Source organism: Chryseobacterium sediminis, assembly GCF_008386505.1.
GTDB classification, from domain to species: domain Bacteria; phylum Bacteroidota; class Bacteroidia; order Flavobacteriales; family Weeksellaceae; genus Chryseobacterium; species Chryseobacterium sediminis.
On record NZ_VUNZ01000005.1, the window covers coordinates 57,672 to 115,342 of the forward strand.

A 57,671-nucleotide genomic window follows, 5' to 3' on the forward strand; every position below is an offset into this window, starting at 1 on the left:
ATAATTTTAATAAATTTCCGTTCTCAATTTTTAATAGACAATGAAAAAAATTATAAGCTTATTTTTTCTGTTTTTTATCTATACCCAAAGTTTCTCTCAAGAGCTGTTGGCAACCGTTCAGGTAAACTCTCAGCAGGTAGGAGGAAGTAACCAGCAGGCATATAAAGCATTAGAGAAAAGTCTCAGAGATTTTATCAATAATACCAGCTGGACAGGGAAAAAGCTTCAGAACTTTGAAAAAATAAAATGTGGTTTTTCCGTTGTTATTGGAGAAAGAGATGGGAATAGATTCAAAGGATCCATTGTTGTTCAGGCTATGCGTCCTGTTTACAATACAACTTACGAATCCCCTTTAATTAACCTTCAGGATCAGAGATTTGGTTTTGAATATATTGAAAATGAAAGTCTTATTTTTAATGAAAGACAATTTTCAGGGAAAAATCTTACCGATGTGGTGAGCTTCTATATTTATCTTATTTTGGGGATAGATGCAGACAGTTTCCAGTCTATGGGAGGATCTCAATGGTACTCAAAAGCACAGCAGATTGCTCAGAATTCTCAGAACAGAAACTATGAAGGCTGGAATACCATCAATGAGCCAAGAAGCCGCTCTATTTTGATTAATGAAATTATGAATCCCAACTGGAACCAGTTGCGTTCTACGATTTATACTTACCACAGAGCCGGTATGGATAACCTTTTCAATCAGGATCAGACAGCCGGGAAAAAAGTGATCTTTGATGCCCTGATGCAATTGAAAATGTATGAGAACACATTTCAGCAGGCATTTTTCTTTAATCTGTTCATGGATACCAAAAGTGATGAAATTTTCAATATTTTCAATTCAGGAAATAATGGAGGTTTAATTCTTAATGATCTTAAACAGACGATGATTATTCTTTCACCAAAAAATATTGATAATAAGTGGAATAAGTGGAAGGTGTAAGATTGAAATCTATTAACAAGCACCCTAAACATTTTCTCAATTCATTAAAAAAAAACTTATTTTTACAGTTCAAACTCAAATTGGACCATAATCCGGATTATCAATGCTTTCTAGAATATACATTAAAAACTTTGCCCTGATTGATACCCTTGAAGTATCTCTGAAAAATGGTTTACAGGTTATTACCGGTGAAACAGGAGCGGGTAAATCTATTATTTTAGGAGCGCTTCGGCTTATTTTAGGAGAAAGGGCAGATGTAAAATCAATTGCCAAAGCTGAAGAGAAAAGCGTAGTTGAAACTGAGTTCTCCCTGAATAATCAATTTAAGAAATTCTTTATTGAAAATGATCTGGACTATGAGCTTCAGACGATTATAAGAAGAGAAATCCTTCCTTCCGGAAAATCCCGTGCCTTCATCAATGATGTGCCGGTAACACTGGATATTTTGAAAGAACTTTCCTCACAGTTAATTGATATTCATTCCCAGTTTGAGACATCCAATCTTTTCACTTCAGAATATCAGTTTAAAATTATCGACGGACTTTCTGATAATAAAAAAATTATTGAAGAGTATCAAAAGGAATTTTCTGACTTTCAAAGTCTGAAACTGCTGTTGAAAAAACTGAAAACTCAATTATCAGAAGCCAATAAAGAAAGCGATTATAAAGATTTTTTACTCAATGAACTGGAAGAGCTGAAACTTGATGATGTAGACTATGAAGATGTTCAGAACCAGCTTTCCATTCAGGAAAATGCAGGGATGATCTCAGAAAATGTAGGTCAGATCCTGTCTAGGTTTCATCAGGAAGAAATAGGAATCTTGTCTTTCTTTCATGAAGCTACGCATAAGCTTTCAAAAATTTCCGAAGTTTCTACCAGTTTCGCAGAGCTTGATGAAAGGCTGGAAACCTCTTTTGTAGAATTGAAAGATATTATTTCTGAACTGGAACATGCGGCGGAAAGAGTTGAAATCAATCCTGAAAATCTGGTATATCTTACTGATCTGAATAATAAAATAAACGCTTTATTTCTTAAACATAATGTTTCAGATCTTAATGAACTGATTGAAATCCGAAACACGCTGGCAGGAGATCAGAAAGGAGCTTCTGAACTGGAAGCCCAGATTGAGGAAACAGAAGAAAATATTTCTCAGAAAGAAAAAACGCTACAGATCCTTGCTGAAAAACTTTCAAAAAACAGAAGCAAGAATGTTCCTGTTTTTATTAAAAAAGCAGAAAGTCTTCTAAAAAAATTAGGGCTGGAAAAAGCTAAAGTTGATATAGAACTGCAGGATGCTGAAGAATTCAACCCGTTTGGAAAAGAAAATATCCAGCTGTTATTCCAGGCTAATTCCGGCTTCCCTTTAAAACCAATTCAGACTGCTATTTCCGGAGGAGAAAGATCAAGGGTAATGCTTGCTGTAAAGAAAATTATTGCAGAAAGTGATGAGCTTCCAACCCTTATTCTGGACGAAATTGACACCGGAGTTTCAGGAAAAGTTGCCGAAGAGATCGGAAATCTTATGAGAGAAATGTCTGAAGACATGCAGCTGATCGTTATTTCCCACCTTGCGCAGGTTGCTGCAAAAGGAAATGATAATTATAAAGTGGTAAAACAGGATATTTCCGGCAAAACACAATCTACTATAATTCCTTTGAGCAACGAAGAAAAGCTGAACGAAATTGCCCAGTTACTTTCCGGAAGCAAAATTACGGAAGCAGCTCTGGCACAGGCAAAAGAGCTTATTGGATAACTCCATAAATCTATTTTTCTTTAAAAATTTGTAACATATTTTACATTATATTTACTAATGTAAAAAACTAACATATGTTTCTAAAGTTCCTTAGGCTTGAAATAAAAAGCTTCTTCCGTGGTACATCTTTAGGGATCAATCTGACCATGAAAATCCTTCGTTTTATTGCGATACTTTATTTCGTAGGATGTCTTGTAGGTGGAGCTTTTATAGCTTTTTTCTATATACAGGAGGAAATGCATCAGAATCCTTTGAAGATGATTTCAAAATTCATGATTATTGCCTGGATTATTGATCTTGTTCTTAAATATCTTTGGCAGGAAATTCCTACCCAGAATATCAAGCCATTCCTCACAATGAATATCCGGAAAAATACTTTGGTTAATTACATGCTTGCCAAAACTTTTCTTTCAGCATTCAGCTGGCTGAGTTCTTTATTCTTTATCACATTTTCACTGATTGCTTTATTCAACGGATATAGTATCTTAGGAGTATTGGTATGGCTTATAGGTGTAATTTCATTACTCTATCTGAATAATTTCATCAATATTTTCTTCAACGGTAAAGAAACTTTGGCAGTGATTATAGGAGTATGCTTTTTGGGCATAGGAATGCTGGGATATTACCATATTGTTCCGGTTTTATCATATTCTGAATCAGTTTTCTTTAGCTTCTATGAAAAACCATACTTTGCGCTGATACCTGTTGCTTTGTTTATAATGTTGTGGTGGATATGTTTCCGTTACCTTCGTAAAGAATTTTATCTTGACCAAGGTCTTGAAGCCAAGAAAACAGTAGGGAAAACAGAGAATATAGCTTTCCTTAATAAATATGGAGTTATTGGAACATTTATCAATAATGATATTAAAATGCTGAGACGTAATAAAGTCACCAAAGGGATTCTGCTGGGTAGCTTTATGTTTCTGTTTTATGGATTGCTGATGTTTACTTCTTCCCTATACAAAACTCCGGCGATGATGATGCTTATGGGACTTTTCGTGACGGGAGGTTTCCAGTTTCTGTTTGGACAGAGAGTTCCTGCTTTTGATAGTTCATATTATCCATTGATGATGACGCTGAATGTTCCTTACAAAGACTATTTAAAGGGCAAATGGTGGCTGATGAACATTGTAACAGGAGTTTCTATGATTGCAGCACTGTGCTATGTGTACTTTGGCTGGGAAGTGTATATTACATTCTTTGCTGCGGGATTATACAATATCGGAGTCAATTCTCAATTTACCTTATGGTCCGGGGCTTTCAACAAAACTCAGATTGATCTTAATTTAAAAGAGAAAAGAATGGGGCAGAAAGGAAGTTTCAACCTGATAACGATGCTTCTGCTGATTCCTAAAATGCTTCTTCCGATGGGTGTATTTGCCTTAGCAAAATATTTCTCAGGAATTACAGGCGGAGTAATAAGCATTGCCATTATCGGTATTATCGGATTTTTCTTGAGAGAGAAGATCTTCAATATTATCGTAAAACTTTACAAGAAAGAAAAATACAGCACACTGGATGCATTTAAAAATATAAGTTAAGCCATGATCAACATACAAAATTTATCCAAAACATACGGAACAGCAACCGTTCTTAATATTGAACATCTTGAAATTCCAAATGGGGAAACATTTGGCCTCGTAGGGAACAACGGAGCAGGAAAAACAACTCTTTTCAGCCTGATGCTGGATTTGATTCAGGCTACCACAGGATCTGTAAGTATTAACGGAATTAAAGTCAGTGAATCTGAAGCATGGAAAAATAAAGTGTCAGCCTTTGTAGACGATACATTTCTTATCGGCTATCTTACTCCGGAGGAATACTTTTACTTCATTGGAGAGCTGAGAGGACAGAACAAAGCCTCTGTAGATGAATTCCTGAAGCCTTTTCACGATTTCTTCAACGGAGAAATCCTTAAATCCGGGAAATATGTCCGTGATCTTTCAAAAGGGAATCAGAAAAAAGTAGGAATTGTAGGGGCAATTATTGGGAATCCCGAAATTATTATTTTGGATGAGCCTTTTGCCAATCTGGATCCGTCCACACAGATTAAGCTTAAAAACCTGATCAAGGAATTATCCAAACAGGATGGTGTTACTTTCCTTATTTCCAGCCATGATCTTTCGCATACAACAGAAGTATGTAACAGAATAGTGGTAGTGAATAAAGGCCTTTTGGTAAAAGATATTCAGACCAACCCGGAAACTTTGAAAGATCTGGAACAATATTTTGCAGATCAGGTTTCAGTTTCGGATATTTAATACCACAAAAAAGAGGTATGAATACTATAGAATCACAAAATGTTACAGACTATCCAAATAGCAATACTATTTTCATGGTTTGGAAACTTAATGACAGCCCACAGCTGAAAGATATTTTTCAGGAGTTATGTGCTTTGGTTTTAAACCTTAATAATTCAGTTTTCAACCGTTTTCCGGACAGCAGAGCAAGCTGTGTAATGGGAATTGGGGCCGAGGCCTGGAGAAAGCTTGAACTTCCGACCCCATTGCCAAAGGAACTAATCAATTTTGAAGAAATAAAAGGAATAAAGCACACCGCTGTTTCTACTCCCGGAGATCTTCATTTTCACCTGAGAGCAGATAACAAAAGCCTGATTTTCGATATGGCAATCGAAATATCCAAGTTATTGAGTTCAGTGGCGGAAAGTATTCTGGAGATTCATGGATTTAAATATTGGGATGCACGTTCCATTCTTGGTTTTGTAGACGGAACAGAAAATCCGCATGGAGATGACCGTGATTATTTTGCAAAAATAGGAGATGAAGACCTTCAATACAAAGGAGGAAGTTATCTTTTCGTTCAAAAATACCTTCATAATATGGATGCCTGGAAAGGTTTGTCGACAGAAGATCAGGAGAAAGTAATAGGGAGATCAAAAGAAAATGATATTGAAATGTCTGATGATGTAAAACCTTCCAACTCACACATCGCTTTAGCTAATATTGAAGGAGAAAATGGAGAAGAATTGAAAATCGTCAGAGATAATATGCCTTTTGGGAATCCTTCTACTAATGAGTTTGGAACCTATTTTATTGCCTATTCAAGCACATTTACAACAACAAAAAAGATGTTGACCCATATGTTTATAGGTGATCCGCCGGGAAATTATGACAGAATTTTAGATTTCAGCACAGCAGTTACAGGGACACTTTTCTTTGTTCCTACCCGAAATATGCTTGATGAATTCTCAGGATAAAATATAAAGGCTGTCCCATTCCAGGGCAGCCTTTTTAAATAATATCAATAATTTTTTCAAAAAATTGTAACCTTTTTTTGTTTTGATTGTCTTTAGTATAGAAACAGCATAAGCATGAAACTCTTGTTCGGAAATAAAAAGAATGATTTGTTGAGCCTCCTGAAAAAACAGGATCCGGCTGCACAGAAGATTTTCTATGAACAGAATGTAAAGAGATTCCTGAGTGTAAGCAAAAGCTATGTGAGCGATTTGTATCAGGCAGAAGATTGTCTCATTAAAGCATTCTGTAAAATTTTTAAGCACATAGAAAGCTTCAGGGGAGAGTCGAATCTGGAAAGCTGGGCAAGAAGAATTGTGGTGAATGAATGCCTGAACTTTATCAAAAGCCATAAAACAGTGTTCTACCTGGATGAGATCAACCAGTCTTTTCATGAAGACATCCACGAGCCGGAGATTGATTGTGATTTTAACGCACAGGAACTCTTAGATCAGCTCCCTGATGCCTACAGAATGGTTTTTAATCTGTATGTGCTGGAAGGATATTCTCATCAGGAGATTGCTGATACTTTGCAGATCTCAATGGCTGTCAGCAAAACACAGCTGTTTAGAGCAAAAGAAAAATTAAGAAAGATCTACTTTCAACAACAAAAAAAAGTGAAAAATGAAAACGTCTAAAGATACTATTGAGTCTCAGATCAAAAAACAGATCAACGAAAGAGAGGTTACCCCATCTCGGGATCTCTGGTCTGAAATTGAGCTTCAAAACAGCAACAATAGCCGTTCTAAATCAAAAATGAACTGGTTTTTAGTGGCTGCCTGCTTAATGTTGACATTGAGCTTAGGAACTGTTCTGTTTTTTCTCAATCAACCTTCAGAAATTCAACCTGAAATAGTAAAGAAAGCAGAAAAAAATAAGTCAGAGGAAATCTTAAAAGACCCAATTCAACATGATACACCTCTGGCTGCTCAGAATAATGATAAAAAGGAAGTAAAGAAAATATCTTCCCAAGATAAAGAAGAAGTGATTTCTGCAGTAGCAATAGGTCAAAATAAAATTATTCCCAGAGAAACTCCATTGAAAAAACTGGAAATTCCTCAGATTTCTAGTCCTAAGCTTATCGCAAAAGCCGATTCTTTAAAAACTCCGGTTAAAAGAAAAAAATATGTAGACCCTTCTACACTTCTTTTTTCAGTAGAACATAAAGATGTCATTGAAAAAACTAAAGATGGAAGTAATGTGGCTACTACTATTGACCTGAATGCCAGATAAATTATCCGAAAAAATTAAAAATTAATAATATGATCAAGAAATTAATCGTAATGGGATTGCTATGCTCTGTTTCAGCATCGTTCTATGCACAGAAGAAAGCTCTGAATATTAATCTGTCTTCTAAAAAAGACACCGAAGTAAGCCCGATTGTAAAAGAGAAGGTGGAAGAATATGCCACGAAAATCAATGCCATTATTCAGGAAGAAAAAAAGCTCATGGAAGAAGAACTGGTGGTTTTGCAGGCAAGAAACCTTGATAAAGCAGAATTTGATAGAGAGAAAGCTCAGATCGCAGACCGTTATTCTGAGAAAATGGATAAGAGAATTGAAGAGCTTGGATTCGATTTGGACGATGTTATTCAGAAGCAGGTAAGATATTCTCTCTTAAATACTGATGTGACTTCTAAAGAAGAGCTTAAAGAAAAATTGTTGAAAAAGTTCCGTCCCAGCAGAAGCTTTACAGGATATTTCTCTTACGGAATCATGACACTGACGAATAGCTCTCCGGATAACGAACTGGATAAAAATATCGGTTATGCCAATAACTTAGAATTTGGTCTGAAACTGAACTATCAACTTAGCAGAACAAGTCCGTGGGCTGTTATTTCGGGATTAGGATTTTCCTGGAGAACCGTAAGAGCAGATAATAATATGCTTTTTACAAGAAGTGCAGATCAGGGAGTCGCTTTGGCTCAGTACAATGGGAATCTTGATAAAAGTAAGCTGAGAACCGGGTATATCATGGTTCCTCTTGGTATGCAGTATAATTTTTCCAAGCTTAAAAATGGCGGGATGGATGTTCAATACAGAAGTTATTATACCGGATTTAAAATTGGAGCCAATGTATATGGAGGTGTAAAAATGTCTACGAACAATATTGTAAAAGGAATTGATGGTGAAACCAGAGACCGCGGAAATTATCAGGTGAATCCTTTTGTGTATGGAGCGCAGCTTACTTTCTCTTACAACAGTTTCAGTTTATTTGTTAAAAAAGATTTCAGCAATTTCTTTAAAGACAGTTATTTTAAAAATGATAAAGCATTAATATTCGGTTTAAGCATTGGATTAGATTAAATAACCATTGATTGATAGTAAACAAAAAACTCCGGATTTTACCCGGAGTTTTTGTTATGGTTAAGGCAAGAAGTGTTATTTTAAAATTCCTACCATGTCTTCTGGTTTTACCCATTCGTCAAACTGTTCAGCAGTTAACAGACCAAGATTGATGGCTTCTTCCTTCAATGTAGTTCCGTTTTTATGAGCTGTTTTAGCAATCTTGGCTGCATTTTCATACCCGATGTGAGTATTTAAAGCTGTAACAAGCATTAAAGATTTGTCAACAAGCTCTTTAATTCTCTCATGATTCGGTTCAATACCTACAGCACAATGGTCGTTGAAAGAAATACATGCATCAGCAATCAATTGGGCAGATTGTAAGAAATTGTAAGCCATTACCGGTTTGAAAACATTCAGTTCATAATTCCCCTGAGTTCCTGCAAACGAAATTGTAGTGTCATTTCCTAAAACCTGAGCGCAAACCATTGTTAAAGCTTCATTTTGTGTAGGATTTACTTTTCCTGGCATGATTGAAGATCCCGGTTCATTCTCAGGAATATGAATTTCCCCGATTCCGGAACGTGGTCCTGATGCCAATAATCTTACATCCTGAGCAATTTTATATAAAGAAACAGCCAGTTGCTTTAAAGCTCCGTGAGATTCAACAATGGCATCGTGTGCTGCAAGAGCTTCAAATTTATTTTCAGCAGTAATAAAAGGATGTTTCGTAAACTGAGAAATATATTCTGCCACTTTTACATCATACCCGTTAGGAGTATTCAATCCTGTTCCTACAGCAGTTCCTCCTAATGCCAATTCAGAAAGATGAGGTAAAGTATTTCTTAAAGCTCTCAATCCAAATTCCAATTGAGCCACATATCCGGAAAATTCCTGTCCCAGAGTAAGTGGTGTAGCATCCATTAAATGGGTTCTCCCGATTTTTACAACGTCTTTGAATGCCTTAGACTTTTCAGCAAGCGTGTTTTTTAATTTCTCAACTGCAGGAATCGTTACTTCCACTACTTTTGTGTAGGCTGCAATGTGCATGGCAGTAGGATAGGTATCATTGGAAGATTGGGATTTGTTGACATCGTCATTCGGGTGGATTTCAGATTTTTCACCTAATGTTCCGCCGTTATTAACGTGAGCCCTGTTTGAAACTACTTCATTGATATTCATATTCGACTGTGTTCCTGAACCTGTCTGCCAGATCACCAAAGGAAACTGGTCATTAAGTTTTCCTTCCAGAATTTCATCACATACTTTGGCGATCATGTCTCTTTTTTCAGCAGGAAGTACTCCCAGGTCAGTGTTGGTATAAGCAGCTGCCTTTTTCAGATATGCAAAAGCCTCAATGATTTCATGCGGCATTGACCCCTCAGGCCCGATTTTGAAATTATTTCTGGAACGTTCTGTCTGCGCACCCCAAAATTTATCTGCAGGTACCTGCACTTCTCCCATGGTGTCTTTTTCTATTCTGTAATTCATATTATTTATTTGATTTTTCTTTTGTTAAAATGAGATCCTTTATATCGGCCATATCCCTCCCCACATCATAGCTTATAAAACATGTTGGCCCAACTGATTTTAAATTTAGTCTCATGCTGTTCTGCAAGACATTAGATAGAGTTAAAGTTCCTGTTGAAAACATGCAATCTTCGTAGCGTTGTGAAGAAAATTTAGCCTCTTTAATAGAAATAACAAACTCATTTTTTTCATTAGTTGTTACATCAGATTTTAAAATTGTAAACCTTTCATTTTGAAAATTGATAAATGAAAACGTAACCGAATCAGGTGTTTTTTCCAAAATCTCAAATTTAATGGGATGATCTTCAACTTTTCCGTTCCAAGTTCCTGAAAGCTGGATTGTACTTTCATATTGTCCGAAACTGCTACCGTACATTATAAAACACAGAAAAAGGATTAATATATTTTTCATTCAATTGAATTATGCAATTTTAAAATCTTTTTGCTATTACAATAACTTTCTATAAAGGTACTTATAAACTCAAAAACCCGCAATTTATAATCATTATAAATATCAATTTAAATGACTGATTTTACTCATATTTTTTTTAATGAGACGTATTTTTGCACAAACAAAAATTGAATGGACTTTAGATATCAGGATCCGTATCCAATTCAGAAAGATGATACGGTGTATAAGAAGCTTACATCAGATTATGTAAAGGTTGAAAAACTGGGTGAAAGAGAAATTTTAACGATTGATCCGAAAGGACTGGAGTTATTAGCCGAAGAAGCGATGGCAGATGTTTCTTTCATGCTTCGTTCTTCACACCTGGAAAGCCTTAGAAGAATCATTGATGATCCTGAAGCTACAGATAATGACAGATTCGTTGCTTATAACCTTTTGCAAAATGCTGCTGTAGCTGTTGAAGGGGCTCTTCCTTCATGCCAGGATACGGGAACAGCTATCGTGATGGGAAAGAAGGGAGAAAATGTATACACAGGAGTAGAGGACGGGGAATACCTGAGCAAAGGAATTTTCAATACTTATCAAAAAAGAAACTTAAGATATTCTCAGGTAGTTCCTTTGACGATGTTTGATGAAAAGAATTCAGGGTCTAACCTTCCTGCGCAGATTGATATCTATGCAAAAAAAGGAGATTATTACGAATTCTTATTCTTAACAAAAGGAGGAGGTTCAGCCAATAAAACATTCTTATACCAAAAAACGAAATCTTTATTAAACGAAAAATCTCTTGAAGAGTTCGTCAAAGAAAGAATTTCAGACTTGGGAACAGCTGCTTGCCCGCCTTACCACTTAGCATTGGTAATTGGAGGAACTTCAGCAGAAGCAAACCTTGCCGCAGTGAAAAAAGCGTCTGCAAAATATTATGATCATCTTCCAACAGAAGGAAATGAGGCAGGACAAGCATTCAGAGACCTTGAATGGGAAGCAAAAGTTCAGAAAATCTGCCAGGAAAGTGCAATTGGGGCTCAGTTTGGAGGAAAATACCTTACTCACGACGTAAGAGTGATCAGACTTCCGAGACACGCTGCATCTTGCCCTGTAGGAATGGGAGTTTCCTGTTCTGCGGATAGAAATATTAAAGGGAAAATCACAAAAGAAGGAATCTTCCTTGAGCAGTTGGAGCAGGATCCGAAAAGATTTTTACCTGATACCCCTCCACATCTGGAAGAAGCAGTTGAGATTAATCTAAATAAACCAATGCCGGAAATTCTTGCAGAACTTTCCAAATATCCGATCAAAACAAGATTGAAGCTGAACGGAACATTGATTGTAGCAAGAGATATCGCACACGCAAAAATCAAAGAAATTATTGACAGCGGAAAACCAATGCCGGAATATTTCAAAAACCACCCGATCTATTATGCGGGACCGGCAAAAACTCCGGAAGGAATGGCTTCAGGAAGTTTCGGGCCTACTACTGCAGGAAGAATGGACGTATATGTTGACGAATTCCAAAGCCATGGCGGAAGCATGATTATGCTTGCAAAAGGAAACAGAAGTAAAGATGTTACCAATGCCTGTCATAAATACGGAGGTTTCTACCTTGGATCTATCGGAGGACCGGCAGCTATCCTGGCCAAAGACAATATTGTGTCTGTAGATGTAGTAGACTTCCCGGAATTAGGAATGGAAGCGGTAAGAAAAATCGAAGTAAAAGACTTCCCTGCATTCATTATTTCCGATGATAAAGGCAATGATTTCTTTGCAAATCTTGCTCACTAATTAGTTTAAAATTAAAATAAATAATAAAATACAGCGCTGATCTTTTGTGTAAAAAAGAAAAAAGCTTTATTTTTGCCTAAAATCTTAAAGAGAATGATAACGATATTATCAGCATTTTGGCCATTCTACCAGTTCCTTTGGACTATATTCTTCATTACTATGTTCTTAGTAGGATTCTGGTGTATTTTTATGTTCTTCGGATTAGTAATCCCAATGTGGCTAACTGAAGGTTTGAAAGAGTATTTCGGAAAAGTAAAACCTTTTGATCCTGAAGATATCAGAAGAAAGCTTATTTCTGAGCAGGAAGGTGTAGAAGTTATCTATAACGAGCCTAAAGGAAACGGACCTTTCCTTCACGATCACGGACATCATCATTAATTGATTGTCATTGCTTTTTCACCTGAATTCTGAAAAAGTAATATCAAAGCAAAACAACATATACAAAACCGCTTAAGCAATTAGGCGGTTTTTCTATTTATTATTCCTGAGACTTTCCGGCGACACTCCAAACTTCTTTTTAAAAGCCCGTGTAAAGTTCTGGAGATATTCATAGCCACATTCAATAGCGATCTCTTTGATCATAATTTCTTTATCTGTAATCAGTTTCTTGGCTTTAAGCATTCTGAGTTCCGATATATAATGAGCAATCGTAGTATGATATTGAGCCTTGAACTCCTTCCTGATAATACTCTGATTCATACCCATATACTTTCCAATCTCTTCCGCTTTTATATTCCTGTGGTAATTTTCATCAATGAATTTTCTTATCATTTCAGGAGTTTTTGGAGTAGATTCCAGTATGTTTTTCTCATTGAACTGCTCAAAAATCAAAATCAATAGTTTGATAACCTTTGCTTCTATAAATAATTTCTGCATAATTCCTTTTTTGGTATAGCCCAGAATTTCCTTTACAATCATATGCATTTCAACCGTCATGTCCGGCGGTGTTTCTTTATGGAGGAATATGAAATTATTATGAGTCATATTTTCCAGGATTTCTGCATTCTCACGATTATGCTCAGGATTGATGAGGTTGAAAACATATTGATAATTGATCTGAATCTGAAGATACTTCAAAATTTCCTGGTTTTCTGTCCATAATTCTGCAACACTTTCTTTAGGAGAGTAGTGGAGAATGTATTGGTTTTTCTTAAATGAAAATTGAGTTCCACAGTCATGAGCTTCCAAATTAATTCCATCACTTAATAAAAAAAGAAGATTAAAGCTTGCCTTTCCCTCCATCATATGAGATTTGAAGGATTGATCAGGGCACAGATCTTCCTGCATAATAATTTTGATGTCTTCGGATCTGAACAAAAGTCCACTTTTAGATGATTTCCTCATACAACACATTTTTACGGCCATGGTACAACTACTTAAGGTAAAAGTCCCTCACAGGATAACTAAAAGTTCGGAAATGATAACTCGGGGTTAAATATGAGAAGTACTTTTGCGCAAAATTAAATTAAATTTAGAATAATTAAAAATAATATTTTATATGTTTAGAGATTTACATTTTGCAATACAGAAAATCAGAACGGGATTAACGTTGCTGACTATTGCCGGAAGCTGCTTGTATGCTCAGCAATGGGAAAATGTTGGAGGCATTCAGGATGTATCAGCGGCAGGAAGCAGTTTTAACAATTTAGTTATTGACAACTCAGGAAATTATTATCTGTCATATTATGATGTTTCCGTAGCGAGAGGTTCTGTTCAGAAATTTAACGGAAATTCATGGTCCTATTTAGGAGGAAGCGCCGGAGTTACTACAGGAACAGCTACTTACAATTCATTATCTATAAGTCCTAACGGAAACAGTCTTTACTATACCAATCAGCTGGGATACCCAGGTTCAGGAATGGAAGTGCGTTTATTTACAGGATCTTTATGGTCTCAGCTTCCCAATGTTACAGATAGTTCTGTAAATTATCAGGCCTCTGCGGTATCATCTGATAATATTCTCTTTACGTATGGATCTTATGGTTCAGGAACTGTGAAAAAATATTCTGCAGGAGCATGGGAACAGGTAGGAAATGCCGGTTTTTCAGGGGGTGCAGAATTTGCAGAAATGGTTATTGGAACTAATGATATGGTGTATACATGTAATGTTTCCGGAGGTTTAAAAGTATATCAAAACAGTACTGGCGCAGGTTCTTCGCAAAACTGGAGTCTTGTAGGAGGTGCTGCTGCAGATGCTTCTTCTTCGGGAGAGCAATACAATGCTGATATCGCTTTGGATGGATCTAATACTATTTATGTAGCCTATGTTTCAAACTCAGCAGGAGGAAAAAAATTGAATGTTAAAAAATTTGATGGAAACTCATGGGTTCAGGTGGGAAATGCTAATTTTTCAGACGGAAAAGTTCAGCATGTTGCTTTAGCAGTAACAGAATCCGGGAAACCATATGTAGTTGCCAGCCGTTTTGAGAACGATAATTTCCTGAGAAATACGGTGTATAAATTAGATGATTCACAAAACTGGGTTGTTTTTGGAGGTGACTTTGTGTCGGATGGTGAAGCAAAATACAACGACCTTGCAATAGATAAAGCACATAATTATCTTGTTCTTGCTTATTCAGACAACACAACGAAAGTTAAAAGAATTTCTCTGACATTAAATCCACAAACATGTAGCAATACAGACCCGGGAACAAATGTAGGAGATATAGGCTGCGTAAGTTTTATGTATCGTGGTCAGCAGGTTGCTTATTCTACAGTAAGAGGAGCAGACGGGAAAATATGGCTTCAGCAGAATCTGGGAAGCACACAGGTTGCTTCATCAGTGGCTGATGCGAATGCATATGGAGATCTTTTCCAGTGGGGAAGATGGGATGATGGTCACCAGCTTAGAAATTCACAGGTAGCGCAAGCCCCTTCATCTAATACTCCGGAAGGAATTGGTGCAGCAGGAGGAGCGTATATCGCAGGATCTCCGGCATGGTGGGCAGGTTTTGCAAGTTCAGATACATGGACAGGAGTAATAGCTTCACAGGCTACTGCATCCGCTGGGGTAGATCCTTGTAAAGCAATCGGAGCAGACTGGAAAATGCCTTCTCAGGCAGATTGGACTGCTTTGGTAGGTGCTGAAGGTATTGGTAATCCGGCAACGGCTTACAGCAGTAATCTTAAATTACCGGCAGGAGGAAACAGAAGTTCCAGTAACGGAGACTTTAGTTTTGTAGGACAAAGAGGATATTTCTGGAGTTCAGATACATCAAGTTTAGGAGCGAAATATCTATATATCGGAACCACTATCGCGAACCCTTCAGCCGGAGGAATGAGAGGTCAGGGGTCTTCGGTAAGATGTATTAAGCCTTCATCTTCTTTAAGTACCTCAGATATCAGGCTGAATAATGCGGTTATAGGAATGTATCCTAACCCGACAAAAGGAATTCTTACAGTTAAATCAGACTCCGTGATTGAAAAAGTAAACGTTATCAACGCGGTAGGGCAAAAGATGAATGTACAGTTCTCAGATAATCAGATCAACATGACTGAACTTCCTTCAGGGCTATATATCGTAGAATTAAAATTGAAGAATGGACAGTCCGTTTCTAAAAAAATTATAAAAGACTAACAGAATTTCAATACTAAAGATTTTCGTTCAAAAAATAGTTCATTACAATTACTTTTATTGGGAGGCTCGTGAAATTTTCATGAGCCTTTTTTAATTTTATTTTTTCCCGGAAAATTGAAATATTTGATGAAGACTGGATGAAAATAGTCGTTATGAAGAAAAATTTATGCTATATTCGATAAAAAATAAGAAATGAAAAAGCTTTATTCCGTTGTTTTTCTGATGATTGCTATGGCTGTTTTTGGACAGATTAATTATACCATTACACCAAATCCATTCAATGAAACTGATGCTGTTACTCTTACAGTTCCGGGAGATCAGATTGATGAATCGGCATGGGGTGTGTCTAACAATGCTATTTATATCTGGTCATGGTCTTTTGATACTAATTATCAAAACAGTCAGGACTGTCCTACCAATGGCAGCTGGAGTAACTCCAATGATTTGAATAAACTAAATTATAATGCTGCAACAGACAGCTATTCACTCACTTTTACCCCTACTTCTTTTTTTGGTAGAACAGGAATCGGAAGATTCGGATTTTTATTAAAAGATAAAACAGGATCTCATCAGACCTCACCGGACATTTTTGTCAATGTGGGTACTTTAAGCTTAAGCCTTACCAATCCACTGGCCAATAGCCTGACTTCTGTTCCGGTAGGGAATTCAATCAATATTACAGCGACTACCAATGTCAATGCGACATTTCAGTTAAAAGCAAATGGAATTGTTATCAATTCAACGACAATTCCTTCACAATCTTACTCTTATAATTATACTGTTTCTGAGGATGCCAATATGGAACTTGTTGCAACGCAAGGATCTAATTCTAAAAATGGAACATTTATTTTACAGGTTCCGAGAAATGTAGTTTCTGAAGCCATTCCAAACTGGATTAAGCAGGGGATTAATTATCATCCGACAGATCAGACCAAAGTGGGGCTTGCGTTATATGCTCCAGGCAAAAGCTTTGTACATGTCATCGGAAGTTTTAATAACTGGGCGGTGAATGACACGTATTTAATGAAAAAAGATACCACAAACCCGGATCTTTACTGGATTGAACTCAACGGGATCACTCCTCAGCAGCTCTACACTTTCCAATACAGAACCAATGATTTAAGAAAAGTAGCAGACCCGTATTCCCCTCAGATTTTATCTTCTTACGATGATCCTTGGATTTCAGCTTCTACCTATCCAAGTTTACCTGCATTTCCTGCTGGGCAGGGTTTTGAGGTTTCAACATTTAAAACGGGACAAACAGCCTATAACTGGCAGGTAACCAATTTTCAGAGACCGGCAAAAGAAGATCTGGTAGTTTACGAATTATTATTGAGAGATTTCACGCAGGATAAGAACTGGCAGTCATTGATCAATAAAATTTCTTATTTAAAAAATCTAAAGATCAATGCTATAGAATTACTTCCCATCATGGAATTTGATGGAAACCTTTCATGGGGATACAATACATCCTTCCATTATGCATTGGACAAAGCCTATGGAACTCCTGAAAAATTTAAAGAATTTGTAGATCTCTGCCACCAGAACGGAATTGCAGTTATTTTGGATGTGGCATTTAACCATGCAACAGGACGTTCACCTTTGGTAAGACTTTGGAATGTAGATCCTGATGGAGACGGCTATGGAAATGTTGCTGCAAACAATCCTTATTTCAATCAGGTTCCCAAACATTCATACAATGTATTTAACGATTTTAATCATACAAGCCTTTCAACTCAATATTACGTTGAAAGATGTCTTCAGCAATGGCTTACAGAATATCGTATTGACGGATTCCGTTGGGATTTAACCAAAGGATTTACCCAAAGCTGCTCTGAAAATGACGAAGCATGTACCAATGCCTATCAACAGGACAGAGTAGATATCATGAAACACTATGCCGACAGGCAATGGGCAATTGATCCCAATTCATATATGATCTTTGAACACCTGGGGACGGATGCGGAAGAACAGCAATGGGCAAACTACAGGGTAGCAGAAGGGAAAGGGGTAATGCTTTGGAATAAACAGACAGATCCTTATAATCAGAATACCATGGGATATAAAGACAACAGTAATTATGACAGGATGAACCATAGTCTTCATGGCTTTACCAATATGCGTGCTGTTGGGTATGGAGAAAGTCATGATGAAGAAAGACTGATGTTTAAAAACCTTGCATATGGTGCAGCGAATGGAAGTTATGATGTTAAAAATCTTAATACTGCTCTTGAGAGAATGAAAACTTTCGGTGCGACTTTCTTTACAATTCCCGGCCCGAAAATGATCTGGCAGTTTGGTGAGCTAGGATATGAATTCAGTATCAATAGATGTGCTGACGGTACTATCAATAACGGATGCAGAACGGATGAGAAACCTGTTGCATTTACTTTGGGATATGATACCAATGCAAACAGAAAAGCAGTATATGATACATGGGCAAAAATAATCACGATCAGAAATTCTCATCAGATTTTTAAAACTAAAACATACAGTATAGAATCCAATAATCTGACGAATGACCCAAATGGACTGATTACAAGAATTTATCTCTACGATCCGGCGATTACAACAGGGATAAAAAATGTAGTCGTACTGGCCAATTATGATACATCTGCACAAAATGTTGTTCCTTACTTTCCTTACACAGGGCAATGGCAGAATCTGATGGATAACAGTATTTCAAATGTGACTTCTACAACAGCTCCTATCACTTTGCAACCGGGAGAATTCAGAATCTTTGGGAACTATGCAGGATCTTTGTCAACAACGGATATCAATGCAGGAAATAAATTGTCTCTCCATATTGCAGACAATCCGATACAAAATGGAATCGCTAAATTGATTTTTAACAAAGCGAAAAACGGAGAAATTTTGATTTTTGATATGACCGGTAAAAAACTGGACTCATTCAAACTGAATAAAGAAAATGGAACTTATGAAGTGAAAATCAATTATCCGGCAGGAACTTATCTGGTTCAGTTGAAATCAGAAACAGGAACTGCCATTCAAAAGATGATTGTTAAGTAAAAGAAAAGGCAGATTTGCAGTACAGCAGATCTGCTTTTTTTGTGGATTTAAAAAATTAGTCTACTTTTGCAGTAGATTTATCAAGAAAGGTGGAGGGATTTGGCCCAGAGAAACCTTAGCAACCTGCACGATTCCAGAAGTGTAAAGGTGCTAATTCCAACCCTGCGGGGGAGATAAGTGAAGTCAATATTCTTATATGAATTCCATTTCTTGAAGTCTTGTATATCTGCGGAAATATCCGTCAGACTGTTATTATTAATTGGCAAGAACAAAAATGAAAAAATTAAGTACAGCTGTATTATTGCTAGGGGCAATTTTGATTGCTGCTCAAGAGAATGAGGAAAAAGGAAAACAAATCGAAGATATTATCATCGTTGGAAACCGTAATGTTAAAAGAACAAAACTGGAAACACCGGTTCCCGTAGATGTTATCAATATTGACAAAATCCAAAGGAGTTCTCCGCAAATGACTGCTCAGGATCTTCTTAATTATGTTATTCCATCGTTTAATGCGGTGAGACAGTCTGCTTCTGATGGGACGGAACATATTGATCCTGTAACTTTAAGAGGAATGGCATCTGATCAGGTTCTCGTATTGCTGAACGGAAAAAGAAGACACACTACTTCTTTAGTCAACTATCAGAATACGGTAGGAAATGGCTCTGTGGGAACAGATCTGAGTACAATTCCTGTCATTGCTATTGATAGAATAGAAGTGTTAAGAGACGGTGCGGCAGCGCAATACGGCTCTGATGCCATAGCAGGAGTGATCAATATTATTCTTAAAAAAAATATAGGAGCCTCAGCAAGTCTTACTTACGGTTTGACTGGGAGAAATGACGGAGATACCTATCAGGCAGGAGCTAACTATGGAGCTTCATTAGGAAAGAAAGACGGATATATCAACCTTTCATTACAGCTAAGCCACAGAGGAAAAACCACAAGAACTCAAAACCATGATCTGGATATTTTCGGAGATAATTTCGCATATGCATTTGCCGATAATCCTGAAGCAGCCAGAGCTGCAGATGATGCAGAAATCGAGAAAAGAGGATTGACCCGCGATGATTTTAATTTTCAGATCGGAGATGCCCAGATCAGGCAGGGACAGCTGTTTTTCAACTCGGAATACCCTTTTAACGATCAATTTAAAATCTATTCTTTCGGAGGTTTCAGTATTAAAGAAGGAAAGGGGTTTGGTTTCAGAAGGCTGCCAAGCGAAACATCCAATGTGGTTTCATCCATTTATCCGAACGGATTTCAGGCCAATTTAGGATCTCAGGTGTATGATGTTTCCTATGCTGTGGGAGCGAAATATAATTTCAATGATTGGGTATTAGACCTAAGCAACACATTCGGAAGTAATACTTTCAATTATAATGTGAGCAATACCAATAATGCATCTCTTGGAGCAAAATCACCCACCCGTTTTTACGCAGGAGCGCATAGTTTCCTTCAGAATACGGTGAATCTTGATGTTTCCAAAAATATAAACCGTTTCAATATTGCTTTCGGGGGAGAATTCAGATTTGAACAATATCAGATCAAAGCCGGTGATGAAGCTTCCTATACCCAATATGACATCAATGGAAATGTTGCCACTGAAGGATCAACAGTACTTGGTGCTGGAGGATCTCAATCCTTTATCGGATTTTCTCCAAACAATGCCTTGAAAAAAGATAGACATTCCACAGCTGTATATGCGGATGTTTCGTATGATTTGGATAAAAAATTAAATATTGATGCTGCTGCCAGATTTGAAAATTATTCAGATTTTGGGAATACATTGAATGGAAAGCTGGCCATACGATATGAATTCGTAAAAAATTATGCCGTAAGAGCAGCTGTTGGAACAGGATTCAGGGCTCCTTCACTACAACAACAGTATTTTAATAATTCCTATGCAGATATTTCGACAACAGGATCAAAGATTGTTACGAAAGGAATCTTTAGCAACGATAGCGAAGCCGCTAAGATTCTTGGATTTGATAAGCTTAAGCAGGAAACTTCTGTCAACGCAAGTGCAGGATTTACGCTGAGACCTTTAAACAGATTGTCTATTTCTGTAGATGGATACTGGATAAGAGTAAAAGACAGAATTGTGATCACCAGCAATATTACAGATTCAAGATTAGAACAGTTTAAGGTAGAAAGCGGACGTTTTTTTGCTAATGCAATAGATACAGAAACAAAAGGAGTAGACTTGATAGTAACTTATGACTGGGTTCTAGGCAAAGGGAAATTAAATGTGAATCTGGCAGGAAACTATACAGAAACAAAAATCACAGATTTCCATTTTCCAGAAAATTTAGGAACACCTCAGGATCAGTTTTTTGGTCCGGATCAGATCAATATTATTGAAACCCTTTCTCCGAAAACAAAAGCTTCATTGGGATTAAATTATGGAATTGGGAAATTCAATTTTCTCGTAAGAAATACCTATTTTGGCAAAGTAATAAGAGATGGTTATCCCTTTGGAGGAGTCCAGGAATTCTCCCCAAAAGTAGTTACAGACATCAGTGTTGGATATGATATTACAAAAAGTATCAACTTTACGGTAGGAGCCAATAACGTATTTGATGTCTTCCCGGATCGCCAGATCTATGAAAATTCGTATTATGGAGTATTCAAATATGCACCGGTTCAGATGGGAACACTGGGGAATTATTTCTTCGGAAGACTTAATTTTAACTTTTAATCATTAAATGAGTACTACCTCACATCAGATTGGCTGGAAGACAGCCGCCGCCATTGTCGTTTCCAATATGATAGGAACGGGGATTTTTACGACCCTCGGTTTTCAATTATCTGATATTACCAATACCTATAGTATTTTCCTGTTATGGGCTATTGGAGGAATTCTCGCTCTGTTCGGAGCTTTTTGCTACGCCGAATTGGGTTCACACTTCAAAGGAAACGGTGGAGATTTTATTTATCTTAAAGAAACCTATCATCCACTGTTCGGATACCTGATAAGCTGGGTTTCCCTGATTATTGGATTTTCCTCTCCTGTTGCATTGGCAGCACTAGCAATGTCAAAATATCTTTCTGTATTTAATTATACTTTCGGAAATGGTTTTGCGATTGCCGCGATTTTTCTCGTGGCTGTTGCATTGTCATTCAGCTTAAAAACATCCAGCAGATTTCATAACTTTTTCACCTTCATTAAAATAGCTTTTATTATTGTGCTGGTGATTTTGGGAGTAGGACTTTCGGAATCTCCGCAGCTTGGAAACAGTCTGAACTTCACTGACAGCTGGCAGAATGAAATTATGTTTCCCGCTTTTGCTACATCACTTGTATTTGTGACCTATTCTTATACGGGCTGGAACTCTGCTTCCTATATCGCCGGAGAAATAAAAGATGTTCAGAAAAATCTTCCCAAATCTTTGATTATAGGCACCGTTTTCGTGACGATAAGCTATATTTTAGTGAATTATATTATGCTGAAACATGCTCCTGTAAGTCAGTTGGCAGGAAAAGAAGACGTGATGGGAGAAGCTGCTGTCAATATGTTAGGTTCTGCTTTTGGAAAAATTGTCAATATTTTTATTGCCTTACAGTTGGTTGCTACCATAAGCGGATATCTATGGGTAGGCTCAAGATTAACCCAGGCCTTTGCAAAACATACTTACATCTGGAAACCTTTATCAATAGGAAATGCAAAAGGAATTCCCGTGAGGGCCATTTTTGCCCATGCAGTGATTGCAACTATTATTATTTTGACCGGAAGTTTCAAAGAAATATTTGTCTATACAGCCTTTATCTTACAGCTTTTTGCGAGCCTGGCGATTTCTACCGTATTCTTCCTGAAGAAAAAAGACAGGAAAATTTTTAAATCGAATGCGTTTCATATCTTTCCGGCCGTTTTTCTATTGTTCAGTATCTATATTCTCTATTTTACATTTATTCATAATCCTAAAGAAAGCCTTATCGGAGTAGGAATTATTGTTGTTGGGGTTGTTTTATATTGGATTGACAGAAGACTTTCCAGACAACACCAGAACAAGTCTTCATAGCGCAGAAAGACTGATATGTAAATTTGTAAATCCATCTTTTTACAGTTTTGTTCTCTTTATCCCTAATGCTCAAAAATTTATGATCATCAGTAATTTTAATTTTGAATTAATAATGCTTATCTTTGCACCCACAAAATTTCTACAATGTCTAAATCATTAATTCCAAAATTAGAAGCTATAAAACAAAGATATAATGAGGTTGCAGACCTTATTATACAGCCTGATGTCATTTCAGACCAAAAAAGATATTCTTCTTTGAACAAAGAATATAGTGATTTGGGAAAAATTGTAAGAGTTTACGATCAGTACAAAGGAGCGCTGGATAGTATTGCAGAATCTGAAGAGATCATTGCAGACGGTTCAGACAGAGATCTGGTAGATCTTGCTAAAGAAGAAAAACTGGAAGCTCAGGCTAAACTTCCTGAATTGGAAGAAGAGCTGAAAGTATTACTGATTCCTAAAGATCCTGCCGATGACAAAAACGTTATCGTAGAATTACGTGCCGGAACAGGAGGAGATGAAGCCGCTATCTTTGTGGAAGATATCTACAGAATGTATACCATGTATTTCAAAACAAAGGGTTGGAGACATGAAGTAACAGATTCTAACGAAGCAGCGAAAGGATACAAGGAATTGATCATGAAAGTGGAAGGAGAAGGTGTTTACGGAATCATGAAATTCGAGTCCGGAGTTCACCGTGTACAGCGTGTACCTGAAACAGAATCTCAGGGAAGAGTACACACTTCTGCCATTACAATTGCTGTTCTGCCGGAAGCTGAAGAAGTAGATTTTGAGCTGAATCCTGCTGATATTGAAATGCAGACTTCCCGTTCAGGAGGGGCCGGAGGTCAGAACGTAAACAAGGTTGAAACGAAAGTTCAGCTTACCCACAAACCATCAGGACTTGTTGTGGTGTGTCAACAGGCTCGTTCTCAGTTAGCTAACCGTGAATTGGCAATGGAGATGCTAAGAACAAAATTATACGATATCGAATTACAGAAAGTACAGGGAGATATTGCTGCACAACGTAAATCTATGGTTTCTACCGGTGACCGTTCTGCAAAAATTAAAACATACAACTACCCTCAGGGAAGAGTTACAGATCATAGAATCAACAAGTCTATGTACAATCTCGATGCTTACATGAACGGAGATATTTCTGAAATGATTGATGCCGTAATCATGGCAGAAAATGCAGAGAAGATGAAGGGAGAAGAAGAAAATTACTAAAATTACTAGAAATAAAAACAAAGCCTCTGATCCTTCAGGGGCTTTGTTCTTTCAAATAACTAAACATACAAATATAAACTATGAAAAACTACAAAATTATTTTTCTGCTGCTACTTACCATGATGGGGCAGCAACTGATCGCTCAAACTGAAGTGAAGAAACCTAAAGAGGCATTTGAATTATTCTTCGGAACTTTTGTAAATAATGATGAAGCGGCATTGAATAAACTTAATGACTACTTAAAACCAACAGTGGAAGGGCAGAATGCTTATCAGGTAGATTTTAAAGAAACTTCAAAAGAAATGATGAACGGCAGTGTAGAGAATTTTCTGTCTGCTTTCCCTAAGGCTACCGCTGCAGCATGCAAAAAAGAGGCAGAGGAGTATTTTACAGCCATGTTTGGGAATTTTAAAACAGGAAAACTTACTGTTAAAAATGTAAAAGTTGTCCCGAATGAATATATGGAGGGAGAAAAAATCGCAGAAATAAGTTACTCCGTAAGCTTCCTTGTTCCATCAAAACTAACTTCCGGACCAAAGGGTGATCTTAATAAAATAAAAGCTGAAGATCTGAAGAAATATTTGATTCAGGCTGTTCAGGACTTCAAAAATGCTGATAAAACAGTAACAACCGATCAGAATTTTAATCTATACGAGCTTAAAGAAGGCGATAAAATATACTATTGGAACGGTAGTCCGGATGAAATTGTTACCAATCTTACGGATTTCTATTTTGAAAGCTTCGGAGCCAATGAATAGTTGAAAAAATATTCCACTAAAGAATAAAGAGTCCCAATGCAAAGGGACTTTTTTTATTTCACATACTTTGCGTATTTTTGAGAAAAACCGATCAGTATGAATTTTAAACCTATATTGTTAACAGCTGGAGTTTTGTTTTCAGCATCTTTTTATTCTCAGAAAATGAATTATCCTAAAGCATTAAAAGGAAGCCAGACAGATACCTATTTCGGAAGTGCTGTTTCTGATCCTTTCAGAGACCTGGAAAATGATTCTGAACCTACAAAAAAATGGGTAGATGAAGAAGTCGCTTACAGTCAGAATTATCTTTCTAAAATTCCGTTCAGGGATAAAATTAAAAACCAGTTGAAGGAAATCTGGAATTATGAAAAAATTTCAGCGCCTTTCAAAGAAGGAGATTATACTTATTACTATAAAAACGATGGTTTGCAGGCGCAGTCTGTTTTGTACAGAACAAACAATAAAACCAACGCTACAGAAATATTTTTAGATCCTAATAAATTTTCGGAAAAAGGAACAACTTCTCTTTCCAATCTTTCATTCAATAAAAAAGGAAATCTTGCTGCTTACTCTATTTCTGAAGGAGGAAGTGACTGGAACAAAATTATCATTATTGATGCTATTACCAAAAAGCAAATTGATGAGACTCTGCTGGATGTGAAATTCAGTGGAATTTCCTGGCAGGGAGACGAAGGATTCTATTATTCAAGCTACGACAAACCGAAAGAAGGAACTGTACTTTCCGGTATGACGGATAAACACAAAGTATACTTTCATAAATTGGGAACAAAACAGTCTGAAGATAAATTGATCTTCGGAGGAGATAAAACACCAAGAAGATATCTGAGTGCAGGCGTTTCTGAAGATCAGAGATACCTGATTATTTCTGCGGCTAATGCTACCAATGGAAATGAATTGTATATCAAAGACCTGAAAAAAGGAGGAGACTTTGTACAAATTGTAAGCGGATTTGATATCAATGCCGGCATTGTAGATACACAAGGGGATGATCTTTTCATTTTTACAGACAAAGATGCTCCAAATATGCGTCTTGTAAAAACAACGATAAGTAATCCTGCTCCTGCAACATGGAAGGATGTAATTCCACAAACTGAAAATGTATTAGGAATTTCTTCCGGTGGAGGATATTTCTTTGCCACTTATATGATTGATGCCATAGATCAGGTAAAACAGTTTGATAAGGCTGGAAAACTGGTAAGAGAAATTACGCTTCCTGGTAAAGGAAATATTTCAGGATTCGGCGGAAAAGAAAAAGAGAAAGATGTTTACTTCTCCTTCAGCAATTATATTACTCCGGGAACTACTTATAAATTTAACGTAGACTCAGGAAAATCTGAAGTGTATCAAAAACCGAAAGTGAAGTTTAATCCGGATGATTATATCTCAGAACAGGTTTTCTATACTTCAAAAGACGGTACAAAAGTTCCTATGATGATCAATTATAAAAAAGGAACTAAACTTGATGGTAAAAACCCTACTATCCTGTACTCTTACGGAGGATTTAACATCAGCTTACAGCCTTCATTCTCTGTTGTAAATGCAATCTGGATGGAAAATGGCGGAATATATGCCGTTCCGAACATCCGTGGAGGAGGTGAGTATGGTAAAAAATGGCATGATGCCGGAACAAAACAACAAAAGAAAAATGTTTTTGAAGACTTTATCGCTGCGGGAGAATATCTTCAAAGCAAAGGATATACTTCAAAAGATTACATGGCGCTTTCAGGAAGATCAAATGGAGGATTGCTGGTAGGAGCAACAATGACAATGCGCCCGGATCTGGCAAGAGTAGCATTCCCGGGAGTAGGAGTTTTGGATATGCTGAGGTATAACAAATTTACAGCCGGAGCGGGATGGTCTTATGACTACGGTACTGCAGAAGACAGTAAAGAAATGTTTGAATATCTTAAATCATATTCTCCTGTACACAATGTAAAAGCAGGAACTTGCTATCCATCAACAATGATCATTACCAGTGATCATGATGACAGGGTAGTTCCGGCACACTCATTCAAATTTGGAGCGGAGCTACAGGAAAAACAGGCATGTAAAAATCCTATTTTGCTGAGAATTGAAAAGAATGCAGGTCATGGAGCCGGAAGAGCAACAGATCAGGTAATCAGTGAAAATGCAGATCTTATATCATTTGCTTTATTTGAGATGGGAATAAAGAAATAACGATAAAAAAATATAATATGTAAGAAAACAGTTGATTTTATTTAAAATTGACTGTTTTTTTTGTGCTGTTGTGTTTATAATGCTTATTTTTATGGCGGATATTTAAAGTTTATTAATTCTAAATTAATTAAGTAATTATGAAAAAGAGAATTTTACTAGTTTGTGCATTGGCTGCTGGGCTATCCAGTTTTAATGCACAGAGGTGGGAACCTGCCTCACAAAGGACATCAGAAATCAGAAAAGAAGTAGAAGTTCAGTTTTCTTACAGATTTGATTTGCAGGCTCTTAGAAATATTTTAAAAGATGCTGTAGAAACAGGAAAAGGGGCTCAGGCTGTTATTGTATCTCTTCCTACAGCAGAAGGAAAGATTGAAAAGTTTGCAGTGTATAGTGATCCTGTTATGGAAAAATCTATGGCAGACAGATATCAGCTAGGATCTTATATAGGAGTAGGGGTAGATGACCCGGGTAAATATGTAAGATTCAGTACTGCACCTACTGAAATGCAGTCAATGATTATAAAAGACGGAAAATTCCAGTTCATAGAACCTATTACTACAGATAAGCAGGTGTATGGAGTTTTTTATAAAACGAAAAGAACAGATGCTGATCATGGCTTTGAATGTACTACAGAAGAAAAAAGCTTAAAAGATATAAAGTCTTTGGAAGCCTTCGGGAAAAAAAATCTTTCTAATGTAGGAATTACAAACAGACCGGCAAGTACAAAATACAGAACGTATAGATTAGCTCTTTCAACAACAGGAGAATATACAAAGAAATTTGATCCGTCTGGAGGAACAGTCAATACGGTTACTCAGATGAATGCTACGATGACTCGTGTAAACGGTATTTTCCAGAAGGATTTTGCAATCAAACTTATTATTCAGGATCTTCCGAATATTATCTATACTGATCCTGCTACAGACCCTTATACTGGAAATTTAAATTTACAGCTTCAGCAGACTTTAACAAGCGCGGTAGGAAATGCTAATTACGATATGGGGCATGTTTTCAATGCCTCCGGAGGTAATGGAAATGCCGGATCTATCGGCTCTACATGTGTTGATCCTGCTACAGCTACATCACTAGCAAAAGGATCTGCATTTACACAGAATACAAACCCTGTAGGAGATTCTTTCGATATAGATTATGTTGCTCACGAAATGGGGCATCAGCTGGGAGGTAACCATACTTTCTCACACGTTTCAGAAGGTTCAGGAGTAAATATAGAACCGGGAGGAGGAACTACGATTATGGGGTATGCCGGAATTACAGGAGATAATGTTCAGAACTTTACCGATGCTTATTTCCATTACTCTTCTATTAATCAGGTTCTTAATAGTTTGGATAGTAAGCCTGGATGTGGAACATCAGAAAATATAACAACAAATACAGCTCCGGTAATTTCAGCTCTTCCTGCTTACAGTATTCCAAAAGGAACTGCATATTATTTGGATGCTACAGCTACAGATGCTGATCCTATTAAATATACATGGGAACAGTATGACAGTGTTGATTCTTACAACTCAATCTCAGGAGACAGTGGTTGGGGATACAATGCGCAAGGAGCTTTAACAAGATCTTATTTTGGAACAGCAAGTGGAAGAAGATACTTCCCAAGTCTTCCTGTGGTTATGGGAGGATCTTTAACTGATAAAACCAAATGGGAAACCGTTTCTTATATTCCAAGAACACTTAAATATGCAGTAACTGTTAGAGATGAGAATGCTGCTAAACCAATGTTGGTATCTGCTGAAACTACGGTAACAGTTACCAATGACGGACCTTTCAAATTTACTGGTCTTATTGATAACACAACATTATATAACAATGCAGCTAATACAATCTCATGGGATGTAGCTAATACCAACGCTGCACCTTATAATGCTGCTAATGTTAAAATTGAATACACAACAGATCTTGTGAACGGAGCAGCATGGACAGAGCTTGTAGCTTCTACTCCTAACACAGGAAGTTATACAGCTCAGATGCCTTCTGGTTTAACAGGTCCTGTTAAATTGAGAATTTCTGCCATTGGAAATGTATTTTATGCCGTATCTCCTAAGATTATAGTGGGAACTGCTCCTACATCAACTACAGATGCTCCAACAGGAGTGGGATCAATAGCAACAGAGATCCTTAAAACATCTGCAACAATTGGATGGAATGGCGTTCCGGGTGCTACATATGCTGTTAAATATAGAAAATTGGGAGAAACAAACTGGACAAATGCTACCAGCACTACTAATTTTGTATTATTGAACTCTCTTGAAGATGAAACAAACTATGAAGTTCAGGTAGCTGCAGTAGTGAATACAGTTCCAGGAACATTCTCTTCTACTTATGCATTCAAAACAAAAGGATTGAGAACTGGTTCAGACTATTGTTTAATGACAACAGGAGGAAACAGCTTTGCAAGCTTTAGCTTTAACAGTGGTTTAGCTCAATTAAACTTAGCAAACCTGGCTTACTCTCAATTAACATATAAAACTATTTTCAGCACATATCAGGATTTTACTGAAGATGTAACGAAACAAATTAATTTAGTTAAAGGGACACAATATACATTGTCTTATTTCAATGTTGGTAACACAGCAGGGTATAATGACAAAATGGAAGTTTGGATTGACTTTAACAGAAACGGAGTTTTTGAAGCTACAGAGAAAGTAGGTACCAAAACAACTGTTCCTCCTGCGAATGGACAATATACAGGAACTATGGTATTTACTGTTCCTGCTACTGCCTATGCTGGAGACAAACTCCTGAGAATGAGAGTAGCAAATACTTTCTTTAATGCAGCTACAGGACCATGTGGCAGCCCATCAGTTCCAGTACAGGGAGGTGGCGTTATTTCACAAGGTTCATTCAAAGATTTCTCTGTGAAAATTACAGAAACTCTTGCGGTAAATGAAACTAAAGATGTAAAATCAACTGAAATTTCAATTTACCCGAACCCTGCAGATACTTTCGTAGAAGTTAAAAATCTTAAAGGTAAGGCAGATTACAAAATCTATACTGCTGACGGAAGATTAGCTCAGGAAGGTCAGATTGATGGACAGAGAATTAATGTTGCTTCATTAATCAAAGGTATGTATGTGATCACTATAAAAGATGACAAAAATACTTACAATACGAAGCTTATTAAAAAATAAGCAGACTATTTACTAATAATAAAGGCCGGGCATTTGTCCGGCCTTTTTCTTTTGCTAAATTGATGTAAAACAGAATATTAACAGAAGTTTCATGTTTCGTTCAAAAAAATTAACTTTACGGGGACAAAAATAATTGGAATGCGAAAGACAATTTCTGTGAAAAAACCGGATTTTAATGTATCACCTCAGGAAAGAGAGATTTACAATTTTGAAAAAGACGGGCTTGAACTCAAATCATCCTATGAGAAAAAAGATGTAAAAGATGAATCCTTAACGCAGACTTCTCCAGGAATTGTGCCCTATCTGAGAGGACCGTATTCCACCATGTATGTTCAAAAACCGTGGACAGTCCGTCAATATGCAGGATTTTCTACTGCCGAAGAATCCAACGCTTTTTACAGAAGAAACCTTGCCGCAGGTCAGAAAGGACTTTCAGTAGCATTTGACTTAGCAACACACAGAGGATATGACTCAGATCACTCAAGAGTAGTAGGAGACGTTGGAAAAGCAGGAGTTGCTATTGACTCTGTAGAAGACATGAAAATTCTTTTCAATGAAATTCCATTAGATCAGATTTCAGTATCTATGACCATGAATGGGGCGGTACTTCCTATCCTGTCTTTCTATATCGTAGCAGCAGAAGAGCAGGGAGTAAAACAGGAACTGCTTTCAGGAACTATTCAAAATGATATTCTAAAGGAGTTCATGGTAAGAAATACTTATATCTATCCGCCGGCACCTTCCATGAAGATTATCGCAGATATTTTTGAATATACGTCGCAAAACATTCCAAAATTCAACTCAATTTCTATTTCCGGATACCATATGCAGGAAGCAGGTGCTACACCGGTACTTGAAATGGCTTACACACTGGCCGACGGTCTTGAATATGTAAGAACAGGAATAAAAGCAGGAATGAATGTAGACGATTTTGCCCCAAGGTTATCTTTCTTCTGGGCTATCGGGATGAATCACTTCATGGAAATTGCTAAAATGCGTGCTGCAAGATACATCTGGGCAACCCTTTTAAAGCAGTTTAATCCTCAGAATGCAAAATCTCTGGCGTTAAGAACCCATTCCCAGACATCTGGATGGTCTCTTACAGAACAGGAGCCTTTCAATAATATTACAAGAACAGCCATTGAAGCTTTGTCTTCAGTGCTGGGAGGAACACAATCTCTTCATACCAATGCGCTTGATGAAGCCATTGCTCTTCCTACAGACTATTCCGCAAAAATTGCAAGAAATACACAGATCATTCTTCAGCAGGAAAGCGGAATATGTGATGTGGTAGACCCAATGGGAGGCAGTAATTTGGTGGAAAGCCTTACTCAGCAAATGATCGAGGAAGCGATGAGGTACATCGATGAGGTAGAACAGGAAGGAGGAATGACTAAAGCTATTGAAGCCGGAATTCCAAAAATGAGAATTGAAGAAGCTGCCGCTAAAAAACAGGCTAAGATAGACAGTGGAGAAGAATTCATTATCGGAGTGAATTCATTCAAATCATCATTAAAACAGGATCAGATAGAAATCTTAGACATTGATAATACAGAAGTCCGCAGAAAGCAGATCGAAAGGCTGAATACCATTAAAGCTGAACGAAATACTGAAGCTGTGGAACAGATACTCAATGAAATCCGTGAAAGCGCAAAAACAGGAAAAGGAAACCTTCTGGCATTATGTATCGAAGCGGCAAGAAGAAGAGTTACCCTTGGCGAAATGAGCGATGCCATGGAAGAAACCTTCGGAAGATATAAAGCAAATATTAAAACAATCTCTGGTGTATATGCTATGAATGCCGGTAAAAATGAATACTTTGAAAAAGCCCTTCATCTGACTCAGAAATTTGAAGAAGAAGAAGGACGCCGTCCAAGATTAATGGTTGCCAAAATGGGACAGGATGGGCATGACAGAGGAGCAAAAGTAGTAGCAACAGCATTTGCCGATATGGGATTTGACGTAGACGTAGCTCCTTTATTTCAGACACCGGAAGAAGTAGCTAAACAAGCTGTGGAAAATGATATCCACATTCTGGGAGTATCTTCATTAGCTGCAGGACACAAAACATTGGTTCCGCAAGTAGTGGAAGAACTGTCCAAACTGGGAGCAGATGATATCACAATCGTTGTAGGGGGAGTAATTCCACAACAGGATTATGAATTCCTTTATGCCAACGGTGCAGACTTTATTTTCGGACCTGGAACTAACCTTCCGAAATGTGCAGTAGAAATTTTAGAAAGATTTTTAGAAAAATAAACAGAAAAACTTTAATTTCAGCACAGAGATTCATAGATTATTGATGCTATTTTTCTCAGTATTATTCACCTTAGGTGAAAAAAATATTTTGATTCTCAGAAAAATTTATATATTTGCACCTGAAAATCAAGTTTAACCAATTAAAAACAACGAAGCAATGTTCAGAACAAATCAGAATTCTACAGTTGGATTGCCCCTTATGGTGGTAAGGCTTCGTGGTTTGGTACATTCTTAGAATAACAGTACAATGAAATATCAAAACCCGAAGTCGTAGAGATTTCGGGTTTTTTATTGCGCAATATTTCAAACTCCCAAGTTTACCCGAAATCTTTTTTAGTGTCATTACGAACGAAGAGAAAAAATCTCAACATGCAGAGTTTTTCTCACCCGTTCATAACATTCATCTTGTCATTTTGACGGAAGAAGAATCTATTTCTTTTCCTGTTAAAAATGACAAATACTAAAGTCAACTAAATATTTAGTTGATTGAAAATTAATGGAAAATGATAACCTTCTGTTTTTCCGCCTGAGAAGCGTTAGAAGCAGAAAAAGAACAATTAGAAAAGATGTAGAAAAGCAGATAAGAAAAAAATATCGACGTAGTGATGAACTTTGGGATATAAGAAGAAATATCCCATGGATTCCTTTAGAAAAACCATATCAAAGAGGATTTGTAAGATTCTTTGCGGTAAGGGAAGATGTAATGAGATCTAAAGACGGAGAATTCTTTGAAGGAATATTGAAGAAAATTAATACATACATGTATTCAGAAAGCCGACTGTTTTTGAAAAAGAAAAGAAAATTCGGACGGAGAATATATGTAGAAAGAGTACAGAAGCTCAAACTTATTTCTTCATATTCCTGGAATGATCCGAAATTGGGACTTACACCAAGAGAAAGACAGTATTTTCTGAAACAGGAAGAATATTGTCCTGCCAGGAAAACTTATGTTCCTTACTACGAATTTATTGAACCCTGGAGATTTGCTCTGCGTACAAGACCTAATATGATTACCCATTATAAACCTGTAGACTTTGAATTAGAAAAAGAATGTGCAGAACTGGGAGATTATTTAGGACAGCATAAAATTGTAGGAATTATCCACAAAACAATTTATGGCAGATCATATCCATGGAGAAGAAAAAGAGAAGATATTCCACTTATCAAGAGCAGGAAATATGTTGCCTGCACCATGTCTGCAACAGAGATTGCAGAAAGCTTACAGGACGTATAAGTCCAACTGTTATTTAAAACAAAAACAATGGGAAATTTAAAACTAAAAGGAAAAGATATATTAAAACTGGGCTATCCAAATAACCAAAGCATAAACGTAGCATTAGAAGTCATGAAAAGAAATTTTGCAACGAAGAATATTCACCATGTAAAATCTCTTTTAAAGGAAATCCTGCTGAATCCGGAAGAATTTGAGAAAGATCTCACCTTCGGACAAATTGCAGAAACCCTGCTTTCATCCAAAAAAACAGAAAAAAGAATGCTGAACTCACAGCGTGTTTCATTTCAGATTTTTGGAAACAATATCTCAGAAGAGGCAAAAAATCAGTTGTATACTGCTTTGAAACTGCCTATTTCTACTCAGGGAGCATTAATGCCCGATGCCCACAGCGGCTATGGGCTTCCAATTGGTGGAGTTCTTGCCGTGGAAAATGCAGTTATTCCTTACGGAGTAGGAATGGATATTGGCTGCAGAATGAGCCTCAGTATTTTGGATACACCTATTTCATATCTTGAAGGAGCAAGAGATAAATATGAAAAAGCTCTTGCCGAACACACAAAATTCGGAATGTATGAAACGCATAAATCTCATATAGACCATGAGATTTTCGAGAGAGATACATTCGATATGATCCCGATCTTAAGAAGATTAAAAGGAAAAGCAATCAAACAGATGGGATCCTCAGGCGGAGGAAATCACTTTGTAGAATTCGGAGAAGTAGAAATCACCGAAGAAGACGAGCAGATTGGCCTGCCAAAAGGGAAATATCTGGGAATACTTTCTCACAGTGGCTCAAGAGGTCTCGGAGCAGAGATTGCCCAATATTATTCAAGAGTAGCAACAGAACAGTGTCCATTACCTAAAGAAGCTCAAAACTTTGCCTGGCTGGACCTTAGCACACATTTGGGATTGGAATACTGGACGGCAATGAATCTTGCCGGAGATTATGCTTCTGCCTGCCATGATGATATTCACAGAAGACTGGTAAAAGCAGTCGGAGGACGAGTAAAAGCCAGAATTGAAAACCATCACAACTTTGCCTGGAAAGAAATCCATAACGGAAAAGAAGTGATTGTTCACCGAAAAGGAGCAACACCTGCCAATGAAAATGAACTGGGAATGATTCCCGGATCCATGACAGCGAAAGGGTTTATCGTTCGCGGAAAAGGAAATCCGGAATCACTGAATTCAGCATCTCATGGCGCGGGAAGAGCCCATTCAAGGGGAGAATGCAGAAACCTTTTCACTCAGCATGATATTAAAAAAGAATTAAAGCTTAAAAATGTCACACTGATGGGTGGAAATGCAGAAGAAGCACCTATGGCCTACAAAGACATCAATGAAGTAATGAATGCGCAAAGTGAGTTGGTAGACATCCTCGGAACATTCCAGCCGAGAATTGTGAGAATGGACAAATAATTTGGTTGATCGTTTATAGTTGTCAGTTGAAAATAGTGAACTGTCAACTATAAACCTTCAGCTTTTAACTTAAAACAAAAAAAATGGGAGCACCACATAACATAAAAAGATATGGTGAAGTCTGGCCGGAGTTCAGAATCTGGCTGGGACTCGAAATTTTAAATATATTAAAAGATAAAATCATTATATCAGGAGGTTGGGCATGGCATTTTATGTCAGAAAAAGGACATACAGAATATAAACATGCTCACGACCATAAGGATATTGATGTTTTTGTAAAGAAAGAAAATGTTGCAGACGTGGTTATCATTCTTCAGCAGGAAGGATTTCAGAAAGTCTGGACTCGGTATGATCATCTGCCGAGCGAGGAAAACTTCCGTAGATATGAGAAAACAGTAGAACTGGAAAATGATAAGTTTCACAGAATTACCATTGATTTCTTTGAAAGAGATGAGCTTGAAACTATCGAAGCCAATGGTTTTACCGTTGTGAGACCCGATATTTTACTTTCATTTTACAGAAATATTCATTCCAGTGACAAATGCTGGGCAGTAATGGCTGCAAAAGATTTATTACAAAAGGGTATAGATCCCGTTGGACACCCTTTATTAAGCAAAATGCCAACATAATAATGGAAAAATTAATACAGATCACTTCAGGAAGAGGACCTTTAGAATGCCAGTGGGTAGTAGCCAAGGTTTTGAAGATCTTTCTTGAAGAGGCAAAGCAAAATACAATAGATTACGAAATCATTCATCGGGAAAACGGTGATGAAAATCTGACATTAAAATCAGTAACTGTCCTTTTAAAAGGAAAAGAGGTAAACCTTTTTTTAAAAAACTGGCTGGGAAGCGTTTGCTGGATAGGAAAAAGTACATTCAGGAAACTACATAAAAGAAGTAATTGGTTTATCGGAATTTTTGAATTGGAAAATTTAAAAATGATTGATTTCAATGAAAAAGATATCCGGTTTCAGACAGCGAGAAGCCAGGGTAGCGGAGGGCAAAACGTAAACAAAGTGAATACTGCTGTGCGTGCCACTCATATCCCTACCAAAGAAACAGTGTTTGTACAGGATTCACGTTCACAGCTGGAGAATAAAAAACTATCCATTATCAGATTAAAAGAAAAGGTAATGGCAGTTCATATTCAACAGTTGGAAAGAAAACTAAGAGAAACCTGGTCTCTTCAAATGCAGGTAGAACGTGGAAATCCTGTCCGGACATTTTCAGGGACAGATTTTAAAAAGAATTACGAAGACAGGACATTCAAAAAACAAAGAAATGTCTAAAAAAATGAACTTAAAAACTACCACAATGACCTTAACTAAAAGTAAATATTATTTTGAAGCATTAGACTATTTTCCATTCAACCTTTCGGAATGTATGGATGCCCTGAACTATGCCTTGTCTTATGAACCAGAAGATGCAGACAGCCTTTGTCTTATGGGAAGGGTATATTCTGAAGAGCTGAAAGATTATGAAACGGCAAAGAAGTATTTCGATGAAGCCATGCAGAGTAACATCGGAAATGTCAATACGCCCAAATATTACATTGAATGTCTCTTGAATAATGAAGATTATAAAGAAGCAGAAAAATTGATAGCATTTGCCTTAGAGCTCAAAGGAATTGACAAATCGGAAATTCTGAACTGTCTGTCTCTTCTCCAAGAAAGAAAATTTGAATATAAACAGGCTTTAGCAACCCTTAAAGAAGCCAAAAAATTTGCTTACAACCGTGCCGCACTTGAAATTATTGAAGATAGAGAAAAGCTGGTCAAAGGAAAAGTAACCAGAACAAGAATTGTAAAAAAAGCAGAATAATCTGTTTTCAGGCCATATTAAAAAAATAAGCTTTCAATTGAAAGCTTATTTTTTATTTACAGAGATAAGATAGTCATACACCATTTGATGTTGGTCATCATTCAGTTTAGCTTTTGGAGCCATTCTGCTTAACGTGTTGATCCATCCCTTATCGTCATGCTTGGTAGGTTCTGGCAGCTTATGACATTTTGCGCAGGAATTTTCAAAAATGGTTTTTCCTTGTGCCAACTGCTCAGATGAGGTATACTTAGGCCCTGTTACAGCCACACTTTTTGGTCCGCAGGATACCATAAATGCGGATGCTGCGATGCCGGATAAGATGAGTTTTTTCATACCATATTTTTGTTTGATGATTACTTCTTCGCAGAAACAATATAATCATAAACCCATTGGTGCTGTTCATCCGTTAGTTTTGCCTTTGGAGCCATAGAATTCATGATTCCTACCCATTGTACAGGATTGTGTGAAGCAGGATCTGGTAATTTATGACATCTTCCACAAGAGTTTTCAAAAATTGTTTTCCCCTGAGCAATCTGTTCTGCAGTAGAGGTTGAAGTTCCTGCAGTAGCAGTGGACGTAGCAGCTTTCGGCGTACAGGAAACCAGCAAAATAGCAGTAAACGAAGCCGCAGCGATGAGTTTTTTCATGTTTCTTTTTTGATATATAACAAATGTAATAAATTCCTTAAGCCGTTGATACAGGGCGTTGTAGTTTTAATTTAGAAGAAATAAAAATTAATTTTATGAAAAATCAGTAATTCCAAATGAAGATAATTTAAGTCTTTTGTTTCATCATTATGAGCCGGCTATTGACCATTCCCATTTTAATTATTAATTTTGAATCAATGAAATTTTCTACAGAAGAGCTAATAGACGGAATACAGTCAGGAAACAAACGCCTGATTGCAAAGGCTATTACATTGGTTGAAAGTAAAAAAGCAGAACATAGGGTACAGGCAGAAGATCTTTTAAAGAAAATTATGCCTCTTACCGGAAACTCTGTAAGAGTGGGAGTAACGGGAGTTCCGGGAGCAGGAAAATCTACTTTTATAGAAAACTTCGGCAGATTAGTTATTGCGCAGGGAAAAAAAGTGGCTGTTCTGGCTATTGACCCGAGTTCAGCAATCAATAAAGGAAGTATCCTGGGAGATAAAACCAGAATGGAAGAACTTGCCAAAGAAGAAAATGCTTTCATACGTCCTTCCCCCAGCTCAGGTTTTTTAGGAGGAGTAGCCAATACTACTTTTGAAACGATGATGATCTGTGAAGCAGCAGGATACGATTATATTTTGATCGAAACTGTTGGAGTAGGGCAGTCAGAAGTCCTTGTTGCTGATATTACCGATGCTTTTTTATTCCTTAAAATCATTGGAGGTGGAGACGAACTTCAGGGAATAAAGCGCGGAATCATGGAAATGGTAGACCTTATTTTTATCAATAAAGTAGATCAGGATAACCTTCAGAAAGCAAAAAATACAAGGCTGGAACTAAAAAGGGCTCTGGATTTTATTCCACCAAAAGAAAAAGGCTGGAAAATTCCTGTTTTATTAGGTTCTGCTCTATATAACGAGGGATTACAGGAGGTTTATGATCAAATTTTCGAGTTTATCGATCTGAAAAAGAAAAGCGGTCGTTTTGAAGAAATCCGTGTTCAGCAGGCTGAAAAGAGATTTGAATATTGGGTTCAGGAATATATTTTATCCCTGATGAAAAAGAGTAATACCATAGAAGAAGCTTATGATATGCATAAAAAAAATGCTTCAGCAATGGTTTCTAACCCAAGTACTGAAGCAAAATTATTTGTTGAAAAATTTTTATCTAATGAAAACAGACATTAAGGTTTCTCCTTTTCCTGCTTTACCTCAGTTTTAGAAATATATCCATCATAAGTAATGGGCTGTCTGTCATTACTTCTCATAGAAACGAATGCTTTACCGTTTTTGAAAACTTCAATATTTACTTCGTCTACGTTTTTTGCATCTTTAGGCTTGAACTTTAATGTCCAGGTTCCCTTTTTATTCTGAGTTTTACTTACGGTAAAATCTTTTGAGGTAAATCTGTAGCTGTTATCATTCGTATTTCCATAAGTCGGATTAAATAATCTTCCGAAATAAGGAAGAACTACATCCAGTGCATTTTTACTGACATCAATGGTGTAATCTCCGTTCAGGTTAAGTACCCTCGTTGCAGTAGCATTAGGCATTGAGTTCAGGACATTGATAACATCATAATTTGTAGGATTGGCTCGTTGTGCATAGAAAGTAAACTCCTGAGAATCTACTAAAGTATCCACCGTTTTTGAATCTAATGAGCCCTGTGAAGCACAGCTCTGAAATAAGAACAGGAATCCAAAAATCATTAGTAAAGAAATATACTTTTTCATAATGAGATAATTATTAAATTTAAACAGCAAAATGTATGCAAATATATTCTTTCTGAAATATTTTGGAATAAAAATTGTTAAGGTTGAATTATTAACACTCAAACTATGAAAGTTACACATCTATTAGGAATGGGAGCTATTGCTCTGTCGGCTGTTGCCTGTACTACAAACCCGATTACCGGAAGATCGTCTTTACAGCTGGCCAACAATTCGGAAATTTTAACAATGTCTTCACAGGAATACAAGACGACATTGTCTAAAGGTAAAGTGATTACCGGTACGGCAGATGCAAAGAGAGTGGTAAATGTAGGAAACAGAATTAAAAGTGCTGCAGAAAGATATTATCAAAGTATTGGAAGATCAGCAGATTTGGCCAGTTACAGCTGGGAATTTAATCTTCTGCAAAGCAACGAACTGAACGCCTGGTGTATGCCTGGTGGTAAAGTAGCCGTTTATACCGGAATCTTACCGGTTACAAAAGACGATAACGGACTTGCCGTAGTACTGGGACACGAGGTTTCCCACGCACTGGCAGGCCACGGAAATGAAAGGATTTCTCAGGCAATGGTAGCTCAGTACGGAGGTGCAATCCTGGGAGGAACAATCTCAAATTCACAATGGGCAAGTGTTTTCCAGAAGGTATATCCTATTGGTTCACAAGTAGCTTTATTGAAATACGGAAGAGGTCAGGAATCAGAAGCGGATGAAATGGGGCTTTACCTGATGTCTATGGCAGGATATGATCCAAGAGCAGCAATCCCTTTCTGGAACAGAATGGAAGCGGCATCTACAGGAGCGAGACAACCAGAATTTTTATCTACTCACCCGAATCCGGAAACAAGAATTTCAGATATCAATAAGGATCTTCCGAAAGCATTAGAATATTATAAGGCTGCGGGAGGAAAAATATAATTAGAATTTTAATCTTGAATAAGGCCTTATTAAATTTTTAGTACATTTGATAAGGCTTTTTTATGTAACCACCTAAACACAATATTATGAAGAGTTTATCAATTACCGGACTTATACTTTTGGCTGTTTCTGCATTACTTTTCTATCTGACGACTGATTTTGCCGTAGAACAAATCAAAATTTCCCACATTATGGGAATAATGGCGGGAGTGGGAATAGGGCTTATCATTGGAGGAATGGTAGGTTATGTAAGCAAAGGAAGCGCTATAAAAGCGGAACAGAAGAAAAAAGAATTCAAACAGCTGCAGAAAGACAAAGAAGAGCTTGAAAAACAGGCTGCAGATATTGCAAAACGCCAGGCTGAACTTGAAGAACAAAATAAAAACCCTCAAATTTAATTTGAGGGTTTAAAGTTGTTATTTCGATATTTATTAGAATTTATATCCTAAACCTACCATAAACAGGTTAGGTCTGTTATCATATCTGATTTCCGAACCGGAAACTCTGTTGATAAAGTTTCTTTCGTCTTTACTGAAAGCTCCTTCATATCTTGCATTTACAATAAGCTTTTTGATTTCAAGCTGCGCCCCAAACTGGTAGCCAACAGTAAAATCATTTTTAGCATTTTCTTTGAAATCGTTGTAAGTATTATCCTTGTTTAAGTTAAAACTTCCAACTGGACCTACAAAAACACCTAACATATTTCCCAAAAGGTTATATCCTAAAAGAACCGGAACATCTATACGGTTGCTTTTAACATCAAAAGTAGTGTTCTCTGTAGTAAACTCATTTTTGAAGTGAGTATAATAGATTTCCGGCATCACAAACAATGAAGTAGGAAGACCCACTTTTAATGAAAGTCCGACATTGAAACCTACATTGTTCTTACCTGTTCCGTCAATGGCATCATTCACTGTTCCTTTAATATTAGACCAGGAAGGAGAGCCGGTAGGAAAGATTAAGTTAGCCTTACCTGCCAGTGAAATCTGTGCAGAAGCCCACATTGAAAATCCTATTAACGCTATACTAAGTACCTTTTTCATTATCGTCTATTTTTGTATTTGTAGTTTCAATCGTTTTATTATTCTCAAGTAAATATTCTCTCAGCTCTTTAAACAGTTCTGAAGAATAAACGAAATCAATCAGATTTTTATTGCCTGCGGTAATCAGGATGTCTTTATTCCCTTCCCATTCTTTGATTCCTAATCGTAGGTATACAATTTTCTCGCCAATCGTCATTACAGAGTTCATGTCGTGAGTATTGATGATGGTTGTGGTATTATATTCTTTGGTGATCTCGTAAAGAAGATCATCAATGATCTTTGAAGTATACGGATCCAGTCCGGAATTGGGCTCATCACAGAACAGGTATTTAGGATTGTTGACAATCGCTCTGGCAATCGCCACCCTTTTCTGCATTCCTCCGGAAATTTCAGAAGGATATTTTCTTTCCGCTTTGTCAAGATGTACTCGTCCTATTACTTCAAAAACCCTTTTCTTTTTCTCTCTGTAGGTAAGATTGGTAAACATATCAAGAGGGAACATGATGTTTTCTTCCACAGTTAAGGAATCAAATAATGCACTTCCCTGGAATACGGTTCCGATTTCTGAACGGAGATGTTGTTTTTCATCTCGAGTCATGGTATTAATATCCTTACCATCAAAAAGGATTTCCCCTGAAGACGGCATATAAACATTCAATAAACTTTTTAAAAAAACGGTTTTACCGGAACCACTCTGCCCAATGATTAAGTTTACTTTTCCTTTATCAAATGAAGTTGAAATTCCTTTCAATACTTCAACATCATCAAAACTTTTCTTAAGATCTTTTACCTCAATCATCAGCTTAATATTAATTGGGTTAAAATTAATTCAGAAATGATAATGAATACCATTGTCCATACTACTGCCTGCGTACTTGCTCTACCCACTTCCAGTGATCCTCCTTTTACATTGTAACCGAAATAAGAAGGAACCGTTGCAATGATAAAAGCGAACACTATAGTCTTGGTAAATGCATAGTAAATAAATAAATTAGGCATATACATCTGAATACCAACGATATAATCGTTTTCTGTCCAGTTTCCTGTTAAAATCCCGGCAATATAACCACCACCAATACCAAATACGATACTGATTGCAATAAGAAGGGGATTAAACAGCATACAGGCAATAATTTTAGGAAATATCAGAAAATTGGGTGAGTTTACTCCCATGATATCCAATGCATCAATCTGTTCGGAAACCCTCATTGTTCCAATACTTGATGCAATATAAGAACCTACCTTACCCGCCAGAATCAGACTGATAATGGTAGGGGCAAATTCCAGAACCAAAACCGCTTTCGTTGCATATCCTACAAATGAAGGCGGAATGGGAAAAGATGAAGCATCAAAGTTGTTGAACATCTGAATAGCCACTACCGCTCCAACGAATATGGATGTGAAGATGACAAGTCCGAAAGAATTTACTCCCAAATCATTAATTTCTCTCATGAACAGCTTCCAGAAAACCCTCATTTTCTGAGGTTTCTGCAGGGATTTTCCCAAGAGGATCATGTATTCCCCTACTGCTGTGAAAAACTTTTTTAACATACTGCTAAATTAGACTTTTTTATTTAATTGGGCTACAGTCGAGAATAAGACTAAAGCCTGGTTTTGTGTTAAAATTATTTCAATATTGGCCTGGTCCTGCTCTTTATTTTGCATTTTTATCTCCGCCTATAACCAAAAAAACGGTTTTTAAAATAATCACCAGATCGAGTACAAAACTCCAGTTTCTTACATAGAAAGTATCGGCCAGAACACGTTTTTTCATCTCTACTTCCACGTCTCCGAAGTCACCGCGCAGCCCATTTACCTGTGCTAATCCTGTGATACCGGGACTTACCATACTTCTTAAGCTGTATCTTCCTATTTTTGGTTTATAATAATTATCAACAGAAAGCATATGAGGGCGCGGGCCTACTACAGACATTTCTCCTTTCAGTACATTAATGAATTGTGGAAGCTCATCAAGACTGGTCTTTCTTAAAAACTTACCTACTTTGGTAATCCTTGAATCGTTTACCGATGTGGTTTTAGTTGTGGATTCATCATTTACAACCATTGTTCTGAATTTAATACAATTGAATACCTCTTCATGGAAACCGTATCTTTTCTGAAGAAAAAATACCGGACCTTTGGAAGTTGCCTTGATTAAAACTGCAATGATCGGAAATACCCACGAGCAGACAAAAACCAGTATGATAACAGAAAACAAAATATCAAACGTCCTTTTCATCAGAAAATTAGAATAATAATCTAAAGGATATCGTGCCTGATTAAGGACCGGCTGGGTTTGTATATATCCAAGATCATATAGGAAAAAATCGCTTTGTGTGATACTCGGAATGAGTGAAATATGAATCTTATTATCTTCTGCCAATTTGAAAAGCTCATTCTGAATCAATTCACCATAAGAGTTTTCCATAGATAAAAACAGGGTATGAATCCCATTCTTTTTCCAGAAAGCAACCAGCTCATTAATATTGAGATCGGAATTTTCGTATTCAAATATTCTGTATCCATAATCTTTACGGTCTGTAAAAATATTTTTCAGGATTTCTGTAGAGTGGCTGTCTCCCAAAAACATTACATTCCTGTAATTGGCACCAAGAGATCGTAAGTACTTGATTGCAAAATAGATTAATGACTTTACAAGGAAGATGAAAATGAAAAGATAAAGTGAGAGCCAGTATATATCCGAATTGAAAAATACATTGTTACTTACCTTTCCTATAAGCAGTACGCCAAGTATAAAAAAGAGGAAGTGGATTAAAAGGCGTTCAAGAAACAAGGTATAGGTAAGGTTCCTCGGAATGTTGTATATTTTTGTCCTACCGCTCAGAAGCACCCAGAACAAAAACAACAGAATCAGAGAAAAGATATTCTGATACCAGGTTTCTTTATTGTATTTTAAACTTTCGTTTCTGCTTATAAAAAAGAATATGAAGATAGATGCAATAACCATGAGGTCAAGCAACATAATGATCGATTTCAGGTATCTAGAGTATCGAATTCTCTGCATCTATCGGTATTATAGCGGATAAGCCCAGCTAATTTAAGCTTTTTTACGGGATATTCAGATATTTATGAGTCTGTACTGAAGCCTGCCATTCCGGGTGTTTCAGGATGAAATCCGTGATCTTAGGATACATATCATCTCTTTTACTCCATTCGCTTTGAAGATAAAGCTTACAGTTTTCAGAAACTTTTGAGGCCTGTTCCTGTGCAAATGTAAAGTCATGCTGATTGAAAATAATCACTTTAAGTTCATGAGCTTTCTGATAGATCTCTTCTTTAGGCAGTCCTGTTTTCTTTGGGGAAAGGGTGATCCAGTCCAGATGTCCGCTCATAGGATACGCTCCTGAAGTTTCAATATGTACAGTACATCCCAACTCCTTCAGTTTTGAAGTGAGTATGTCTAAGTTCCACATTAAAGGCTCACCGCCAGTGAGAACAACTGTTTTACAATGTTTTGCAGCTGTTTCTGCAATTTCTGCTGCATTCATCAGAGGATGGAGTTCCGGATCCCAACTTTCTTTTACATCACACCAGTGACATCCTACATCACACCCCCCTAGCCTGATAAAGTAAGCGGCTTTTCCGGTGTGGGCTCCTTCTCCCTGTAAAGTGTAAAAATGCTCCATTACAGGGAGCATTTTACCTTCTTTTAATAAAATATCTTCTTCTTTATTCATTTTAAAATTAGTCGTTATAGACCGAAGTTTTGTAAGCAATGATGGTGTTTTTCATTAACATCGCTCTTGTCATAGGGCCTACTCCTCCAGGTACCGGAGTAATCCAGCTTGCTTTTTCTGCGCAGCTGTCAAAATCTACGTCACCTGCAAGGTAATATCCTTTTGGAGAGTCATTATCTACTCTTGTAATACCTACGTCAACAATTACAGCACCTTCTTTGATCATATCTCCTTTCAAGAAATGAGGATCTCCCAAAGCGGTAATTACGATGTCTGCTTTTCTTGTGTATTCTTCAATGTCTTTAGTATAAGAGTGTGTAAGGGTAACAGTAGAGTTTCCAGGGAAATCTTTTCTACCCATCAGGATACTCATAGGTCTTCCTACAATTTTACTTCTTCCGATAATTACACAGTCTTTTCCTTTAGTTTCAATATTATATCTTTCCAGTAATGTTAAAATACCGAAAGGAGTTGCTGGTAAGAAAGTATCCATTTCAAGCGCCATTTTTCCGAAGTTTTCAGGGTGGAAACCATCCACATCTTTTCTTGGATCAATTGCGTTGATGATCTTTTCCTGATCTATCTGGTCTGGTAAAGGCAACTGAACGATAAACCCGTCCACTGCTTTAGATTTATTAAGCTCGTCAATTTTTTCCAATAGTTCGGATTCAGAAACTGTACTTGGAAATTTAATTAAGCTGGATTGAAATCCTACTTCCTCACAGTCTTTTACTTTAGAGTTTACATAGGCCTTGCTTGCACCATTATTTCCTACAAGAATAGCTACCAAATGTGGAGCCCTTCTTTTGCTTGCGAGAATCTTTTCTACTTCAACCTTGATCTCTGCTTTAATTTCCTTGGATACTTTAAGTCCGTCAAGAATTTCTGCCATTTTTACTTTTTTACTTTATAGATTTACTTTTACTTTCTTTTTACTTACTATTTGTTTTCCTTATAGTAATTGATCAATCCGTTGGTAGAGCTATCATGAGAGCTTACTGCTTCATTGTTCTCAAGCTCAGGAAGGATTTTATTGGCTAATACTTTTCCTAATTCCACCCCAAACTGGTCAAAACTGAAAATATTCCAGATTACTCCCTGAACGAAAATTTTATGTTCATACAAAGCGATCAGCTGACCTAATGCAAAAGGAGTTAATTCTTTGAATAGTATAGAGTTAGTAGGAGTGTTTCCGTGGAAGACTTTGAAATTAATCAGTCTGTCTATTTCTTCATCGGATTTACCTGCATTTCTCAATTCTTCTTCAACTTCTTCTTCCAGTTTTCCGAAGGCAAGTGCTTCAGTCTGAGCGAAAAAGTTCGCTAATAATTTATCCTGATGATCCGAAACTTTGTTTGGGCTTTTTGTATAAGCAATGAAGTCTGCCGGAATCAATTCTGTTCCCTGGTGGATCAGCTGATAGAATGCGTGCTGGCCGTTTGTTCCTGGTTCTCCCCAGATGATAGGTCCCGTTTCATATTCAACAAATTCTCCGTTTCTGTCAACACATTTTCCGTTACTTTCCATATCTCCCTGTTGAAGATATGCTGCGAATCTGTCCAGATATTGAGAATAAGGTAAGATTGCATAGGTTGTTGCTGCATAGAAATTACGATACCAGATTCCCAGAAGTCCCATTAATACGGGAACATTTTCCGAGAAATCGGCAGTCTGGAAGTGCTGGTCTGTATCAAAAGCACCTCTAAGAAGCTGCTCGAAGTTTTCATATCCTACAGAAAGGACAATGCTTAATCCGATCGCACTCCAAAGAGAATATCTTCCGCCTACCCAATCCCAGAATTCAAAAATATTTTCTTCTGCAATTCCGAACTTCTTAACTTCTTCAATATTAGTAGATAAAGCAACGAAGTGCTTTGCTACATCTTCCTGCTTTCCTGCTTTCAGGAACCAGTCTTTAGCTGAATTTGCATTGGTCATTGTTTCCTGAGTCGTAAAGGTCTTGGAAGCAATGATGAATAAAGTGGTTTCAGGATTTAAGTCTTTCACAACTTCTGCAATATGATTTCCGTCCACATTGGAAACAAAGTGAACATTTAATCTTGTTTTAAAATGCTTTAAAGCCGAACAAACCATCACAGGACCCAAATCTGATCCTCCAATACCGATGTTTACTACATCTGTGATCTCTTTTCCGCTGAAACCTTTATGCGTTCCTGAAATAATTTTCTCAGAAAAAGTTTTCATGTGTTCAAGAACTCTTTTGATCTGTGGTTTGATATTTTCTCCATCCACAAGAATCTCACGGTCTGAGAAGTCTCTTAACGCAGTATGCAGCACAGCTCTTCCTTCTGTTTCGTTGATTTTATCCCCGGAGAACATTCTGGAAATGGCATCTTTTAATTGACTTTCTTCAGCCAATTGTAATAAAAGATCCTTTGTTCTTGAATCAATTAAATTTTTAGAATAGTCAAAAAGATAGTTGTCCTTTTGCAGAGAAAATTCATTAAAACGGTTCGGGTTATATTGGAAAAGAGTTCTAAGATCAAAATCATTTCCACCGAAGTGTTCATCAAGTGCTTTCCAGCTGTTAGTTTGTGTTGGATTTATTTTTGATAGCATATTACAGAATTTTTATCGTTCAGAAAATCATGTATCGGATGAAAATTGCTCATAATCCATAATGATTTATTTCTGATTTGCAAATTTACGGAAAAATAAAACCTCAGATAAATTTGAAGATGATAAATAACGATTTTTTAAAAAACAAAACCTCAGAAAAGGTCTGAGGTTTTGGTAAAAGTCTTTTGTAACAGGTTTTTAGAATGTTATTCATCCATTTCATTCAGGATGTTTTCCAATTGTTTGGCGCTTCCTCCATAGATGTATTTTGTCCATAGAACAATGCTGGTTATCACTCCTAAAGTTCCGATCAATACTGCAATGATTAATCCCTGTTGATGAGAAGAGGTGAGTTCTGTTAACGATTTGCCTTCCTTTTCCATTGTATTATAGATGACCAATCCTATTGTTACCAGAAAATGGGGCAGCAATAAAAACCCGAAAGATTGGTATCGTTCCATATTCAGACGAAGTTCATGGTATATTTTCCAAAGGCTGTTTTTGGTGTTTCCGGTGTAAAGCTCCGTCTGTTTGTAAAATTTATAAAATCCAAACAGATAATATGAAGATATTACGACCATCATTGTATAAGATACATAATAAATAATGTACTGTGAGGAAGGGAATTGAAACTGAAGAGGAAAAAAAGCGATGAGAATAATGGCAAGAATCTGCATGGGAAATTCTCTTTTCATATTTTTCTGGATCTTTTCTATAGGATGTTTGCTTTCTTTTAACTGTTCTATGGTATCAGGAATATGGACATCGCTGTCTTCTTTATTCCACTGTTCTTTTAATTGATCAAAATTCATAGCCTGATTTTTTTATGATTTGTTGTATTTTTTCTTTTGTTCTGTTGAGTTTTACGCGGGCATTGCCTTCACTTAGACCCAGGTTGTTTCCAATTTCTTTGTGTGACATTCCTTCCATGAAATAGAATATGACTGCTTTCTCTAAGGAATTCAGCTCCTGAACGGCACTGTAGAAAATTTCCAGCTGTCTGTCTTTGGTGGGATTGTAATCTTCCTGTAGTACCTCAAAATGATGAGGAGCATCTGTATGATTATTGGATCTCTGTTTTTCCTTTTTTAAATAGGTAATCGCAGTATTGATGGCAACACGATACATCCAGGTTGAGAACTCACTGTTCCCTTTGAAACTCTGATAGGATTTCCAAAGCTGGATAAGGATTTCCTGCTGAAGATCTTCCCGGTCTTCTACAGAATCTGCATAGATCCGCGAGGCTTTGTATAAAATACCTTTGTGCTGGTTGACGAGCTTTAAAAAAGCATTTTCAATTGGATTACTCACAATAATTTCATGGTTAGGTTATCGTTATAAACTTGTCACTGGTTTTACCGTATATCCCTTTGCTTTAAGGAGATTGATCAAGCCGTTTTCTCCCCAAAGGTGGCCGCTTCCTACGGCAAAGAAAGAACTTTGATTTTTCATCATTTCCGGCATTTTTTCTACCCATTTTTTATTTCTGTCAGTCAGTACAAGTTTTTCCTGTCTCTTATCCATGAATTTTGGATTTTTGATCAGCAGGTCCAATTCTCTTAAGTTTTCATTTTTAAATGCTTCCGTCATCTTTTTTGCAGCGACGGCATATTCATTGCCTAATTTCAACTGAGAGATCGTTTCTTTCAGGTCGTATGCCTGACTTATTGCATGAGTCTGATCATCTACTTTTTCCAGCCCGCTTACGCTTTTTTTATTCTTCAAAGCAGTTTTCAATAGTTCTATTTCATACATTTTCACTTCATTCTGAGGGCAGGGGATTGCTTTTGTAGCAACAAGAGAATATAAAGCAGTTGAGCTTTGAGAATCAACATTTTTAAGGTTTGTTCCATAATCAGTCAATATTTTGTCTAAATTTTTTGCTTCTTCAGGAGTCAGTTGTTCAGAGATCTTTTTATCTGCCGTCATCATTTTTTGGATTGAGGCCATTTCGTTTTGATCTGTATAATTGATTTCCATAACAAAGCTTTCCGACTTATTTAAAGCGTTCCAGACCTTAGGTTTTATTTCAAAATCTTTACTGCATAAGATATGAAAAGTCCCGGTAATATAGGAGGGTTTAGAAAGACCGTTTCCTGAAACCTCCCAAAGAAGGCTGTTTTCATTGTTTGTATTTGTATTTTGTGCTTTTGCGGTTATCGTGCTTATTGATAATAATGCAGCGAAACCAAGTTTTACTAAATTTTTCATATTATTAATTTTTTTGATTTTCTGTTCTTTTAAACAGTAGGTAAAGCAGGCATTACAATCGTTACAGTTTTTTTGAAAAAAAATAAAAACCTCCCGAAAACAGGAGGTTGTAAAATCTAAAATTATGATGATAACCAATTGGTTAGTAGAGTTTTTTTTGTTATATTTTCGTTTGTTCAGGTTTTGAAACTTTTCTTTTTCTTAGGAAATAGATCAAAGCCGCTGCAATCAATAGAATAGGCCAGATATTGATAAGAGCAACTATGATTCTCTGAATCAGATAAAAACCATAGACAAAACCATCTTTTGCATCATAAATGAAATTGTATTTATATTTATTATCAATGCTGGTGGTGTTAGTAACAGCAATTTCGGCAATACGTAAGTTAGGTTCCCTGATGTAAATATCAATAGTACTGTATTTCAAATTGTCTGTCATGTTCATACTCGCCAGCTTTTGAAGGTTTCCTTCAGACATATTCCCATCATCAAGCGTTACTTTATCTTTATTTGTTTTCAGCTTGCTGATATTCTCAGAAGTCTTTTGATTTCTTTTCCCTTCCAGTTCAGAATATTTAATGTTGGCCGTCACATCTTCCGCATTGATGGATCTTGAATTAAGAAATAATTTGTTTGTATTGATTGCTGTTAAAAGTTCACCCAGCTTTTCAGTAGGAATACGTACCTGCATTCTGTTCTCCGACTGATATTTTTTTACCAGCATAGCTTCTTCATTGGAAGTGTTGTAAGTATCTTCAGAAATTACATTACTCTGGAGATTACTATTGGTAACAAAGCCTCCAAGTTCCTGAACCGATTTTTCAATGGCGATGGTTGCATTATAAACATCTTTTACTTCCATACTGACATCTGCTGTCTTGATGAACTGTTTGTCTTTTACCTTCATATCAGCAACGGATGAAATACTGTCTGAAACAATAGCAGAGGCTGAATCTGTTGTAGCGTAGGCCTCAAGATCTGCTGAAGAAACTTCACCTTTTTTACATGAATAAATTCCTAATAAAAGAACGGCAGATAGAGATAGTTTAATGTAAGTCGTTTTCATAGCATTGATTTTTTGTTGTTTTCCTTGAGTCAAAGTTCAGTCAGGATCTTTTGTAATGCTTGAAAATCAAAAGTAAAAAACTTGTAAACGGAATATTCTGTTTTAATTGCTTGAAATATAGTGTTTTGTAAAACAGTGTGGAAGAGTGGTGCTTGCTTTCGGAGCAATTTTTGCTTATCTTTTACAAACCAAAACTACAATCTATCACTATGTCAAATACCTTTTCCAAAATCAGAAACGCAATAGGACTATTCACATCCATAGATTTTGAACAGTTGAGTGCCATTTCTCAAAAAGTGGATCTTCCAAAACTGATGCATAATTTCTCAAAACTGGATGATAAACAGCTTTCCGGGCTCATGAAAATGCTGGATCCGGAAAAGAAAAAGAAAGAACTTCCACCTATTGATGGTGACTTTTATGATATCTACCATACCCTTACTCCTGAACAACGTGAAATTCAACTTAAAGTAAGAGCTTTCATGGAAAAAGAAGTAAAACCTCTGGTCAATCATTACTGGCTTAGAGATGAATTCCCGTTTGAATTGATCCCGAAATTCCAAAAGCTTGATATCTGCGGTGTTACTTATGAAGGATATGGCTGTCCGGGAATGCCTTTCCTGATGGAAGGGGTTATTGCGATGGAGATGGCAAGAGTAGATGCTTCCATAGCTACCTTTTTTGGAGTGCAATCCGGGCTGGCAATGGGGTCTATTTACATCTGCGGATCTGAAGAACAGAAACAAAAGTGGCTTCCACAGATGCAGAAATTTGAAAAAATAGGTGCTTTTGGGCTTACAGAACCCGAAGTAGGCTCAGGAGCTGCAGGCGGACTTACCGTAACTTGTAAAAAGACACCGGAAGGGTGGGTACTTAATGGTCAGAAAAAATGGATTGGTAACGCAACTTTTGCTGACATAATCATTATCTGGGCAAGAGATCTGGACAGTGGCGAGGTGAAAGGATTTATTGTAGAAAAAGATAATCCGGGATATTCCGTAGAAAAGATCAAAGGGAAAATGGCTTTAAGAATTGTTCAGAATGGACTGATTACTTTAAAAGACTGCCTTGTAACTGAAGAAAACCGTTTGCAGAATGCTAACTCCTTTAAAGATACCGGAAAAGTACTGAGAATGACCAGAGCAGGAGTGGCATGGATGGCTACAGGCTGTGCGCGTGGAGCTTATGAGAGCGCCCTGGATTATACCCGAAAAAGAGAGCAGTTTGGAAGGCCTATTGCTTCGTTCCAGATGATTCAGGGACATTTGGTAGAAATGCTGTCAAACCTTACTGCTATGCAAACTATGGTGTTCCGATTGTCTGAAATGCAGGATGAAGGAATTTTAAAAGATGAACATGCTTCTCTGGCTAAAGTTTTCTGTACACTGAGAACAAGAGATATTGTGTCCAGAGCAAGAGAGGTGATGGGTGGAAATGGAATTCTGCTGGAGTACGATGTAGCCAGATTTGTTGCCGATGCAGAAGCTATTTACTCTTATGAAGGGACAAAAGAAATCAATTCATTAATCGTAGGGCGCTCCATTACAGGCTTTAGTGCTTTTGTGTAGATAGAGGATAGGTAGCAGAAAGCAGATAATAGGTTGTAGGCAATGAGACCTGCAACCTATTACCTGTAACCTTATGAAACTAAGTGTTTATATTTTTCCTTGTTATCAAGAATCATCCAAAGATTGATCAGGAACATCACTCCTGCAATTCCCATTCCCATTGGAGACTTATCCATCGTGAAAACGTGGGTGACAATTCCTACCATGACAGGCAAAATAACAATAGCTCCCAGCGCTCTCGTTTTTGGGAAAATAAATAATAGTCCGCCAATGACTTCTACGATACCTACTAATGGCATCAGCCAGCTGATTTCTCCAAAAGCGGTGAAAAGTTTCATTTGCTCCGGAGTAGGTTTCTCCATTGGCATATAATTAAAAAACTTGTTTAGTCCAGCATTAATAAACATAAGCCCAAACAGTAAGCATAAAATGAATTTTACTATTTTCATGATTGATGATTTTATATCAAATGTAAAATAAAAATAGGATATTTAGTATTTTTTTTAACATAAAATATGAAATCAATTGTTAACGTGCGTTAATTAATGCTTTTGTGTAATTTTTATTCTATATCTTCGGAAGGCAAATTAAAATTAATAAACCATGCTAAAAAATCTTAAAAAATTAAACCGTACGGATTTAAGAGAAATCCAAGGTGGTGGAGGTGTTGGAAAATGTGATATTGGACCAATTGGCTGTCCATGTAAAATTCCACCTGGAGATCCTTGTTTAGGTGGTCCCGGAGGAAATCCTGAAGGCCCGACTTATGGATATTGTCCAGACAATCCATCTTATATTTTATGTACAGAAACTTGTCCAAATGGAACGAGCCCTTTGTGCCCTCTTTCATAAAAAATAAAAAAGACTGTCTTGAAAAAGGCAGTCTTTTTATTTAAGTTCAAAGCTTTAAAATGATATTATTCATTAGTTATTGCTCATTATTCATGTCTTAGTCCATTTCCTTCAGCGTAATATTCTTGGAAATTTTATAACTTTTCTTCTTCTTTTGAGGTCTCGGTTCTTCCCCAAGCAATCGTCCCCAAGGTTTAAGATCATCCACTCTTTCACAGATAATTTTTATAATCGCAATCGCTGGTATACATAGGAACATTCCTGCAATTCCCCAGAGATGTTCTCCTAAAAGAATACCAATAAAGGAAAACAAAGCATTAATTTTTACTTTGGAGCCCACAACAAATGGCAATACAATATTTCCGTCTACGGCATGAATGGCGATATACCCCAAGGCAACATAAATACATGTTGATGGAGTAGAAGTTGCAAAAGCTATAAAACAGGAAATTAACAGTGAAATAAAGATTCCAAGATATGGAATAACGTTTAATAACCCGGTAAGAACCCCTAAGAGAATGGCATATTTTACTCCCAGAATCGTAAGGAGAACAGATGTTAAAACTGAAACAATAATTACCTGAAGAAAAAGCCCGAAGATATATTTCTTGGTCATGATACGAATTTCATTTACAGCTTCCTGTACGCTTGCCTTATGTCTTTCGTTGAAAACGGTAACGATGAAATTATTTAAAAGCCTTCTGTAATTCAAAATAAAGATAAAAAACAGGGTGAAAAAAATAATAAAGCCGAATCCCGTAGAGAAAATTCCAAAAGTAAATCCTAAAATTGCCCCTGAAGAAGATAAAAGTTTATTCAATCCCTGATTGATATAATCTACCTGTTCATCTACTTTCACATTGAATGTTTTGGAAACCCAATGCTGCAGGCCATTGAAAACAGTGGTGAACTGCTCACTGAGATGAGGAAGATCCTTACTGAAGTCCGATAACTGATTGGTAAAAAAGTAAATGATTCCGCCTAAAATAATCAGCATTATGAACACTGAAGTCATTGTAGACATGGATCTTGGAAATCTTAACTTTCTTTCCATAAAAGTAGCTGCAGGCAAAAACAACATAGCCATCAGGAAGGCAAGAAAAAACGGAGCTAAAATACTCTGTCCTAATGCCAGAAGATAGCCAAGACCCATGATAGAAATTACCACAAGTGTAAGCTTGACAAGGAAAGGAAGTCTAAGAAAATTCATAATCTAAAAATATGCAGTGTGGAATAAAAATAAGAAAACCCGTTTGAATTGAAAAATTTTTTAGTCAATCCTACAGGATTTTCTTCTATTGCATCAAATTTTATTCCATGCAGCCAGGAAAAGGAAGCATTTGTTTATAAAACAGAAACACGCTCTGATACTTAGAACGTGTTTCCTTATTGAGAAGTTAATATGTTATAAATTATTTTATTCTTCAATGGCGATGTCAATGACTTCTTCCATTCTGTTGACGTAATGTACTTTCAGATCTTTTAAATAATCTTTTTTGATCTCTTCAACATCTTTTCTGTTGGCTTCACAAAGAATAACATCTTTAATTCCGGCTCTTGTAGCGGCAAGAAGTTTTTCTTTGATTCCTCCTACAGGAAGTACTTTTCCTCTTAAAGTAATTTCTCCCGTCATTGCAAGGTGAGGTTTTATCTTCTTGTTTTTAAAAGAAGAAACCATTGAGGTAAGCATTGCAATACCTGCAGACGGTCCGTCTTTAGGAGTTGCCCCTTCAGGAACGTGTACGTGAATGTTTTTCTTATCCAGTTCCTCCTGAGGAATTCCCAGCTCGTCATGTTTAGCTTTAATATACTCTAAGGCAATGGTAGCAGATTCTTTCATTACCGTTCCAAGGTTTCCGGTCATCGTTAATGCTCCTTTACCGTTGCTTAAAATACTTTCAATATAAAGAATATCTCCTCCTACGCTTGTCCAGGCAAGACCTGTTACAACTCCGGGTACTCCGGTAATTTCTGATAAACTTTTCGGTCTTGGAACTCCAAGAATTTCATCTACTTTATCAATAGAAATTTTTGGATCATATTCTTTTACCAAAGCAGTCTGAAGAGCTACCCATCTTCCGACGGCAGCAATTCTTTTCTCAAGAGTTCTTACACCGCTTTCCGAAGTATGCGCTTCTATAATATGCTTAAGCTCTGCATTTCCAAGTTTGAATGATTTCGCATCCAGACCATTTTCTTCCTGCTGTTTTTTAATTAAATGCCTTTTTGCAATCTCGATCTTTTCCTCCAAAGTATAACCGGCAATCTGAATGATCTCCGTTCTGTCTAAAAGCGGAGTCTGTATTGTTGAAAGAGAATTGGCCGTAGCAATAAACATCACTTTTGACAGGTCATACCCCATCTCAAGGAAATTGTCATAAAAAGATTTATTTTGCTCAGGATCAAGAACTTCTAATAATGCTGAGCTTGGGTCACCGTGAAGGCCTTGTCCGATTTTATCAATCTCATCAAGTACGATTACAGGGTTTGAAGTACCGGATTTTTTGATAGACTGTAAAATTCTTCCCGCCATAGCACCGATATACGTTTTTCTATGTCCGCGGATTTCACTCTCGTCATGAAGACCGCCTAAGGATAACCTTACGTATTTTCTGCCCAAAGCATCTGCAATAGACTTTCCTAAAGAGGTTTTACCAACTCCCGGAGGACCTACCAGCAATAGAATAGGAGACTTCATGTTGTTTTTTAATTTCAAAACAGCCATGTGTTCCAGGATTCTTTTCTTGATATCTTCCAATCCAAAATGAGCCTTGTCAAGTACTTTTTCCGCCTTAGCAATATCAAAAATATCTTTTGTATACGTTTCCCAAGGAAGATCGGTAAAGAAATCCAGATAGTTTCTCTGTACATTATAGTCCGGAGAATTAGGATTCTGACGTTGCAGTCTGCCGATTTCCTTCTGGAAATGTTCCTCTACTTCCTTGCTCCATTTTTTTGTTTTTGCTTTCGCAATCAGATCTTCAACGTCGCTTTCAGGTCCTCCACCCAGTTCTTCCTGGATAGTTCTGATCTGCTGATTCAGGAAATATTCTCTCTGCTGTTTGTCAAGATCCTTTGAGGTTTTCTGATGAATCTGGTTTCTAAGTTCCAACTTTCTATAGTCCTCATGCATCATTTCGTAACATTGGTTAGCTCTTATCATCAGATTTTTCTCTTCAAGAAGCTTTTGTTTTGCTATTGAAGAAAAATTGGCATTGGTGCAGATGAAATTCAGAAGATCATCATTGTTATTGATGTTTTTGATCGCAAAATTGGCTGCATTAGGAATATTCGGGTCCAGTTCAATGATCTTTAAAGCAAGATCCTTGATGTTCTCAAGCAATGCATCATACTCCTCCTGGTTTTTGGGGCGTGTATCTTTTAATTTTGATATTTCTGCCTTGAAATAAGGCTGATTTTCAATAATCTTTTTAATCTTGAATCGGTGGAACCCTTTTGTGATCGCCGTAATATTTCCTTCCGGAAGCTTAATGATCTTGATGATCTTTGCCAATGTACCGGTGGTATAAATATCTTTTTCGCCAGGCTGCTCCATATCCGAATTTTTCTGGCTTACAATTCCAATGAAATCTCCGTTCTTCTGTGCCTCCTCAAGAAGCTGTATAGAGGTTTTTCTCCCGGCAGTAATAGGAATTACAACATTGGGGAACATAACCATATTTCTTACGGGAAGTATAGGGAATATTTTCTGTTCGGAATTTTTATCAGTCTCAGCGAAGTCGGAAAGATTGATTTCTTCAGTTACGATATCAAATCCGTCACTGATCATTTCTTCTAAACTAATATCTTCAAATTCTGTCATAGTCAATCGAATGACAAATTGTCATTTTCGTTTTTTATTTTTAAAGGGATTTTTTATAATATGCTCTGAAAACGTGTGGCATATTATAATATTCTAAAAATGCACAATACTTATGCCATTTGTTTTTTACTTAAAAATACGGTCAAAATTTCCTTTTTTAGATAATCTTTGCATTAAAAATCAAAATAAAGCAGTTCTGTTTCTGTAATTTCTTAAAAATGTGTATTTTCGCAAACTGATAAAAAACTATAATTTATAAAATGGCAATTTTAGGACAGATTAGGAGTAAGCCTTGGCTTTTAATGGGAGTAATAGCCTTAGCGCTTTTGGCGTTCTTGGTGAACCCGGATAGTATCGACAAGGTTTTTGGTAAGAATCCTGATGTTTTAGGAAAAGTAAACGGTGAGAAGATCACCCGCGAAGAGTTCAATGACCAACTTTTCGTGCTGCAGCAGCAGGCTGATCAACAAGGACGTCCGAAAAGCGGTCTTGAAGAGCAGGCTTGGCAGTTACTTGTACAATCTAAACTTATCAAACAACAGTTTGAGAAACTAGGCTTTGAAATGACTGATGATTATTTCTGGAACCAAATCCAGTACGATCAGATGTTTGCTCAGAATCAACAGTTCTTTGATGAGAAAGGTAACTTTAAAACTCAAGATCTTAAAAAAGAAATTGAAACATTAAAAAACACCAATCCTGAAGGATATAATCAATGGTTGAAAACTAAAAAGACGATTGAGTACAGACTAATGGCAAGACAGGTGTTTACCAATATTTCAGCAGGTATCACTACCGGTAAGAAAGAAGCAGAAGAATTGATGAAGCAGAGAGATCAGCTTGCAGATATCGACTTTGTGAAAGTGGATTATGCAGC

General features: G+C 36.9%; 51 protein-coding genes and 1 riboswitch (2 of these 52 cut by a window edge). Of the genes, 31 read left to right on the plus strand and 20 right to left on the minus strand.

Translation table 11 applies throughout. The features are described 5' to 3' along the window. From coaBC to FW780_RS20155, 9 genes are all read left to right on the plus strand, one after another. Positions 1 to 4, plus strand: the 3' end of a protein-coding gene (gene coaBC / locus FW780_RS20115; RefSeq protein WP_149835402.1) for a bifunctional phosphopantothenoylcysteine decarboxylase/phosphopantothenate--cysteine ligase CoaBC. 1,202 nt of this gene lie to the left of the window's left edge; 4 of the gene's 1,206 nt are visible here — the last part of the coding sequence; its start codon lies beyond the left edge, outside the window; it ends in the stop codon at positions 2 to 4. A 36-nt stretch (positions 5 to 40) separates the two neighbouring features. Then, positions 41 to 946, plus strand: coding sequence for a type IX secretion system protein PorD (porD, locus tag FW780_RS20120; RefSeq protein ID WP_149388914.1), 906 nt, complete (start codon positions 41 to 43; stop codon positions 944 to 946). A 103-nt stretch (positions 947 to 1,049) separates the two neighbouring features. Beyond that, a complete protein-coding gene (locus tag FW780_RS20125) occupies positions 1,050 to 2,699 on the plus strand; it encodes a DNA repair protein RecN (protein WP_149835403.1) in 1,650 nt (549 codons plus the stop codon). A 74-nt stretch (positions 2,700 to 2,773) separates the two neighbouring features. Continuing rightward, on the plus strand, positions 2,774 to 4,240 hold the full coding sequence (locus FW780_RS20130) for a DUF5687 family protein (protein ID WP_149835404.1): 1,467 nt from the start codon (positions 2,774 to 2,776) through the stop codon (positions 4,238 to 4,240). 3 nt (positions 4,241 to 4,243) lie between these two features. Further along, positions 4,244 to 4,960, plus strand: a complete 717-nt coding sequence (locus tag FW780_RS20135) for an ABC transporter ATP-binding protein (protein WP_149835405.1) — start codon at positions 4,244 to 4,246, stop codon at positions 4,958 to 4,960. A 17-nt stretch (positions 4,961 to 4,977) separates the two neighbouring features. Next, complete coding sequence (locus FW780_RS20140) at positions 4,978 to 5,916, plus strand: Dyp-type peroxidase (protein WP_149835406.1); 939 nt, start codon at positions 4,978 to 4,980, stop codon at positions 5,914 to 5,916. Positions 5,917 to 6,030: 114 nt separating this feature from the next. Next, positions 6,031 to 6,591, plus strand: coding sequence for an RNA polymerase sigma factor (locus tag FW780_RS20145; RefSeq protein WP_149835407.1), 561 nt, complete (start codon positions 6,031 to 6,033; stop codon positions 6,589 to 6,591). Beyond that, positions 6,578 to 7,186: a hypothetical protein gene (locus FW780_RS20150; RefSeq protein ID WP_149835408.1), complete on the plus strand. Its 609-nt coding sequence runs from the start codon at positions 6,578 to 6,580 to the stop codon at positions 7,184 to 7,186. The genes FW780_RS20145 and FW780_RS20150 overlap by 14 nt, the downstream gene beginning before the upstream one ends. 29 nt (positions 7,187 to 7,215) lie before the next feature. Next, positions 7,216 to 8,259, plus strand: coding sequence for a porin family protein (locus FW780_RS20155; protein ID WP_149835409.1), 1,044 nt, complete (start codon positions 7,216 to 7,218; stop codon positions 8,257 to 8,259). A 75-nt stretch (positions 8,260 to 8,334) separates the two neighbouring features. Here the strand turns inward: FW780_RS20155 and fumC are convergent, their stop codons facing one another. Both fumC and FW780_RS20165 read right to left on the minus strand, forming a co-directional pair. Next, positions 8,335 to 9,729: a class II fumarate hydratase gene (gene fumC / locus FW780_RS20160; protein ID WP_149835410.1), complete on the minus strand. Its 1,395-nt coding sequence runs from the start codon at positions 9,727 to 9,729 to the stop codon at positions 8,335 to 8,337. A 1-nt stretch (position 9,730) separates the two neighbouring features. Beyond that, positions 9,731 to 10,180: a hypothetical protein gene (locus FW780_RS20165; RefSeq protein WP_149835411.1), complete on the minus strand. Its 450-nt coding sequence runs from the start codon at positions 10,178 to 10,180 to the stop codon at positions 9,731 to 9,733. 171 nt (positions 10,181 to 10,351) lie between these two features. Between FW780_RS20165 and FW780_RS20170 the strand changes: the two genes are divergently transcribed. Together FW780_RS20170 and FW780_RS20175 are read left to right on the plus strand one after the other, a co-directional pair. Then, entirely contained in the window at positions 10,352 to 11,959 is a 1,608-nt protein-coding gene (locus FW780_RS20170) for a fumarate hydratase (protein ID WP_142018895.1), read from the plus strand. Positions 11,960 to 12,052: 93 nt separating this feature from the next. Beyond that, positions 12,053 to 12,337: a hypothetical protein gene (locus tag FW780_RS20175; protein WP_174774482.1), complete on the plus strand. Its 285-nt coding sequence runs from the start codon at positions 12,053 to 12,055 to the stop codon at positions 12,335 to 12,337. Positions 12,338 to 12,430: 93 nt separating this feature from the next. Here FW780_RS20175 and FW780_RS20180 read toward each other — a convergent pair whose 3' ends face one another. After that, a complete protein-coding gene (locus FW780_RS20180) occupies positions 12,431 to 13,303 on the minus strand; it encodes a helix-turn-helix transcriptional regulator (RefSeq protein ID WP_167510768.1) in 873 nt (290 codons plus the stop codon). Between the two features lie 154 nt (positions 13,304 to 13,457). Here FW780_RS20180 and FW780_RS20185 point away from each other — a divergent pair, with 154 nt between their 5' ends. The 14 genes from FW780_RS20185 to FW780_RS20250 all read left to right on the plus strand — a co-directional run bounded on the left by FW780_RS20185 (position 13,458) and on the right by FW780_RS20250 (position 36,659). Next, positions 13,458 to 15,536 (plus strand): T9SS type A sorting domain-containing protein, encoded by a 2,079-nt coding sequence (locus FW780_RS20185; protein ID WP_149835413.1) that lies wholly within the window; start codon positions 13,458 to 13,460, stop codon positions 15,534 to 15,536. Between the two features lie 192 nt (positions 15,537 to 15,728). Next, the gene (locus FW780_RS20190; protein ID WP_149835414.1) at positions 15,729 to 18,566 is read left to right on the plus strand and encodes an alpha-amylase family glycosyl hydrolase; all 2,838 of its coding nucleotides are present in this window, start codon (positions 15,729 to 15,731) and stop codon (positions 18,564 to 18,566) included. Positions 18,567 to 18,640: 74 nt separating this feature from the next. Beyond that, positions 18,641 to 18,746: riboswitch (SAM riboswitch) on the plus strand. Between the two features lie 94 nt (positions 18,747 to 18,840). Beyond that, positions 18,841 to 21,264 (plus strand): TonB-dependent receptor plug domain-containing protein, encoded by a 2,424-nt coding sequence (locus tag FW780_RS20195; RefSeq protein WP_149835415.1) that lies wholly within the window; start codon positions 18,841 to 18,843, stop codon positions 21,262 to 21,264. Between the two features lie 7 nt (positions 21,265 to 21,271). After that, positions 21,272 to 22,585 carry an APC family permease gene (locus FW780_RS20200; protein WP_149835416.1) on the plus strand — a complete coding sequence of 438 codons (1,314 nt, stop codon included), beginning with the start codon at positions 21,272 to 21,274 and terminating at the stop codon, positions 22,583 to 22,585. Positions 22,586 to 22,729: 144 nt separating this feature from the next. Beyond that, positions 22,730 to 23,815, plus strand: a complete 1,086-nt coding sequence (gene prfA / locus FW780_RS20205; RefSeq protein ID WP_149835417.1) for a peptide chain release factor 1 — start codon at positions 22,730 to 22,732, stop codon at positions 23,813 to 23,815. A gap of 80 nt (positions 23,816 to 23,895) precedes the next feature. Further along, entirely contained in the window at positions 23,896 to 24,573 is a 678-nt protein-coding gene (locus tag FW780_RS20210; protein WP_149835418.1) for a hypothetical protein, read from the plus strand. 96 nt (positions 24,574 to 24,669) lie between these two features. Further along, complete coding sequence (locus tag FW780_RS20215) at positions 24,670 to 26,772, plus strand: prolyl oligopeptidase family serine peptidase (protein WP_149835419.1); 2,103 nt, start codon at positions 24,670 to 24,672, stop codon at positions 26,770 to 26,772. 137 nt (positions 26,773 to 26,909) lie between these two features. Then, on the plus strand, positions 26,910 to 29,924 hold the full coding sequence (locus FW780_RS20220) for a reprolysin-like metallopeptidase (protein WP_149835420.1): 3,015 nt from the start codon (positions 26,910 to 26,912) through the stop codon (positions 29,922 to 29,924). A gap of 138 nt (positions 29,925 to 30,062) precedes the next feature. After that, positions 30,063 to 32,183 (plus strand): methylmalonyl-CoA mutase, encoded by a 2,121-nt coding sequence (gene scpA, locus FW780_RS20225; protein ID WP_149835421.1) that lies wholly within the window; start codon positions 30,063 to 30,065, stop codon positions 32,181 to 32,183. A gap of 496 nt (positions 32,184 to 32,679) precedes the next feature. Then, the gene (locus FW780_RS20230) at positions 32,680 to 33,417 is read left to right on the plus strand and encodes a hypothetical protein (protein ID WP_149835422.1); all 738 of its coding nucleotides are present in this window, start codon (positions 32,680 to 32,682) and stop codon (positions 33,415 to 33,417) included. A 27-nt stretch (positions 33,418 to 33,444) separates the two neighbouring features. After that, complete coding sequence (locus FW780_RS20235; protein ID WP_149835423.1) at positions 33,445 to 34,836, plus strand: RtcB family protein; 1,392 nt, start codon at positions 33,445 to 33,447, stop codon at positions 34,834 to 34,836. Positions 34,837 to 34,919: 83 nt separating this feature from the next. Continuing rightward, positions 34,920 to 35,465 carry a nucleotidyltransferase family protein gene (locus tag FW780_RS20240; protein ID WP_149835424.1) on the plus strand — a complete coding sequence of 182 codons (546 nt, stop codon included), beginning with the start codon at positions 34,920 to 34,922 and terminating at the stop codon, positions 35,463 to 35,465. A gap of 2 nt (positions 35,466 to 35,467) precedes the next feature. Then, positions 35,468 to 36,127, plus strand: coding sequence for a peptide chain release factor H (prfH, locus tag FW780_RS20245; protein ID WP_149835425.1), 660 nt, complete (start codon positions 35,468 to 35,470; stop codon positions 36,125 to 36,127). Continuing rightward, the gene (locus FW780_RS20250; protein ID WP_241676954.1) at positions 36,120 to 36,659 is read left to right on the plus strand and encodes a tetratricopeptide repeat protein; all 540 of its coding nucleotides are present in this window, start codon (positions 36,120 to 36,122) and stop codon (positions 36,657 to 36,659) included. Before prfH ends, FW780_RS20250 begins: the two co-directional genes overlap by 8 nt. Before the next feature lie 45 nt (positions 36,660 to 36,704). On the opposite strand, the gene FW780_RS20255 is transcribed toward FW780_RS20250, so the two are convergent. Both FW780_RS20255 and FW780_RS20260 read right to left on the minus strand, forming a co-directional pair. After that, a complete protein-coding gene (locus tag FW780_RS20255; protein WP_149835427.1) occupies positions 36,705 to 36,992 on the minus strand; it encodes a c-type cytochrome in 288 nt (95 codons plus the stop codon). Between the two features lie 20 nt (positions 36,993 to 37,012). Next, entirely contained in the window at positions 37,013 to 37,306 is a 294-nt protein-coding gene (locus FW780_RS20260) for a c-type cytochrome (protein ID WP_077419448.1), read from the minus strand. 197 nt (positions 37,307 to 37,503) lie between these two features. On the opposite strand from FW780_RS20260, the gene meaB reads away from it, so the two are divergent. Further along, on the plus strand, positions 37,504 to 38,496 hold the full coding sequence (gene meaB / locus FW780_RS20265; protein ID WP_149835428.1) for a methylmalonyl Co-A mutase-associated GTPase MeaB: 993 nt from the start codon (positions 37,504 to 37,506) through the stop codon (positions 38,494 to 38,496). Here the strand turns inward: meaB and FW780_RS20270 are convergent. Continuing rightward, entirely contained in the window at positions 38,493 to 39,041 is a 549-nt protein-coding gene (locus tag FW780_RS20270; protein ID WP_149835429.1) for a DUF4251 domain-containing protein, read from the minus strand. The two genes, meaB and FW780_RS20270, sit on opposite strands and share 4 nt — an antisense overlap. Positions 39,042 to 39,146: 105 nt before the next feature. Between FW780_RS20270 and FW780_RS20275 the strand changes: the two genes are divergently transcribed. Next, positions 39,147 to 39,953: a M48 family metallopeptidase gene (locus tag FW780_RS20275; protein ID WP_149835430.1), complete on the plus strand. Its 807-nt coding sequence runs from the start codon at positions 39,147 to 39,149 to the stop codon at positions 39,951 to 39,953. 86 nt (positions 39,954 to 40,039) lie between these two features. Next, the gene (locus FW780_RS20280; RefSeq protein ID WP_149835431.1) at positions 40,040 to 40,351 is read left to right on the plus strand and encodes a hypothetical protein; all 312 of its coding nucleotides are present in this window, start codon (positions 40,040 to 40,042) and stop codon (positions 40,349 to 40,351) included. A 33-nt stretch (positions 40,352 to 40,384) separates the two neighbouring features. Here FW780_RS20280 and FW780_RS20285 read toward each other — a convergent pair whose 3' ends face one another. From FW780_RS20285 to FW780_RS20335, 11 genes are all read right to left on the minus strand, one after another. Further along, positions 40,385 to 40,996 (minus strand): outer membrane beta-barrel protein, encoded by a 612-nt coding sequence (locus FW780_RS20285; RefSeq protein ID WP_047377301.1) that lies wholly within the window; start codon positions 40,994 to 40,996, stop codon positions 40,385 to 40,387. Then, entirely contained in the window at positions 40,980 to 41,795 is an 816-nt protein-coding gene (locus tag FW780_RS20290) for an ABC transporter ATP-binding protein (RefSeq protein WP_047428831.1), read from the minus strand. Before FW780_RS20290 ends, FW780_RS20285 begins: the two co-directional genes overlap by 17 nt. Next, positions 41,795 to 42,547 carry an MlaE family ABC transporter permease gene (locus tag FW780_RS20295; RefSeq protein WP_047381748.1) on the minus strand — a complete coding sequence of 251 codons (753 nt, stop codon included), beginning with the start codon at positions 42,545 to 42,547 and terminating at the stop codon, positions 41,795 to 41,797. The genes FW780_RS20290 and FW780_RS20295 overlap by 1 nt, the downstream gene beginning before the upstream one ends. Positions 42,548 to 42,650: 103 nt before the next feature. After that, positions 42,651 to 44,021 carry an exopolysaccharide biosynthesis polyprenyl glycosylphosphotransferase gene (locus FW780_RS20300; protein WP_149835432.1) on the minus strand — a complete coding sequence of 457 codons (1,371 nt, stop codon included), beginning with the start codon at positions 44,019 to 44,021 and terminating at the stop codon, positions 42,651 to 42,653. Positions 44,022 to 44,064: 43 nt separating this feature from the next. Beyond that, positions 44,065 to 44,694: a 7-carboxy-7-deazaguanine synthase QueE gene (locus tag FW780_RS20305; protein WP_149835433.1), complete on the minus strand. Its 630-nt coding sequence runs from the start codon at positions 44,692 to 44,694 to the stop codon at positions 44,065 to 44,067. A gap of 7 nt (positions 44,695 to 44,701) precedes the next feature. Then, positions 44,702 to 45,586, minus strand: a complete 885-nt coding sequence (locus FW780_RS20310; protein WP_047377306.1) for a bifunctional 5,10-methylenetetrahydrofolate dehydrogenase/5,10-methenyltetrahydrofolate cyclohydrolase — start codon at positions 45,584 to 45,586, stop codon at positions 44,702 to 44,704. 47 nt (positions 45,587 to 45,633) lie between these two features. Then, positions 45,634 to 47,274 (minus strand): glucose-6-phosphate isomerase, encoded by a 1,641-nt coding sequence (pgi, locus tag FW780_RS20315; RefSeq protein ID WP_149835434.1) that lies wholly within the window; start codon positions 47,272 to 47,274, stop codon positions 45,634 to 45,636. A gap of 206 nt (positions 47,275 to 47,480) precedes the next feature. Beyond that, positions 47,481 to 48,086, minus strand: a complete 606-nt coding sequence (locus tag FW780_RS20320) for a hypothetical protein (protein ID WP_149835435.1) — start codon at positions 48,084 to 48,086, stop codon at positions 47,481 to 47,483. Further along, positions 48,076 to 48,585 carry an RNA polymerase sigma factor gene (locus FW780_RS20325; protein ID WP_149835436.1) on the minus strand — a complete coding sequence of 170 codons (510 nt, stop codon included), beginning with the start codon at positions 48,583 to 48,585 and terminating at the stop codon, positions 48,076 to 48,078. Before FW780_RS20325 ends, FW780_RS20320 begins: the two co-directional genes overlap by 11 nt. A gap of 24 nt (positions 48,586 to 48,609) precedes the next feature. Next, on the minus strand, positions 48,610 to 49,485 hold the full coding sequence (locus FW780_RS20330; protein ID WP_149835437.1) for a TraB/GumN family protein: 876 nt from the start codon (positions 49,483 to 49,485) through the stop codon (positions 48,610 to 48,612). Between the two features lie 160 nt (positions 49,486 to 49,645). Continuing rightward, positions 49,646 to 50,551 carry a DUF4349 domain-containing protein gene (locus FW780_RS20335; protein WP_149835438.1) on the minus strand — a complete coding sequence of 302 codons (906 nt, stop codon included), beginning with the start codon at positions 50,549 to 50,551 and terminating at the stop codon, positions 49,646 to 49,648. Positions 50,552 to 50,760: 209 nt separating this feature from the next. Here FW780_RS20335 and FW780_RS20340 point away from each other — a divergent pair, with 209 nt between their 5' ends. Then, on the plus strand, positions 50,761 to 52,119 hold the full coding sequence (locus FW780_RS20340; RefSeq protein WP_149835439.1) for an acyl-CoA dehydrogenase family protein: 1,359 nt from the start codon (positions 50,761 to 50,763) through the stop codon (positions 52,117 to 52,119). A 71-nt stretch (positions 52,120 to 52,190) separates the two neighbouring features. On the opposite strand, the gene FW780_RS20345 is transcribed toward FW780_RS20340, so the two are convergent. Continuing rightward, positions 52,191 to 52,568: a DoxX family protein gene (locus tag FW780_RS20345; RefSeq protein ID WP_149835440.1), complete on the minus strand. Its 378-nt coding sequence runs from the start codon at positions 52,566 to 52,568 to the stop codon at positions 52,191 to 52,193. Positions 52,569 to 52,722: 154 nt separating this feature from the next. Here FW780_RS20345 and FW780_RS20350 point away from each other — a divergent pair, with 154 nt between their 5' ends. Beyond that, on the plus strand, positions 52,723 to 52,971 hold the full coding sequence (locus FW780_RS20350) for a bacteriocin-like protein (protein WP_149835441.1): 249 nt from the start codon (positions 52,723 to 52,725) through the stop codon (positions 52,969 to 52,971). A gap of 97 nt (positions 52,972 to 53,068) precedes the next feature. Here the strand turns inward: FW780_RS20350 and FW780_RS20355 are convergent, their stop codons facing one another. Both FW780_RS20355 and lon read right to left on the minus strand, forming a co-directional pair. Next, the gene (locus FW780_RS20355) at positions 53,069 to 54,181 is read right to left on the minus strand and encodes an AI-2E family transporter (RefSeq protein ID WP_149835442.1); all 1,113 of its coding nucleotides are present in this window, start codon (positions 54,179 to 54,181) and stop codon (positions 53,069 to 53,071) included. 207 nt (positions 54,182 to 54,388) lie between these two features. Next, complete coding sequence (gene lon / locus FW780_RS20360; protein WP_149835443.1) at positions 54,389 to 56,794, minus strand: endopeptidase La; 2,406 nt, start codon at positions 56,792 to 56,794, stop codon at positions 54,389 to 54,391. Positions 56,795 to 57,054: 260 nt separating this feature from the next. On the opposite strand from lon, the gene FW780_RS20365 reads away from it, so the two are divergent. Continuing rightward, positions 57,055 to 57,671 carry the start of a peptidylprolyl isomerase gene (locus FW780_RS20365; RefSeq protein ID WP_149835444.1) on the plus strand. It continues 1,537 nt past the right edge of the window, so only the first 617 of its 2,154 coding nucleotides appear in the window; its start codon is at positions 57,055 to 57,057; the stop codon falls past the right edge of the window.

What these genes read in the sequence shown, in the direction of transcription:
- porD (WP_149388914.1), top strand. Translation starts at nt 41, where the DNA reads ATGAAAAAAATTATAAGCTTATTTTTTCTGTTTTTTATCTATACCCAA.
- FW780_RS20125 (WP_149835403.1), top strand. Translation starts at nt 1,050, where the DNA reads ATGCTTTCTAGAATATACATTAAAAACTTTGCCCTGATTGATACCCTT.
- FW780_RS20130 (WP_149835404.1), top strand. Translation starts at nt 2,774, where the DNA reads ATGTTTCTAAAGTTCCTTAGGCTTGAAATAAAAAGCTTCTTCCGTGGT.
- FW780_RS20135 (WP_149835405.1), top strand. Translation starts at nt 4,244, where the DNA reads ATGATCAACATACAAAATTTATCCAAAACATACGGAACAGCAACCGTT.
- FW780_RS20140 (WP_149835406.1), top strand. Translation starts at nt 4,978, where the DNA reads ATGAATACTATAGAATCACAAAATGTTACAGACTATCCAAATAGCAAT.
- FW780_RS20145 (WP_149835407.1), top strand. Translation starts at nt 6,031, where the DNA reads ATGAAACTCTTGTTCGGAAATAAAAAGAATGATTTGTTGAGCCTCCTG.
- FW780_RS20150 (WP_149835408.1), top strand. Translation starts at nt 6,578, where the DNA reads ATGAAAACGTCTAAAGATACTATTGAGTCTCAGATCAAAAAACAGATC.
- FW780_RS20155 (WP_149835409.1), top strand. Translation starts at nt 7,216, where the DNA reads ATGATCAAGAAATTAATCGTAATGGGATTGCTATGCTCTGTTTCAGCA.
- fumC (WP_149835410.1), bottom strand. Translation starts at nt 9,729, where the DNA reads ATGAATTACAGAATAGAAAAAGACACCATGGGAGAAGTGCAGGTACCT.
- FW780_RS20165 (WP_149835411.1), bottom strand. Translation starts at nt 10,180, where the DNA reads ATGAAAAATATATTAATCCTTTTTCTGTGTTTTATAATGTACGGTAGC.
- FW780_RS20170 (WP_142018895.1), top strand. Translation starts at nt 10,352, where the DNA reads ATGGACTTTAGATATCAGGATCCGTATCCAATTCAGAAAGATGATACG.
- FW780_RS20175 (WP_174774482.1), top strand. Translation starts at nt 12,053, where the DNA reads ATGATAACGATATTATCAGCATTTTGGCCATTCTACCAGTTCCTTTGG.
- FW780_RS20180 (WP_167510768.1), bottom strand. Translation starts at nt 13,303, where the DNA reads ATGAGGAAATCATCTAAAAGTGGACTTTTGTTCAGATCCGAAGACATC.
- FW780_RS20185 (WP_149835413.1), top strand. Translation starts at nt 13,458, where the DNA reads ATGTTTAGAGATTTACATTTTGCAATACAGAAAATCAGAACGGGATTA.
- FW780_RS20190 (WP_149835414.1), top strand. Translation starts at nt 15,729, where the DNA reads ATGAAAAAGCTTTATTCCGTTGTTTTTCTGATGATTGCTATGGCTGTT.
- FW780_RS20195 (WP_149835415.1), top strand. Translation starts at nt 18,841, where the DNA reads ATGAAAAAATTAAGTACAGCTGTATTATTGCTAGGGGCAATTTTGATT.
- FW780_RS20200 (WP_149835416.1), top strand. Translation starts at nt 21,272, where the DNA reads ATGAGTACTACCTCACATCAGATTGGCTGGAAGACAGCCGCCGCCATT.
- prfA (WP_149835417.1), top strand. Translation starts at nt 22,730, where the DNA reads ATGTCTAAATCATTAATTCCAAAATTAGAAGCTATAAAACAAAGATAT.
- FW780_RS20210 (WP_149835418.1), top strand. Translation starts at nt 23,896, where the DNA reads ATGAAAAACTACAAAATTATTTTTCTGCTGCTACTTACCATGATGGGG.
- FW780_RS20215 (WP_149835419.1), top strand. Translation starts at nt 24,670, where the DNA reads ATGAATTTTAAACCTATATTGTTAACAGCTGGAGTTTTGTTTTCAGCA.
- FW780_RS20220 (WP_149835420.1), top strand. Translation starts at nt 26,910, where the DNA reads ATGAAAAAGAGAATTTTACTAGTTTGTGCATTGGCTGCTGGGCTATCC.
- scpA (WP_149835421.1), top strand. Translation starts at nt 30,063, where the DNA reads ATGCGAAAGACAATTTCTGTGAAAAAACCGGATTTTAATGTATCACCT.
- FW780_RS20230 (WP_149835422.1), top strand. Translation starts at nt 32,680, where the DNA reads ATGGAAAATGATAACCTTCTGTTTTTCCGCCTGAGAAGCGTTAGAAGC.
- FW780_RS20235 (WP_149835423.1), top strand. Translation starts at nt 33,445, where the DNA reads ATGGGAAATTTAAAACTAAAAGGAAAAGATATATTAAAACTGGGCTAT.
- FW780_RS20240 (WP_149835424.1), top strand. Translation starts at nt 34,920, where the DNA reads ATGGGAGCACCACATAACATAAAAAGATATGGTGAAGTCTGGCCGGAG.
- prfH (WP_149835425.1), top strand. Translation starts at nt 35,468, where the DNA reads ATGGAAAAATTAATACAGATCACTTCAGGAAGAGGACCTTTAGAATGC.
- FW780_RS20250 (WP_241676954.1), top strand. Translation starts at nt 36,120, where the DNA reads ATGTCTAAAAAAATGAACTTAAAAACTACCACAATGACCTTAACTAAA.
- FW780_RS20255 (WP_149835427.1), bottom strand. Translation starts at nt 36,992, where the DNA reads ATGAAAAAACTCATCTTATCCGGCATCGCAGCATCCGCATTTATGGTA.
- FW780_RS20260 (WP_077419448.1), bottom strand. Translation starts at nt 37,306, where the DNA reads ATGAAAAAACTCATCGCTGCGGCTTCGTTTACTGCTATTTTGCTGGTT.
- meaB (WP_149835428.1), top strand. Translation starts at nt 37,504, where the DNA reads ATGAAATTTTCTACAGAAGAGCTAATAGACGGAATACAGTCAGGAAAC.
- FW780_RS20270 (WP_149835429.1), bottom strand. Translation starts at nt 39,041, where the DNA reads ATGAAAAAGTATATTTCTTTACTAATGATTTTTGGATTCCTGTTCTTA.
- FW780_RS20275 (WP_149835430.1), top strand. Translation starts at nt 39,147, where the DNA reads ATGAAAGTTACACATCTATTAGGAATGGGAGCTATTGCTCTGTCGGCT.
- FW780_RS20280 (WP_149835431.1), top strand. Translation starts at nt 40,040, where the DNA reads ATGAAGAGTTTATCAATTACCGGACTTATACTTTTGGCTGTTTCTGCA.
- FW780_RS20285 (WP_047377301.1), bottom strand. Translation starts at nt 40,996, where the DNA reads ATGAAAAAGGTACTTAGTATAGCGTTAATAGGATTTTCAATGTGGGCT.
- FW780_RS20290 (WP_047428831.1), bottom strand. Translation starts at nt 41,795, where the DNA reads ATGATTGAGGTAAAAGATCTTAAGAAAAGTTTTGATGATGTTGAAGTA.
- FW780_RS20295 (WP_047381748.1), bottom strand. Translation starts at nt 42,547, where the DNA reads ATGTTAAAAAAGTTTTTCACAGCAGTAGGGGAATACATGATCCTCTTG.
- FW780_RS20300 (WP_149835432.1), bottom strand. Translation starts at nt 44,021, where the DNA reads ATGCAGAGAATTCGATACTCTAGATACCTGAAATCGATCATTATGTTG.
- FW780_RS20305 (WP_149835433.1), bottom strand. Translation starts at nt 44,694, where the DNA reads ATGAATAAAGAAGAAGATATTTTATTAAAAGAAGGTAAAATGCTCCCT.
- FW780_RS20310 (WP_047377306.1), bottom strand. Translation starts at nt 45,586, where the DNA reads ATGGCAGAAATTCTTGACGGACTTAAAGTATCCAAGGAAATTAAAGCA.
- pgi (WP_149835434.1), bottom strand. Translation starts at nt 47,274, where the DNA reads ATGCTATCAAAAATAAATCCAACACAAACTAACAGCTGGAAAGCACTT.
- FW780_RS20320 (WP_149835435.1), bottom strand. Translation starts at nt 48,086, where the DNA reads ATGAATTTTGATCAATTAAAAGAACAGTGGAATAAAGAAGACAGCGAT.
- FW780_RS20330 (WP_149835437.1), bottom strand. Translation starts at nt 49,485, where the DNA reads ATGAAAAATTTAGTAAAACTTGGTTTCGCTGCATTATTATCAATAAGC.
- FW780_RS20335 (WP_149835438.1), bottom strand. Translation starts at nt 50,551, where the DNA reads ATGAAAACGACTTACATTAAACTATCTCTATCTGCCGTTCTTTTATTA.
- FW780_RS20340 (WP_149835439.1), top strand. Translation starts at nt 50,761, where the DNA reads ATGTCAAATACCTTTTCCAAAATCAGAAACGCAATAGGACTATTCACA.
- FW780_RS20345 (WP_149835440.1), bottom strand. Translation starts at nt 52,568, where the DNA reads ATGAAAATAGTAAAATTCATTTTATGCTTACTGTTTGGGCTTATGTTT.
- FW780_RS20350 (WP_149835441.1), top strand. Translation starts at nt 52,723, where the DNA reads ATGCTAAAAAATCTTAAAAAATTAAACCGTACGGATTTAAGAGAAATC.
- FW780_RS20355 (WP_149835442.1), bottom strand. Translation starts at nt 54,181, where the DNA reads ATGAATTTTCTTAGACTTCCTTTCCTTGTCAAGCTTACACTTGTGGTA.
- lon (WP_149835443.1), bottom strand. Translation starts at nt 56,794, where the DNA reads ATGACAGAATTTGAAGATATTAGTTTAGAAGAAATGATCAGTGACGGA.